General features: G+C 35.2%; 52 protein-coding genes and 1 tRNA gene (2 of these 53 only partly in view). 21 read left to right on the forward strand and 32 right to left on the reverse strand.

Features of this window, described 5'->3' with window-relative positions; translation table 11 throughout:
* The 6 genes from NTZ27_12895 to NTZ27_12920 form a co-directional block, all read right to left on the reverse strand.
* A protein-coding gene (locus tag NTZ27_12895) for a PFL family protein (GenBank protein MCX6175643.1) crosses the window boundary here: on the reverse strand, nucleotides 1-475 show its beginning. It extends 887 nt beyond the left edge of the window; the window shows 475 of its 1362 coding nt (coding positions 1-475); its start codon is at nucleotides 473-475; the stop codon falls past the left edge of the window.
* 98 nt (nucleotides 476-573) lie between these two features.
* Nucleotides 574-999 carry an ACT domain-containing protein gene (locus tag NTZ27_12900; GenBank protein MCX6175644.1) on the reverse strand — a complete coding sequence of 142 codons (426 nt, stop codon included), beginning with the start codon at nucleotides 997-999 and terminating at the stop codon, nucleotides 574-576.
* Nucleotides 996-1832, reverse strand: coding sequence for a hypothetical protein (locus tag NTZ27_12905; GenBank protein ID MCX6175645.1), 837 nt, complete (start codon nucleotides 1830-1832; stop codon nucleotides 996-998). Before NTZ27_12905 ends, NTZ27_12900 begins: the two co-directional genes overlap by 4 nt.
* A 1-nt stretch (nucleotide 1833) precedes the next feature.
* Nucleotides 1834-2712, reverse strand: a complete 879-nt coding sequence (locus tag NTZ27_12910; GenBank protein ID MCX6175646.1) for a hypothetical protein — start codon at nucleotides 2710-2712, stop codon at nucleotides 1834-1836.
* Nucleotides 2702-3175, reverse strand: coding sequence for a membrane protein insertion efficiency factor YidD (gene yidD, locus NTZ27_12915; protein MCX6175647.1), 474 nt, complete (start codon nucleotides 3173-3175; stop codon nucleotides 2702-2704). Before yidD ends, NTZ27_12910 begins: the two co-directional genes overlap by 11 nt.
* 44 nt (nucleotides 3176-3219) lie before the next feature.
* Complete coding sequence (locus NTZ27_12920) at nucleotides 3220-4362, reverse strand: acyl-CoA dehydrogenase (protein MCX6175648.1); 1143 nt, start codon at nucleotides 4360-4362, stop codon at nucleotides 3220-3222.
* Between the two features lie 165 nt (nucleotides 4363-4527).
* On the opposite strand from NTZ27_12920, the gene rlmN reads away from it, so the two are divergent.
* A complete protein-coding gene (gene rlmN / locus NTZ27_12925; GenBank protein ID MCX6175649.1) occupies nucleotides 4528-5592 on the forward strand; it encodes a 23S rRNA (adenine(2503)-C(2))-methyltransferase RlmN in 1065 nt (354 codons plus the stop codon).
* Here the strand turns inward: rlmN and NTZ27_12930 are convergent.
* The 4 genes from NTZ27_12930 to NTZ27_12945 all read right to left on the reverse strand — a co-directional run bounded on the left by NTZ27_12930 (nucleotide 5579) and on the right by NTZ27_12945 (nucleotide 9758).
* On the reverse strand, nucleotides 5579-6181 hold the full coding sequence (locus NTZ27_12930; protein ID MCX6175650.1) for a nucleotidyltransferase family protein: 603 nt from the start codon (nucleotides 6179-6181) through the stop codon (nucleotides 5579-5581). The two genes, rlmN and NTZ27_12930, sit on opposite strands and share 14 nt — an antisense overlap.
* Nucleotides 6178-7443 (reverse strand): pyridoxal-phosphate dependent enzyme, encoded by a 1266-nt coding sequence (locus NTZ27_12935; protein ID MCX6175651.1) that lies wholly within the window; start codon nucleotides 7441-7443, stop codon nucleotides 6178-6180. The genes NTZ27_12930 and NTZ27_12935 overlap by 4 nt, the downstream gene beginning before the upstream one ends.
* A gap of 79 nt (nucleotides 7444-7522) precedes the next feature.
* Complete coding sequence (locus NTZ27_12940; protein MCX6175652.1) at nucleotides 7523-8533, reverse strand: hypothetical protein; 1011 nt, start codon at nucleotides 8531-8533, stop codon at nucleotides 7523-7525.
* A gap of 25 nt (nucleotides 8534-8558) precedes the next feature.
* Complete coding sequence (locus NTZ27_12945) at nucleotides 8559-9758, reverse strand: YgeY family selenium metabolism-linked hydrolase (GenBank protein MCX6175653.1); 1200 nt, start codon at nucleotides 9756-9758, stop codon at nucleotides 8559-8561.
* A 108-nt stretch (nucleotides 9759-9866) separates the two neighbouring features.
* Between NTZ27_12945 and ygfK the strand changes: the two genes are divergently transcribed.
* Complete coding sequence (ygfK, locus tag NTZ27_12950) at nucleotides 9867-12986, forward strand: putative selenate reductase subunit YgfK (GenBank protein ID MCX6175654.1); 3120 nt, start codon at nucleotides 9867-9869, stop codon at nucleotides 12984-12986.
* Nucleotides 12987-12992: 6 nt separating this feature from the next.
* Here the strand turns inward: ygfK and NTZ27_12955 are convergent, their stop codons facing one another.
* The 7 genes from NTZ27_12955 to NTZ27_12985 form a co-directional block, all read right to left on the reverse strand.
* Nucleotides 12993-13463 carry a (2Fe-2S)-binding protein gene (locus tag NTZ27_12955; GenBank protein MCX6175655.1) on the reverse strand — a complete coding sequence of 157 codons (471 nt, stop codon included), beginning with the start codon at nucleotides 13461-13463 and terminating at the stop codon, nucleotides 12993-12995.
* The gene (locus NTZ27_12960; protein ID MCX6175656.1) at nucleotides 13460-14329 is read right to left on the reverse strand and encodes an FAD binding domain-containing protein; all 870 of its coding nucleotides are present in this window, start codon (nucleotides 14327-14329) and stop codon (nucleotides 13460-13462) included. The genes NTZ27_12955 and NTZ27_12960 overlap by 4 nt, the downstream gene beginning before the upstream one ends.
* Nucleotides 14329-16710, reverse strand: a complete 2382-nt coding sequence (locus NTZ27_12965; protein ID MCX6175657.1) for a xanthine dehydrogenase family protein molybdopterin-binding subunit — start codon at nucleotides 16708-16710, stop codon at nucleotides 14329-14331. The genes NTZ27_12960 and NTZ27_12965 overlap by 1 nt, the downstream gene beginning before the upstream one ends.
* A 124-nt stretch (nucleotides 16711-16834) precedes the next feature.
* Nucleotides 16835-18166, reverse strand: coding sequence for an amidohydrolase family protein (locus tag NTZ27_12970; protein MCX6175658.1), 1332 nt, complete (start codon nucleotides 18164-18166; stop codon nucleotides 16835-16837).
* Nucleotides 18167-18184: 18 nt separating this feature from the next.
* Nucleotides 18185-19651, reverse strand: coding sequence for a pyridoxal-phosphate dependent enzyme (locus NTZ27_12975; protein ID MCX6175659.1), 1467 nt, complete (start codon nucleotides 19649-19651; stop codon nucleotides 18185-18187).
* Complete coding sequence (locus NTZ27_12980) at nucleotides 19648-21924, reverse strand: molybdopterin-dependent oxidoreductase (protein MCX6175660.1); 2277 nt, start codon at nucleotides 21922-21924, stop codon at nucleotides 19648-19650. The genes NTZ27_12975 and NTZ27_12980 overlap by 4 nt, the downstream gene beginning before the upstream one ends.
* Complete coding sequence (locus NTZ27_12985; GenBank protein ID MCX6175661.1) at nucleotides 21921-23330, reverse strand: FAD binding domain-containing protein; 1410 nt, start codon at nucleotides 23328-23330, stop codon at nucleotides 21921-21923. Before NTZ27_12985 ends, NTZ27_12980 begins: the two co-directional genes overlap by 4 nt.
* Nucleotides 23331-23506: 176 nt before the next feature.
* Here NTZ27_12985 and NTZ27_12990 point away from each other — a divergent pair, with 176 nt between their 5' ends.
* The 6 genes from NTZ27_12990 to NTZ27_13015 all read left to right on the forward strand — a co-directional run bounded on the left by NTZ27_12990 (nucleotide 23507) and on the right by NTZ27_13015 (nucleotide 27207).
* Nucleotides 23507-24655: an MFS transporter gene (locus tag NTZ27_12990; GenBank protein ID MCX6175662.1), complete on the forward strand. Its 1149-nt coding sequence runs from the start codon at nucleotides 23507-23509 to the stop codon at nucleotides 24653-24655.
* A 223-nt stretch (nucleotides 24656-24878) separates the two neighbouring features.
* Nucleotides 24879-25295, forward strand: a complete 417-nt coding sequence (locus NTZ27_12995) for a hypothetical protein (GenBank protein ID MCX6175663.1) — start codon at nucleotides 24879-24881, stop codon at nucleotides 25293-25295.
* A 51-nt stretch (nucleotides 25296-25346) separates the two neighbouring features.
* Nucleotides 25347-25727 carry a hypothetical protein gene (locus NTZ27_13000; protein MCX6175664.1) on the forward strand — a complete coding sequence of 127 codons (381 nt, stop codon included), beginning with the start codon at nucleotides 25347-25349 and terminating at the stop codon, nucleotides 25725-25727.
* Between the two features lie 127 nt (nucleotides 25728-25854).
* Nucleotides 25855-26346 carry a GerMN domain-containing protein gene (locus tag NTZ27_13005; protein MCX6175665.1) on the forward strand — a complete coding sequence of 164 codons (492 nt, stop codon included), beginning with the start codon at nucleotides 25855-25857 and terminating at the stop codon, nucleotides 26344-26346.
* 2 nt (nucleotides 26347-26348) lie between these two features.
* Nucleotides 26349-26672, forward strand: coding sequence for a multidrug efflux SMR transporter (locus NTZ27_13010; protein ID MCX6175666.1), 324 nt, complete (start codon nucleotides 26349-26351; stop codon nucleotides 26670-26672).
* Between the two features lies 1 nt (nucleotide 26673).
* Nucleotides 26674-27207 carry an RNA methyltransferase gene (locus NTZ27_13015; GenBank protein ID MCX6175667.1) on the forward strand — a complete coding sequence of 178 codons (534 nt, stop codon included), beginning with the start codon at nucleotides 26674-26676 and terminating at the stop codon, nucleotides 27205-27207.
* Between the two features lie 100 nt (nucleotides 27208-27307).
* Here the strand turns inward: NTZ27_13015 and NTZ27_13020 are convergent, their stop codons facing one another.
* The 3 genes from NTZ27_13020 to secA all read right to left on the reverse strand — a co-directional run bounded on the left by NTZ27_13020 (nucleotide 27308) and on the right by secA (nucleotide 33210).
* Nucleotides 27308-29704 (reverse strand): hypothetical protein, encoded by a 2397-nt coding sequence (locus tag NTZ27_13020; protein MCX6175668.1) that lies wholly within the window; start codon nucleotides 29702-29704, stop codon nucleotides 27308-27310.
* A 92-nt stretch (nucleotides 29705-29796) separates the two neighbouring features.
* Nucleotides 29797-30135 (reverse strand): P-II family nitrogen regulator, encoded by a 339-nt coding sequence (locus NTZ27_13025; GenBank protein ID MCX6175669.1) that lies wholly within the window; start codon nucleotides 30133-30135, stop codon nucleotides 29797-29799.
* A 12-nt stretch (nucleotides 30136-30147) separates the two neighbouring features.
* Nucleotides 30148-33210 (reverse strand): preprotein translocase subunit SecA, encoded by a 3063-nt coding sequence (gene secA, locus NTZ27_13030; GenBank protein ID MCX6175670.1) that lies wholly within the window; start codon nucleotides 33208-33210, stop codon nucleotides 30148-30150.
* Between the two features lie 219 nt (nucleotides 33211-33429).
* Here secA and NTZ27_13035 point away from each other — a divergent pair, with 219 nt between their 5' ends.
* Both NTZ27_13035 and arfB read left to right on the forward strand, forming a co-directional pair.
* A complete protein-coding gene (locus NTZ27_13035) occupies nucleotides 33430-36225 on the forward strand; it encodes a hypothetical protein (protein ID MCX6175671.1) in 2796 nt (931 codons plus the stop codon).
* Nucleotides 36226-36296: 71 nt separating this feature from the next.
* A complete protein-coding gene (gene arfB / locus NTZ27_13040; GenBank protein MCX6175672.1) occupies nucleotides 36297-36716 on the forward strand; it encodes an alternative ribosome rescue aminoacyl-tRNA hydrolase ArfB in 420 nt (139 codons plus the stop codon).
* A gap of 25 nt (nucleotides 36717-36741) precedes the next feature.
* Here the strand turns inward: arfB and NTZ27_13045 are convergent, their stop codons facing one another.
* The 7 genes from NTZ27_13045 to NTZ27_13075 form a co-directional block, all read right to left on the reverse strand.
* Complete coding sequence (locus NTZ27_13045) at nucleotides 36742-37410, reverse strand: SEC59/DGK1/VTE5 family protein (GenBank protein ID MCX6175673.1); 669 nt, start codon at nucleotides 37408-37410, stop codon at nucleotides 36742-36744.
* Nucleotides 37397-39475 (reverse strand): ATP-dependent zinc metalloprotease FtsH, encoded by a 2079-nt coding sequence (gene ftsH, locus NTZ27_13050; GenBank protein ID MCX6175674.1) that lies wholly within the window; start codon nucleotides 39473-39475, stop codon nucleotides 37397-37399. The genes NTZ27_13045 and ftsH overlap by 14 nt, the downstream gene beginning before the upstream one ends.
* Nucleotides 39476-39519: 44 nt before the next feature.
* The gene (hpt, locus tag NTZ27_13055; GenBank protein MCX6175675.1) at nucleotides 39520-40071 is read right to left on the reverse strand and encodes a hypoxanthine phosphoribosyltransferase; all 552 of its coding nucleotides are present in this window, start codon (nucleotides 40069-40071) and stop codon (nucleotides 39520-39522) included.
* On the reverse strand, nucleotides 40068-41429 hold the full coding sequence (gene tilS / locus NTZ27_13060; protein MCX6175676.1) for a tRNA lysidine(34) synthetase TilS: 1362 nt from the start codon (nucleotides 41427-41429) through the stop codon (nucleotides 40068-40070). Before tilS ends, hpt begins: the two co-directional genes overlap by 4 nt.
* Nucleotides 41430-41543: 114 nt before the next feature.
* Nucleotides 41544-42014, reverse strand: coding sequence for a transcription elongation factor GreA (gene greA, locus NTZ27_13065; GenBank protein ID MCX6175677.1), 471 nt, complete (start codon nucleotides 42012-42014; stop codon nucleotides 41544-41546).
* Nucleotides 42015-42129: 115 nt separating this feature from the next.
* On the reverse strand, nucleotides 42130-45264 hold the full coding sequence (locus NTZ27_13070) for an exodeoxyribonuclease V subunit gamma (GenBank protein ID MCX6175678.1): 3135 nt from the start codon (nucleotides 45262-45264) through the stop codon (nucleotides 42130-42132).
* Nucleotides 45261-45758 carry a class IV adenylate cyclase gene (locus NTZ27_13075; protein ID MCX6175679.1) on the reverse strand — a complete coding sequence of 166 codons (498 nt, stop codon included), beginning with the start codon at nucleotides 45756-45758 and terminating at the stop codon, nucleotides 45261-45263. The genes NTZ27_13070 and NTZ27_13075 overlap by 4 nt, the downstream gene beginning before the upstream one ends.
* Nucleotides 45759-45892: 134 nt before the next feature.
* On the opposite strand from NTZ27_13075, the gene NTZ27_13080 reads away from it, so the two are divergent.
* The 7 genes from NTZ27_13080 to NTZ27_13110 all read left to right on the forward strand — a co-directional run bounded on the left by NTZ27_13080 (nucleotide 45893) and on the right by NTZ27_13110 (nucleotide 52412).
* The gene (locus NTZ27_13080; protein MCX6175680.1) at nucleotides 45893-46546 is read left to right on the forward strand and encodes a hypothetical protein; all 654 of its coding nucleotides are present in this window, start codon (nucleotides 45893-45895) and stop codon (nucleotides 46544-46546) included.
* Nucleotides 46543-47259, forward strand: a complete 717-nt coding sequence (locus NTZ27_13085) for a DUF2461 family protein (GenBank protein MCX6175681.1) — start codon at nucleotides 46543-46545, stop codon at nucleotides 47257-47259. Before NTZ27_13080 ends, NTZ27_13085 begins: the two co-directional genes overlap by 4 nt.
* 406 nt (nucleotides 47260-47665) lie before the next feature.
* The gene (locus tag NTZ27_13090) at nucleotides 47666-48202 is read left to right on the forward strand and encodes a hypothetical protein (GenBank protein MCX6175682.1); all 537 of its coding nucleotides are present in this window, start codon (nucleotides 47666-47668) and stop codon (nucleotides 48200-48202) included.
* 290 nt (nucleotides 48203-48492) lie between these two features.
* Nucleotides 48493-49200, forward strand: a complete 708-nt coding sequence (locus tag NTZ27_13095; GenBank protein MCX6175683.1) for a hypothetical protein — start codon at nucleotides 48493-48495, stop codon at nucleotides 49198-49200.
* 386 nt (nucleotides 49201-49586) lie between these two features.
* Entirely contained in the window at nucleotides 49587-50438 is an 852-nt protein-coding gene (locus NTZ27_13100) for a type II CAAX endopeptidase family protein (protein ID MCX6175684.1), read from the forward strand.
* 200 nt (nucleotides 50439-50638) lie between these two features.
* Nucleotides 50639-51418 (forward strand): hypothetical protein, encoded by a 780-nt coding sequence (locus NTZ27_13105; GenBank protein ID MCX6175685.1) that lies wholly within the window; start codon nucleotides 50639-50641, stop codon nucleotides 51416-51418.
* Between the two features lies 1 nt (nucleotide 51419).
* Nucleotides 51420-52412, forward strand: a complete 993-nt coding sequence (locus NTZ27_13110; GenBank protein ID MCX6175686.1) for a S41 family peptidase — start codon at nucleotides 51420-51422, stop codon at nucleotides 52410-52412.
* Nucleotides 52413-52473: 61 nt separating this feature from the next.
* Here the strand turns inward: NTZ27_13110 and NTZ27_13115 are convergent, their stop codons facing one another.
* The gene (locus NTZ27_13115) at nucleotides 52474-53013 is read right to left on the reverse strand and encodes a thioredoxin family protein (GenBank protein MCX6175687.1); all 540 of its coding nucleotides are present in this window, start codon (nucleotides 53011-53013) and stop codon (nucleotides 52474-52476) included.
* A gap of 94 nt (nucleotides 53014-53107) precedes the next feature.
* On the opposite strand from NTZ27_13115, the gene NTZ27_13120 reads away from it, so the two are divergent.
* The 4 genes from NTZ27_13120 (at nucleotide 53108) to rpsU (ending at nucleotide 55596) form a co-directional block, all read left to right on the forward strand.
* Nucleotides 53108-54319 (forward strand): M14 family zinc carboxypeptidase, encoded by a 1212-nt coding sequence (locus NTZ27_13120; GenBank protein ID MCX6175688.1) that lies wholly within the window; start codon nucleotides 53108-53110, stop codon nucleotides 54317-54319.
* Between the two features lie 81 nt (nucleotides 54320-54400).
* Entirely contained in the window at nucleotides 54401-55015 is a 615-nt protein-coding gene (locus NTZ27_13125) for a sigma-70 family RNA polymerase sigma factor (GenBank protein MCX6175689.1), read from the forward strand.
* Nucleotides 55016-55020: 5 nt separating this feature from the next.
* Entirely contained in the window at nucleotides 55021-55248 is a 228-nt protein-coding gene (locus NTZ27_13130; GenBank protein ID MCX6175690.1) for a hypothetical protein, read from the forward strand.
* 141 nt (nucleotides 55249-55389) lie between these two features.
* A complete protein-coding gene (gene rpsU, locus NTZ27_13135) occupies nucleotides 55390-55596 on the forward strand; it encodes a 30S ribosomal protein S21 (protein MCX6175691.1) in 207 nt (68 codons plus the stop codon).
* 33 nt (nucleotides 55597-55629) lie between these two features.
* On the opposite strand, the gene NTZ27_13140 is transcribed toward rpsU, so the two are convergent.
* The 4 genes from NTZ27_13140 to obgE form a co-directional block, all read right to left on the reverse strand.
* Entirely contained in the window at nucleotides 55630-56460 is an 831-nt protein-coding gene (locus NTZ27_13140) for an LOG family protein (GenBank protein ID MCX6175692.1), read from the reverse strand.
* A 98-nt stretch (nucleotides 56461-56558) separates the two neighbouring features.
* Entirely contained in the window at nucleotides 56559-56903 is a 345-nt protein-coding gene (gene secG, locus NTZ27_13145) for a preprotein translocase subunit SecG (GenBank protein MCX6175693.1), read from the reverse strand.
* 17 nt (nucleotides 56904-56920) lie between these two features.
* Nucleotides 56921-56997, reverse strand: a tRNA-Met gene (locus tag NTZ27_13150).
* Nucleotides 56998-57117: 120 nt separating this feature from the next.
* Nucleotides 57118-57671, reverse strand: the 3' portion of a protein-coding gene (gene obgE, locus NTZ27_13155; protein ID MCX6175694.1) for a GTPase ObgE. 433 nt of this gene lie beyond the right edge of the window; only the last 554 of its 987 coding nucleotides appear in the window; its start codon lies beyond the right edge, outside the window — the gene reads right to left on this strand; its stop codon occupies nucleotides 57118-57120.

Genomic DNA, 57671 nt, shown 5'->3' on the forward strand with positions numbered 1-57671 from the left:
TAATGCCGGCTTTGGTAGAACCTATATTAACGCTTGAGCAGACTCTTTTTGTTTGTGAAAGTGCAAATGGAATTGATTTTATTAGTTCCAGTTCACCGTTGGTCATTCCTTTTTGAACAAGTGCTGTGAATCCGGCAATATAGTCTATACCGATTTCTTCGGCAACTTTATCAAGAGTCTTTGCAATTTCAATAAATTCTTCTGCGTTACAAGCATCGAATGGAATTGAAATTGGTGTTACAGATATACGCTTATTTGCAATTGAAATTCCGTATTGTGATTCCACTTCTTTAGCAAGTTTTACATGCTGTTTTCCGTATCGAAGAATCTTATCATATATTTTTTGTTTAGTCACTTCAATATTTCTATCATGGCAATCTCTCAAACTAATTCCCATCGTTACAGTTCTAATATCGAAATGCTCGATCTCAGTCATTCGGATAGTTTCAAGTATTTCTCCAAACTCATAAGGCATGATTTGCAAATCCTATTTGTAATCGTGAAATTTAAGACGTGAAAAGTGAAACGTTAAAAGATTTATTCGTTTGACGTTTGACATTTCACTTTTGATAATCATATTCTGTGCATAAAACGGAAAACATCCTCGTGCTGCAAATAAATTTTTATTTTCAGCAATTCAGCAATTTTATTCATCTCTTCTTGAATTTCTTTTAAATCTTTTTGCGAAGTGGAAATATCAATTACCATAATCATTGTAAAAAAATCGCCGAGAATTTTTTGACTAAGATCTTGAATATCACAATTTGCATCACCAAGTGCTTTAGTTACACCCGCCACTATGCCGGGATGATTCAAACCAAATGATGTTAAAATTACACGACCTGATGAGACATCACTTTTATCAAATTTGTAATCGCCGCCCATTGATTCAACTCGTCTACGTACCAATTCTTTTACTGCTTCCGGAGTAGCTTTATCTCCTAATTCACTAATTGCTTCAAATGTAATTTTTCTTACTTCTTCTTCTGAAAACTTCACGGTTTGACACCCTTATATTCGTTCTGAAGATAACGCAAAGATTTATTTGAGATTTCTAAATTTTTCTCGAGTGCAAATTCTTCCGCGTTTTGAATGGCTCCTCTATAGAAACGAAGCCAAACTAATTCTGCTACTACAACTCCGTCAAACACTCGATCTTCTATGAATGAACTGACCGTCCAATACCCGGAAAGTAAATTCCAACCTAATGACATTAATCCGGATAAGAATTTGCCGCTATAAATTGCTCCCGCACCAGGCAAAATATATGAAATTACCTTTGCAAATGTTACAGAAACTTTAGCTTTGTCCGTTCGCTCAGCAAGTATTTTTAATTCATGGTTGGAATTAATTTTAGCAAAAGATTTGGCGGCAGCTTCCCAATTATCCGCAAAGATATAAGTCCATCCTCTCCAATAATTGATTTGATCGCTCTTTTCACTAAATCGTTGATCTTTTTCAAGTTCATCACAAAGTTGCAGCGCTCGGTCGGTTGTTCTTCTTAAAATATTCGTTCGGATAATTTGTGTTTTTGAATCGCAATATTCATCATCGTTACGAGCACTGAGCTCTGCAAAAGAAAAATATTTTATCTCTTCATCATATTTAGCCCCGGCTTTGTAACATTCTCCAATTTTATAATTTGATTCGTAATTGAATGTTTTAGTTGAATCGAAAAATTGAAGACGTTTATACTCAGTAATTGCATCGTAGTATTGTTTGCTGTTAAATAGATTATTAGCATAATCAAACTGAATTGACAAATGATCTTGTGCTTTTACTGTAAATAAAAATGTTGATAGAAAGAATATTATTGTAACCCGGATTTTCATATTAGTAATCAACCTTGGGTAAAAAATAATTTCTTTGTTCGAAAAATAGTTTTACTTCCTTATCAAAATTGAATTGAATTCTTGCATTATAAATTTGCGCCGATGCAGCTGAGCCGTAAATATTCCCGGCATAGAAAAAAGCTGCCAGTCCGCTAAACAACCATCCTCTGAATTGATGATCAGCATTGAAATTTGCAACTGCCAGATATGTTGTTAATGCAGTTACAATTAATGAAGTTACCCCATCACCAACTTCTCCGGTATATATTTTACCGGCTCCGGGTATTAACGCAGACAAAATTACAGCGGTTGTAGGGCTTTTGTGCTGTGGATATTTCTTCTGTTGATAAAAATTTATCAGTTGAGACTGAACCGAGTCGGGAAAATTTTTTAATACAACATTTTCATCCGGCAGAATTGAAGTATCAAGAAAGTATGATGTGTATTTTAATCGCTCAATATCTTTTCCGTACTGTGAAGAATTAAAATTCTTTTCTTCCGCAAGCTCACGAAATAATTTATAATCCTTCTGAAAAAAGATAGTTTCATAAAATAACAATCGGGCTTCTTCAGATAATTGCGAACCGAAAAATAATCCCTTAAAATTATCTGCCGCTTCAGTATAACGTCCAATTTTAAAATAGCTATTGGCTAATCTGAATACTATTGTATCATTGTATACACTCTTCAAATAAACTTTGAATTCATCTGCAGCTCGTAAATAATCTTTATCCTTATAAAGATAGTTTCCAAATTGCAGTCTATTGTGTGGAGAGAAAAAATTTCGATTGTTAGCTGACAATTGACAGTTGTGAGTAGTTAGTGGGACAATAAATAATAATACTGTAATTAAAAAACGATAGGCAATTTTAGTTCTCAATATCACGGCCAGAATAGAATTTTATTTTTTTAGAATAAAGTGTATAGTTATAAGCAGGGTCAAAAAATTTATTAGATGAAAGCAACAGGTAATGATTCATTCCTTTAAAAAAATTTAAGTCCCGTGTAAAACGGTCTGCGAACATCAACGTTCCTTTAAAAATACTTGTTTCTTTAACTGACTGAAGAAAAAATGCTGAGCACGATGGTTCGAAAGGACAATTATCGCCATCCAAATCAGATATAAAAAAGTAATATGTGTCTCGCATAACCGAAAGCAATGTCATTCCCAAACTAGATTTATCAACTGTATAATCATGATGATGAGTGGCAAGAAGTTCGTAAAAAGTTTCTTTACCTTCCCACTTTACCCAATCAGTTTGTGCATTAAGATTATATGTAGAACTGAATAAGAATAAATAAATACAAATGCTTAATGCTTTTCCAACTTTGAATCTTTTCACATTATTCCTAAAAAATAATCACTCAGGCACTTAGGCACCAATGATCAATCTTTCAACAATTCTCTCGCAATTATAATTCTCTGAATCTCCGAAGTACCTTCGTAAATTTCCGTGATCTTCGCATCGCGTAAATATCTTTCAACTAAATATTCTCTAACGTAACCATAACCACCGTGGATTTGAATTGCTTCAAGTGCACATTCCACTGCAATTTTTGAGGAATACAATTTAGCCATTGCCGATTCTTTAACATATTTCTTATCGGCATCTTTTAATGCTGCAGCTTGAAGAGTTAAAAGTTTTGCCGCTTCAACTTTCGTTGACATATCTGCAAGCTTAAATTGAATTGCCTGATGGTTAGAAATTTCAGTTCCAAAAGCTTTGCGGGTTTTTGCATATTTAGTAGCGGCATCAAGACATCCTTCAGCAATTCCAACAGCTTGGGATGCAATTCCAATTCTTCCGCCGTTCAAAGTATTCATTGCAAAGTTAAATCCTTTGCCGACTTCCCAAATAATATTTTCTTCCGGAACTTTGCAGTTTTCAAAAGTTAACGAACAAGTATCGCTGCTTCTAATACCAAGTTTATCTTCTTTAACTCCGTGCCCAAAACCCGGCGTTCCTTTTTCTACCAGAAATGTTGTAATTCCGTGATGAGCTTTTTCTTTATCTGTTTGAGTAACAACTAAATAATAATCAGCGGAAGATCCATTGGTAATCCAATTCTTCATTCCGTTAATAACCCAATGATTACCTTCCTTATGTGCATATGTGTTTTGCTTAGTTGCATCACTTCCGGCTTCAGGTTCTGATAATGCAAATGCCCCAAGTTTTTCTCCGCGTGCAAGTGGTTTTAAATATTTTTCTTTTATAAGATCGCTTCCCCACTTTTCCAATCCGTAACAAACTAATGAATTGTTTACGGACATTATTACTCCCAGACTTGCATCAACTTTTGAAATCTCAATCATTGCTAAAACATAACTAACGGTATCAAGTCCGGCACCATCATATTTTAGATCTACCATCATTCCCATAAATCCAAGTTCGCCAAGTTTCTTTACCAATTCAGCAGGGAATTTAGATTCTTTATCCCGCTCAACTGAAGTTGGAGCTATTTCAGATTCTGCAAACTCTCGAGCTGTCTGCTGGATCATCAATTGTTCTTCTGTGAATTCGAAGTTCATCCTTTCCTCTTATTAATCTAATTTTTATTAGTTGTTTACATTTTAAAACTACTGAAAGGATTTCAAATATCAAATCCTCATTCTAATACTAAGGCACTAAGGAACTGAGGCACTCAGTAACTTCTATCTTTGTCACTTTCCATCTTGATCTCTATATTTGTTTCAATGAATATCAATAACAAGAAAATACAACTTAAAGGACTAACACTTCCGGAACTTGAAGAGTATTTCGTTTCAATCGGCGAACCAAAGTTCAGAGGCAAACAAGTCTTTAATTGGATGTATAATCATCTTGCTACTGATTTTTCCGAAATGGGGAATATTTCAAAAGAGCTTAGACAAAAACTTACTGCAACCTGCAAACTGCAAACTCTAAACTTAGTAACTACTCAAAATTCACCATCAACCGGAACAAAAAAATATTTGTTTGCAACACATGATGAACGGAAGATCGAATCGGTCGTAATTCCAGAAAAAGAAAGAAATACACTTTGTATCTCCACTCAAGTCGGCTGCCCGCTTGATTGTAAATTTTGCGCAACAGGACTAATGGGTTATAAAAGAAACCTTTCTGTTGGCGAAGTTGTGGATCAATATCTTCTAACAGCTAAAGAACATGGTAAAAAAAATATTACCAATATCGTTTATATGGGGATGGGTGAACCTCTTCTTAATTACGAAACAACATTAAAGTCGGTAGAAATTTTTACACACGAGCTTACAAAAGGATTGAGCAGATTGCGCATTACGATTTCGACTGCTGGCATAGCACCAAGAATAAAAGATCTTGCCGATCGCAGTGTTCGTGTTAAACTTGCTCTCTCACTTCATTCCGGATTTGAAGATATTAGAAGTATGATAATGCCCATAAATAAAAAATATTCTCTCAAAGAAAATCTTGAAGCTCTAAAATATTATGCAAAGAAAACAAAAACACGAATCACTTTTGAATACACAATGCTGAAAGATATCAACGACCGTTACGAAGATATAAAAGCGCTTACTAAAATTTGCAGTTCTATTCCGTCAAAAATTAATATCATTCCTTTCAACAGTATAAAACATATGGCCCCGGAAGGTATTTCTTCCAAACTTGAACCCACACCGTCAATAGAGATACATCAATTTGCAGATAGCCTCCGCAATAACAATATCACAGTTATGATCCGCGAAACACAGGGCGATGATATAGCGGCGGCATGCGGACAGTTGGCAGTTAAAATAAATTAGGGAGGAAAAAATTTTGCATATCTTCGGGTGTATCAAAATCTTTTAAAATTTGGGAGTAACCACACTCCCATTTTTTTGTCTTCGTATTTCCATCGTCTCTAATCAATCGAAGTGAAGAAGAAGAATCTGCTGTTAAAATTTTTTCGAATATATTTTTCTTAAATAAAACCGGATGACCTTCTTTTCCGTTATAACATGGCTGTATCCAATCATAATTATCATCGATTTTGGAAATTAGTTCACAATAAAATTTTTCTTCATGAAACGGCTGATCTACAAAATGATATATGATCCAATCCGAATCTTTTAATTTCGCCAGTCCGGCTTGAAGTGAAGTGAGCATACCACACTCATAGTCAGGATTGAAAACACATTCAACTCTATCTGCAAACTGCAAACTGCAAACTGATTTGACTTCATCGCTCTTGAATCCCGTCACAACAACAACTCTTTCGCAAACTGTTAAAAGTTTTTCAACTATTGTTACAACAAATGATTTATCCTTGTAAAGCATTAACGGTTTGAATTGTCCCATTCTTCCGGATAATCCGGCTGAGATTAGCAACCCGTTTATGATCGGCTTACTCATTTGTTTAATAATTTTTCTTTTAAATATTTTGGTGAGCTCGGTTCGATGTTAGAATTCCAACTCTTTAGAGCAGAAGTATCCTTCAATCCATTTCCGGTAAAAAGAAGCAGAGCAGTCTGATCATGCAGTTTATTTTGTGAGATGTATTTTTTGTATGCAGCAAATGTTGATGAAGAAGACGGTTCAATTAAAATTCCATAATTCTGTGCGACAAATTTTTGTGCTTCAAGAATTTCATTGTCGCTCACTTGAATCGCTTCGCCTTTAGTTTTTACAATTGAGTCATAAGTCATGTATAAACATCTTGGCGCACCGGCAGAAATTGAATCGGCAATACTTTTAGCAGGCATGTATTCGAACTTTTGATCCTTCATATATCTGACTACGGCATTACTTCCTTCAGCTTGAACAGCCATTAATTTTGGAAGTTCTTTAATCCAGCCAAGCTCTTTCAATTCCCATAATCCTTTATACAATCCGCTTAATACAACACCGTCACCGGTAGGAACAAAAATTAGGTCCGGCATTTTACCTTTGGTTGTCATAAAAATATCAAATGCTGCAGATTTTTTACCTTCGACAGTAAGCGGATTATAGCCGGTGTTTCTATTGTATAATTTTTTCTCTGAAGAGATTTCCAAACAAGTATCGAATGCTAGATCATAGTCGCCGTCAACTAAATAAATTTCAGCTCCGTATGATTGGATCTGAATCCGTTTTGCTTCCGGAATAAGTTTCGGTACAAAGATCATTGATTTCAATCCGAGCCGTGCGCAGATTCCCGCTAATGAAGAACCCGCATTCCCGGTTGAAGCTGCGGCAATCTCTTTTATACCAAGCTCTTTTGCTTTGAGAGCAACCAAACTGGAAGCACGGTCCTTAAATGACAAAGTAGGATTACGTGTGTCATCAAGGACAAAAAAATTATTCCCTTTGAAAGAATATTTTAATATACAATTTGACGGAAGGGATAATCTCTCTATGTCATTCCGAAGTAGCTCAGCGATTGAGGGATTTTTCAAATCCAGCGGCCATAATAAATTATATTGCCAAAATCTTCCCGGCTGCAGATTTAGGAATTCCTTTTTCTTGTATTTCTTTTTAATTGATGCATAATCATATTCAACTAAAAGAACCCCACGCAACGGTTGGTTCTTTTCAATCATGCCGCAAGATGGACAGAGATAGATCAGATTTTTTTCTATCTCATCTTTGCTGTAAGTCTTTCCGCAGTCGAAACATTTGTAGATATAATTTTTCATTTTTAATCCTGAGGAGCGAAGCAACGAAGGATCTCATTCTAAGTAATAGAGACTCTTCGCTTCGCTCAGAGTGACTACGTCACATTGTTAGTCCCATGATTGCTTTTGCTGTATGCAAACGATTTTCTGCTTCATCAAAAACGATTGAAATTTTCGGATCATCGAGAATCTCATCAGTTACTTCATTATTTCTATCTGCCGGAAGTGCGTGCATCAATTTTACATTTTTATCTGCAAGTTTAATTCTCTTGTCGTTGCAGATCCAGTCTTTATGTTTCTCAAGATTACTTTTCATTTCTTTTTTGCATTGATCTTCATGCGAGAGATAAAATTCTTCATCATAAAATCCAAAGCCGCCCCAATTTTTTGGAATTACAATCTGTGCGCCTTCAAATGCTTCATCCATATTATTTGTAAAGCGTAAACTTCCTCCGCCTTCTTTTGCATTCTTCTGAGCTTTCTCAACAATATTTTTACTAAGAGGAAATTCTTTTGGATGAGCGACCGTTACATCAATTCCGTAACGCGGGAAAAGAAGAATTTGTGTTTGCGGAACGCTCAGCGGTTTTGAGTGCGTTGTTGCGTATGCCCAACTAACTGTTACTTTCAAATTTTTTGTGTTTCTACCAAGATGCTCGAAGATCGTCATCAAATCTGCAAGTCCTTGGAATGGATGATAAACATCATCTTGCAACGACATGACAGGTTTTCTTGAGTTAGCCGCAAGTTCATTTAAATACTTATTGCCGATTCCGTAGAAACAATTACGGCATGCGATCCCGTGTCCCATGCGGCTAAGAATTATTGCTGTGTCTTTTGCAACTTCGCCGTGAGTGATCTGCATTTTATCTGGAGTGAGATCATGCGCGTGTCCGCCAAGCTGTGTCATCCCGGCTTCCATAGAGTTACGCGTGCGTGTTGATTGCTCAAAGAACATCATGAACAATGTTTTATATGGCAGCCAGAGTGTGGGTTCTTCCGCATAGAATTTCTTTTTCAAATCAAACGCCGTGTCAAAAACTATATCGAGTTCTTCTTTTGCCCAGTTGTCTTCAGTTATAAAATGTCTTCCTCTGAAACGAGTTTCCATTATTCCTCCAATAAGAAATATTCAGTTACTTAATTCTCTCTATTAACTCAAACGGAAAGAGCGAATAAAACTTTGTTGCCTTCAGCAAATCATTCAATACAAGTTCTTCTTTCGATGAGTGAGAAAGTTCTTCTTTACCCGGCGCAAAACCGATTGTCGGAATTCCAAAATGTCCGGCAGTTGCAACTCCGTTAGTAGAGAAACTCCATACACCGCTCTTCGCTTTTCCGATTGCTTCCTTAGAAGTTTTCATTGCAGCATCAACTAACGGATGTTTCTCATCATAAACCCACGTAGGGAAATATGCCTCTTGTGAAAACTTCGTTCCTTTCCAGCTTGTTCCTTCAACATTTGGAATGGAAATTTTTGCATCGCTCTTATGCTTTTTGATAATCGCTTTTAATTCTTTCACAACAGAATTTTTATTTTCTCCGATCGTCATTCTTCTATCAAGATGAATCTGGCAATAATCCGAGACCGAACAAGTTGACGGTGCTTTGGAAATAACTTGGCTAACAGTTATTGAACCCTTACCAAGTGGTTGTTTGGGTTTTAATTTTTTATCAAGTTTTTCTATTTCAGAAATTATCGGCTGCATTTTATAGATCGCATTAATTCCTTTTTGATTATGTGCGCCGTGTGCAGATTTTCCCGTTGCAGTAATTTTCAATTCCATTCTTCCGCGTTGTCCGAGGTAAACTTTTAGATCGGTCGGTTCGCCAAGTAAAACATAATCCGGTTTGATTCCTTCATTGGCGATTATATGATAAAGCGGATAACCGTCTGCATCTTCTTCAAGCACTGAACCGACAACATAAAGAGTGAATGGAAAATCATTTCCGTAAACCGCTTTCAAAACTTTTCCCGCGATCATAAATCCAGCCATAGCGGGCTTCTCATCAACAACTCCGCGTCCGTACATTTTTCCGTTTACGATTTCTCCGGCAAATGGCGGATGCGCCCAAGTTTCAGTATCGGTAACTTTCACTGTGTCAACGTGTGCGTCAAACATAATTTTTATTGGTCCGTTGCCGATTCTTCCCACCGCATTTCCAAACCCGTCATGAAACGCATCGTCAAATCCGTATTCTTTCATCTTAGAAACAATGAACTCAACAATTTCTTTTTCTTCACCGCTGTAGCTTTTAATTTGAATTAATTTTTGAATAAGAGAAAATAAATTTTCTTTCTCAGCTTCAACTGCACTAAATAATTTTTCTTTCATGCTTATTCCAATTCAGTTTTATGACTAACAAAATTACAAAATTGTCTAAACACTTAATACCGGTATACCTTATATTTATAATGTTCAAGAAAAAAAACTGGAAATTTCATGTCAGATAAAATGCAGCCGATTCCTTTCCAAAATTTATTGGACTGGATATTTCAAGAGTACGTTAACCAGAAATCCATCTTCGGGATTCCATCTTCAAAATTTTATTATGTTAAAGAAAAGGGGAATGACAAGATATTTGATGAATGTCTTGAAACTCCGATCGGTCCTGCTGCCGGTCCGCATACTCAACTAACTCAAAATATAATCTGCGCATACTTAACCGGAGGCAGATTTTTTGAACTCAAGACAGTTCAAAAGCTGGACGACTTAAAGATTGATAAGCCGTGCATTGATGCAACAGATGAAGGTTATAATGTTGAGTGGTCGCAAGAACTGAAGCTTGATGAATCGTATGATGAATATGTTAAAGCCTGGTTTCTAATTCATTTGATAAAAGTTCTGTTCGGGCTCTCGAAATCCAAAAGAGGATTTGTTTTCAATATGAGTGTTGGTTATGACCTTGATGGAATCAAAACTCAACGAATGGATAGATTCATTGAAGAACTAAAGGATGCATCTAAGAATGAATTATTCACTAAGTACAAATCAGTTTTAATAGATCAGCTAAACAGTACTGATGTATTCAAATTGCTTGAGACCAGATTTGGAATTACTAGTAACAAACGTGATGAAATCATTCTGAACATAGAAAACATTTCACCACATATATCTAATTCGGTTACACTTTCAACAATGCACGGCTGCCCTCCTCATGAAATTGAAGCTATTGCAAAATATCTTATCCAGGAAAAAGGATTACACACTTACGTAAAATTAAATCCGACTCTTTTAGGATATGATTTTGTAAATGATACTCTGCATAAACTCGGATATAAATATATCCATCTTGACAAGAATTCTTTCGATCACGACATTCAATATCAAGATGCTATTCCTATGATTAATAGATTAAGATCGTTTGCTTCTGCATACAATAAAACTTTCGGGATTAAACTTTCCAACACGCTTGGAGTGAAAAATACAATTAAAGCATTACCTGGCGATGATATGTATATGTCAGGCAGATCGCTTTACCCGCTTACAATAAATCTTGCATACAAATTAGCTAACGAATTCAATGGTGAAATAAATATTTCTTATTCTGGCGGAGCCAATATCAATAACATAAAAGAAATATTAGAAACCGGAATAAGACCGGTTACTTTTGCTACAGAATTATTGAAACCCGGCGGATATTTACGTCTTTCACAAATTGCAGAAACGGTCGAAAAGAATTCATCAAAGTTCGAACATAGTTTTAAAAAAAATACTGCTCACCTGAAAATTTTAGCAGAAGCATCTCTATCAGATAAAAACTATTCTAAAGAGAAACGTGAAATTAATTCTATAAAGATTCCTAAAACTCTTCCGGTTTTTGATTGTTACATCGCTCCATGTCAAGAAGCATGTCCGATACATCAAGATGTTGCATCGTATATTAAATTAGTTGAACAAAAACGATACGAAGAAGCATACGAGTTGATCATTTCAAAAAATCCGTTACCTCACATAACAGGTTACATTTGCGACCATCAATGCATGTTCCATTGCACACGTTGGGATTATGATGAGCCGGTGTTGATTCGTGATCTTAAGAAGGAAGCAGCTCTTAATGGTTTTGATTTATACATAAAAAAATTCAAGAATGATCTTTCATTTAATCAGAATAAAATAAAAGTTGCAGTTATTGGAGCGGGACCATCTGGCTTATCTGCCGCATATTTTTTAGCCAAAGCCGGATTTAATGTAACAATTTTCGAAAAAGAAATGAATGCCGGCGGTATAGTTCAAAATGTATTACCAAGATTCCGTTTGCCAAAAGAAGCAATAGAAAAAGATATTGAGTTTATCGAAAAACATGGAATCAGATTTGTTTTTGGTTTTAATCCAAATTTCTCAGTTGATAAACTGAAAAAAGAAGGATATAAATATATCTACATAGCAATCGGAGCTGAGACATCAAACAAAATTAAGATTGATGGTGATAATGGAAATATTTTTGATGCGATTGAATTCTTGAAAGATTATCACAATGATCAATTTATAAAGCCCGGCAAAAGTGTTGCTGTTATTGGCGGCGGTAATTCGGCAATGGATAGCGCACGTGCTGCAACTCGTTATAAAGGAGTTAAAAAAGTTTACCTGATCTACCGTAGAACAAAAGAACAAATGCCGGCAGATAAAGAAGAATTTTTTGCTGCACTTAAAGATGGAGTTGAGTTTAGAGAACTGCTGCTTCCTATCAGATTTAACAACGGACTTCTAGTTTGTCAGAAAATGAAACTGAGCGAGACTGGATCTGATGGAAGAAAAAATGTATTGCCGATTGATGGCGAGTATGAAGAAATTAAAATTGATTCCGTAATCTCTGCAATCGGTGAAAACGTTGATACGGAATTTTTGACAAAAAATAAAATTCTATTAGAAAATAACAGAGTGAAAGTTACCGAGTCTAATGAGACGATGATAGAAAATGTTTTCATTGGCGGTGATGCGCTGAGAGGACCATCTACCGTAGTAGAATCAATTGCAGATGGAAAGAAAGCGGCAGAAGCAATCATTAAGAAAGAAAATGTTAAGGTCGGGCAGTACTCTGCTAAAAATTATTTTGTCAATGATCAACAACTTTTTGAAGACATAAGAAAAAGAAAGGGTGAAATTGCAAATCAATCTAATACAAATTTTATTATTGAAGCCGGAAGGTGTTTAGGATGCAATTTTATCTGCAATAAATGCGTTGAGGTCTGCCCGAACCGTGCCAATGTTGCAATAATATCGAATTCAGATTCCTTTAAAGATCAATATCAGATTATCCATCTTGATCAACTATGCAACGAGTGCGGCAACTGCGAAACTTTTTGCCCTTACCAAGGTGCACCATATAAAGAGAAGTTCACATTTTTTAAGAGTAAAAATGATTATACTCAAAGCACTAACGAAGGTTTTTACTTTGATGAGAATAAAAATCTAACGACAGTAAATATAAGATTGAGATCTGAGACTGGAACGATTCTTTTTGATAATCACGGAGAAGTTGTTCAAACAACAATCAGTACTCGAAACGAACTAATTCAATTAATTAAAATATTTCGGAAGGATTATTCTTTTCTAATTTGAGAATAATTAGTGAGCCGTTAATTCTTTTGCGCTTTCACTGATTGCTTCAATTATTTGTTTGTACCCGGTACATCTGCACAAGTTACCCGCAATTGCATCTTTGATTTCTTCTTCGGTAGGATTTTGATTTTCTTCAAGCAAAGCATAAGCCGATAAAACCATTGCCGGTGAACAGAATCCGCATTGTACTGCACCATACTTTAAGAAATTTTTTTGAATCGGATGTAATTCATTACCGTTTGCAATTCCTTCAATTGTAACGATCTCACTTCCTTCAATTTGTGCAGCAAGAATCAGACATGAATTAACCGCTTTTCTATTCAATAATACAGTACATGCACCGCACTCTCCAACTCCGCATCCTTCCTTTGTTCCGGTTAGATTTAATTTATCTCTGAGTAGATCGAGCAAACGGATACTCGGTTCAGTCTCTACTGTAACTTGTTTTCCGTTAAGTATGAATTTCAAACTGATCATTTTATTCTTTTCGTCATTCGATTAAGCATTTGATAAAACATTTGCTGGACAACCGGTAATTTATATTCACTTGACCAACGTAATCCTGTTAATTTAATTATCTCTTCTGCTAGCTTGCTTGCAAGCAATTTTAAAAAATCGTTCTTTACTTCTTTACCGGCAGCAAATTTTTCTAATTCCTGGAAACGAGTTCCTATTGGAGTTGCAGCGCCGGAAGCAATTCTTATTTCATTTATTTTGTTCTCGTTCAACTCCATCAAAACAGCAAGTGTAATTCTGCTGATAGCTACAGCCTGGCGTCTTCCTAGTTTATAAAAATCTCCTACAAAAGTTTTTGGCGGAACCGGAATATTTATGCGGATTACAATTTCATCTTTCTTTAATTGTGTTTTGTAAGGACCTTGCAAAAATTCTTGTAGTGATATTTCCCGTTTAGAATGGATTGATTCAATTTCTATTGTAGCGTTGTAGATCAATAGAGCTGGAACAGTATCGGCACACGGTGCGTTGTTTACAAAATTTCCCGCTATCGTAGCGCGGTTTCTTATTTGCAAACTGCCGATTGTAGCAACAGCTTTTTTTAGAATCTGTAACTCTTTGGAAACTATTTGGTTTGTATAAATCTCCGTAAATGTTGAAGCCGCACCGATAGATATTTTCCCATTCCTTTGTTCAATTCCTTTAACTTCTGCAACATGATTAATATCAACTAAAACTTCCGTATTAACAAAACGATTCGATTCTTGTTTCAGTCCGGTAACTACATCCGTTCCGCCTGCAATAATTCTTAAATCTTTGTCATAATTTGAAAGAATGCTGAGTACCTCGTTCAAATTTTTTGGAATCAATATTTCGATTGATGGCATCACTGCAAACTTCCTCTTTTCACTTCAACCGGCCTTAGCTTTTTACCTAATAAAATTTCCTCTAAGTTCAGTGGTAAATTAAAAAATCTTTTTCCGAGAGCATTACTAACTGCATTTGAAATTGCAGCCGCTGTTAATTCCAAAGTTGGTTCACCTAAAGACTTAGCTCCCCATGGTCCGTAAATCTCTTTTCCTTCAACAAAGATTGGTTTTATTTTTCCAATATCTTTTGCCGTTAGAATTAAATACTGATCAAAATTTAATTCACGGATTAATCCATTATCTATTGTTACTTCCTCTAGCATTCCATAACCCGCGCCTTGTGTAACACCGCCGTAAACTTGTCCTTCTGCACTAAGTTTATTTATTACTGTTCCTGGATCGTGCACCGCTGTGATCTTATCAAGATAGACTTCGCCCGTTCCGAGGTTAACATTCACTTCTGCAACCTGACATCCGTACACATAAGTAAAGTAAGCGTCTCCTTGTCCTGTATGTTCATCCCAATCAACGTTTGGACTTTTATACCAACCGATTGTCGAAAGATTTACTCCACACGACGATGCAAGTCTGCAAAGATCAGGAAAAGTTGCGAGTTGAGAATTGAGAATTGAGAATACTTTATTATCACTAAAAACAATTTCATCTTCTGTTTTTAATTTCCATTCTTCACGAATTAATTCTTCAAGTCGCCCGCGTAAAATTTCTGCTGCATTTTTAACGGCGCCTCCGCCCATCAATGTTGCACGCGATGCAACCGTTGGTCCGCTATCCGGTACACGTGATGTATCTGTCTCAAGATAAAATATATTGTCAGTCGTAATTCCTAATTCTTCTGCAACAATTATAGAAAATGTTGTTCTTAATCCTTGCCCGTTCTCCGCAAGTCCGGAAAGTAAATATGCGGTTCCATCATTTTGAATTGAGAGATAGCAAGCTGCAGCATCAATGCCTTCTGCACCAAGTGAACAACCTCGGTAGCTTACCGCAAGACCAATTCCTTTTTTAATAAGTTGATCTGGTTCAATGAATTGCGAATTATTGAAAACAGGTTTTGTGAAATCATATTTTTTTAATATCGGTTTTTCTTTTTTGTATTTCTTCCATTTGTTTTGAAAATCAGTTTCCTTAGTTGCGGTATCCAAAACTGTTAAAAGATTTACATCATGGTTTTGAAGTTTTTGTCCAGTTGCAGTTATTGACCCGGCTTTCAATCCATTTATTTTTCTTACTTCGTTTGGAGTAATTCCCAGCTTAAGTGCAATCTCATCCATCAACGATTCATTAGCAAAGATCGGTTGAGGCGAACCGAAACCCCGCATTGCACCGGTGTATGGATTATTCGTGTAAACAGCGCGCACATCAGTATGAACATGTTCGATTTCATAAGGTCCGGTTGCTTGAACAACAGAACGCCAAGTTACAAACGGACTCATTGAGCAGTAAGCTCCGCCGTCTGCAAGAATATCTATCTTCATAACTTTTATCTTACCGGAGTTTGTAAATCCAACTTTATAATTTAAAATGTATGGATGACGTTTATACGATTCGAGGATTGATTCTTCTCTTGTGTAACGAATTTTCACCGGACGATTTGTTTTTATAGCTGCAACGGCGGCGCGTGAAGAAAGAATGCACATTGTATCATCCTTTCCGCCGAACGACCCTCCGAGTTGCGCTTGAATTACTTGCACTTTGTCTAACGGAAGATTTACAACAGCCGCAATAATTCTTCTCGCACTAAAAGGATTTTGAATACTGCCAATAATTTTTACCCCATTCACACCAAGCGGTATAGCAATAACAGCTTCAGGTTCTATGTAAGCATGTTCAATTAATTGTGTTGTATAAGTTTGTTCAAGTATGTGATCGCTCTCAGCAAATCCTTTTTCGATATTTCCTTTGCGTAGAGGATGATGAACTATAAGATTACTTCCTAATTCCGGATGAATTAAAATTGCATCCGGATCAAGTGATTTTCTTGGATCTGTTAAAGCCGGAAGTGGTGTGAAATCAACTTTTATTTTTGATAAAAGCGAACGAAGTTGAGCTTCATCTTCGCCGACTAGCATTGCAAGAACATCTCCCGGTGTTACAACTACTTCATCGCAGAAAATCGGTTGATCGTTTTTAATCATACCAACTTTCTTCTCACCCGAAATATCTGCAGATGTAATTATTGAGTTAACTGAGTTATCGTTTTCAATTTCTGAATAATCAATCGAATTAATCTTGGCGTGAGTCTCAGGAATCCTAAGCATTACCGCATGAAGCATTCCATCAAATTTATAATCATCGGCAAACTTAGCACGACCGGTTATTTTATCGAATCCATCTTCACGAACTATTGGTTTGCCTACAACAGAAAAATTTTTTTTCATTTATTCTATCCAGTCATTCTGAGTACAGACAAAGTCTGTGCGAAGAATCTCTTACTTATAATTTTGAGATCCTTCAGTCGTTACACCTGCCTACCGGCAGGCAGGCTTCTTCAGAATGACATTATCATTTTATTTGATGATACAACCTTTCGCCTTGAATGTAAATCTCATTTTTAATTTTGTTCTCATCAACACCAATTAGCTGAAAATCCTTCATCAAAAAATTTCCATTCTGTAATACAGTATGAATCGGAAATTCCAACATACCAAAAATAAAATGTCCCCAGAAATTTTCTTTAGTCATTGGTGTTGGTGGAACATAATCCCAAACGATTAGATCAGCACGTTCGTTTTCATTGAGAGTTGAGAAATCCGGGAAATATTTTTTAGCAAACCCAATTTGATCGAAATAAATTCTTTTTATAAGTGCTGTCGCTTGATCTCCGTTGATGCCTTGATCTCTAAAAGTTAAGAACATTTGTTTAAGTGAACGGGAAATGTTTGAGTGCATACCGTCTGTTCCGGCTAATAGCGGAATACTTTTGGGAATCTTGCTGAAATTCGGAACACCGACAGAATTATTCATGTTGGAGTCGAGACAAAACGCAATTGCGCTTTCTGCTTCACTGATCTTGTCATAATCTCTTTCCTTTAGATGAACGCCATGTACCAAAATACTTTTATCATTCATCAGCTTGAATTTTTTCAAGCGGCTGACAGGTAATGAGCCGGTGTATTCAACGCTTAATCTATTATCACTTTCATCTTCTGCGACATGAATATGAATTCCCCAATCAGATTTCATAAGCATTTTTGACTCTAGCAGAAGATCATCCGAAAGTGTAAACGATGCATGTAATCCCAGCATGGCATGGAAATCATCGTTCATTTGAAACGAGTAAAACTCTTTGTTCTCTGATAATCCTCTTAATGCATTGTTGAGACCGTTTCTATCTGTACTTTCGAAACAAAGTACACCACGTAATTTAAAATCATTTAATACATTTTTTATTGTTTTCAAACTTCCTGCAATTTCGTTTTGTGATGAGTGATGATCAAAAATATATGTTACACCGCTGCGGATTGATTCAATCGCAGCCATTTGTGCTGAAGCAATTATCATTTCCATGTCAAGCACGCGGTCAAGTTTCCACCAAAGATTTTTTAGAACGTTCTGAAAATTATCAAACTTGCCTTTAAGCGGTAAACCTTTAGCAAGTCGGGAATAAATGTGATCATGGAAGTTTACTAATGGAATTGTTACTACTCTTCCATATGCATTGAAAGAATCCTTATTAACCTTATCGGGATTTTTCATATAAATATGAAAATATTTAGGACGAATTTTAGAGATCTTTCCACCGCTTATTATTATGTCGCCAAAGAATGGAATTATCTCGTTTTCTACAATTGTACAAATCCAAGCATTTTCGATTGTTAGATTTTTTGTTTTCATTTTTTATCCAATAAGATTCTATTCTGTTAATCCAACTTGTTTGTTAAAATCATCAATTAGTTTATCCCACACAGGAACAATGGCAAATTTTTCCTCCCAATAATTTTCATCATACCATTGAGCGTTTAGTTCTTCAACTGATTTACCCTGCTGTTCTACCCATGTAAAATATTTTAGATTGTGAATCCGTTTCTTATCGTAATAGTTCAATTCACTGAAATAGTCAATCGTTTGTTTCTTGATCACTGAAGTCCAATCAACTTCACTTTGATGCTCGGAATATTTTCCCCATTCTTGATTCATTTCTTCCAAACGTGAGTTGTACATTTCTTTTGAATCGGTGAAGATCGTAAAAATGACATCGTTCTCGTTCATCTCGTAATACTTTGCAAGCTTAATTGAACTAAGCATATTGCTGACCGAAGAAATTCCAAGCCAGGAAAGTTTTTCAATAACATCATCCTTCACACCATTAGCTATCAACCATCTTTTCCCTTCCGGTTCATTGAACAATCTTAAAATTCTTAACGGATCTTCATCATCAATTGCGCATACAGCGTCTGTGTTTTTAACATTGTGAATCCATGGTATATGTTTATCGCCAATCCCTTCAATCCTATGCGCACCGTAGCCATTCATCAAAAGTGTTGGGCACTGCAATGCTTCAGCGGCTAATACTTTTAGTAATGGAAATTTTTCACGCAGATAATCGCCTGCACCAATCGTCCCTGCAGATCCAGTTGCACTTACATATCCGCTTACTCTTTGATTTTCTTTTTTAATTTGATTAAAAAGTTTTTCGATTGTTGAACCGGTAACAGTGTAATGCCAGATTGTATTTCCAAATTGATCGAACTGGTTGAAGATTACATATTCATCACTCTTACTTTCTAACTCATGACATTTATCATAAATTTCTTTTACATTACTTTCGCAGCCTGGGGTTGCATAAATTTCGGCGCCCATATTTTTAAGCCAGCTAAATCTTTCTTTACTCATCTCTTCGGGAAGAATTGCAACACCGTGAACTGATAACAAACGCGAATTAAAAACTCCGCCACGGCAGTAATTTCCCGTTGAGGGCCAAACAGCTTTATGATATTCAGGATTAAATCTTCCTGTTATCAAATAAGGAACAAGACAACCGTACGAAGCACCGACTTTGTGTGCGCCGGTGGGGAAGAATTTACCGACCAGACCAATGATACGTGCTTTAATTCCTGTGATCGCTTGCGGTATTTCTAAAAAATTTATTCCGCCGATTTTTCCTGTTGTAGAATCGTTCTGCCAATTGATACGAAATAAATTTAACGGATCTGTATCCTGCATTCCGACTTTAGGAAGCTTATCTTGAATTTTTTGAGGAATGGTTTCCGGATTTTTCATTTCGCTGAATTTCGGAAGAATTATTTTTTGTTTCTTACATCGTTCAATCGTCTTTTTTAGAAATTCTTTATTTTCAATTTGCCATGACCAATTGTTCATCCTTTCTCCTGATGTTTTGGTGTATTGTATAATGTAAGCAAAACTTTTTCCGGTGTAAGCGGCGCTGAGAAATTCATTTCAAGATTTGGTTTGAATGCTCTCATTGCATTCATCAATGCAAAATAAACGCCAATACCATACATTAATGGCGGTTCACCGATTGCCTTGGAATTATTCGGTCCGAATGGATTAGATACATTTTCCAGAAAATGAATTTTCATTTCTTTCGGAACAGCATGTATATCAGGTATTTTATATGTTGATAGCGCATCCGTCAATAGTTTTCCTTCACTGTTCCATTTCAATTCTTCCATAGTCATCCAACCGATTCCTTGTACGATTCCTCCTTCGGCCTGACCCAAATCTATTGTCTTGTTAATCGTATCACCGAAATCATGAACCACTTTAACCGAATCAACTTCATAAATACCTCTTAAACAATCCAACGTTACTTCAACAATTGCAACACCGTATGAATGATAAGCGAACGGTTCACCTTTATTTATTTTAGTGTCGAAATAAATATTTGGCGTTGAATGATGTGCTTGAGCAGTTAAACTAATTCGTTTTCTGTATGCTATGCTTACAAGTTTTATAAAATTCAGTTCGGTTTTATTGTTCTTATAAAAAATAATTTCATCTTTAAGAAGTATACGGGAAGATCTTTTCACTTTTAGTTCATCGGTGGCGACTTTCTTTAGACGACTTATTAAAATCTTGCAAGCATCTATAACTGCAAAACCATTTAGATCTGTACCTTTGCTTGCTGCGGTAGCAGAACTGTTTGAAACACGTGAAGTGTTTGTTGAATCAATGTGAATTCTATCAATGTTGATCGAGAGTTCATTTGCGGCAATCATTCTTAGTTTTTCATTAACTCCTTGTCCCATTTCGATAGCGGCAGTATTAATGCCTACGCTTCCATCCGTGTAGATGTGAAGCAGTGCAGAAGCCTGATTCAAAAATGTTGTAGTGAAAGAAATTCCGAAAGTGACAGGTATAATTGCCGCACCTTTTTTCATCAATTTATTTTTTGAATTGAATTCAATAATTCTTTCAAAAACTTCTTTTGGTTTATATTTATCTTCTACTCCAGCAAAACATTTTCCAATATTGCAATTCAATGTTTTCTGTCCGTACGGAAATTCATTTCCTTCTATTAATAGATTTTTCTTCTGAATCTCTGAAGGATCTATTCCAAGTTCATTCGCTGCTTTGTATATAGCAGATTCAATCACAAACATTCCCTGTGGTCCGCCGAATCCTCTGAATGCAGTAAACGGAGTAAGATTGGTTTTACAGCTTAATGCAGTAGCTTTTACATTTGGAATGAAATAGGAATTTGTACAGTGAAAAAGTGTACGGTCTAAAATTGCAGGTGAAAGATCTGCTGCTGCGCCTGCGTTCTGATAAAAAGTTACTTCGTAAGCAAGAATTTTTCCTTTTTTATCCAGCCCGATTTTAAAATCAGAAGAGTAAGGATGTCGTTTTCCTGTAATTCTAATATCTTCTTGCCGAGGTAAAATTATTTTAACCGGTTTATTTAATTTCAAAGCGGCTAAAGCTGCCATAACAGCCCACGCAGTTGCTTGATCTTCTTTACCGCCAAATCCTCCGCCTAGTCTTGTAACATCTACTTCAATTTTGTGCATAGGTAATCCAAGGACACGTGAAGCCGTACGCTGAACTGATGTTGGTCCCTGTGTTGATGAAATTATTTTTATTCCTCCGCCTTCCATGGGAAATGCGAGTGAACCTTGTGTTTCAAGATAAAGATGCTCTTGCCCCCCACTCTCAACAACTCCTTCGAAAATGTAATCACATTTTTTCCAAGCCTTATTAATATTGCCAAGTTCAAAAATTCTTGGTGGAATTATCAGTTCACCTTTTGCTGCAGCTTCGCGAGGATCAAACACTGCAGGAAGTTTTTCGAATTCACATTTAATCTTTTTTGCAGCATCATGTGCTTGAAGAAAAGTTTCTGCAATTACCAAAGCTATTGGATGACCAATAAAGTGAGCCGTGTCCTCCGCAAATAGATCCTCATCTTGAACAATGCCTCCAATCTGATTTTCACCCGGGATATCTTTTGCAGAAATAATTCCTTTTACACCTTGTACATGTAATGCTTCTTCGAAACCAAGGCTTAATATTTTCCCATGTGCTATAGGAGAATAAAAAACATAGCCGTACAAAGTCCCTTGCGGAGACACAATATCATCAACAAAAAGAGATTCACCCCGGACGTGTTTTATTGAGTCTACGTTTCTCAAAGCAATTTCTCCGAATCCACGAGTTGCGGAAATAATTTAATAAAATGTGCGCAAAATAATTGATGCAGCAATAATCTTTTATACTCAGCAGAACCACGTGCATCACTGATTGGCAAAATTTCGCTTGCAGAAATTGCTGCAGCCTTTTTTATTGTTTCAGTATCAATCGATTTGTTTCTTAAATAGTTACAAGTATTGTTAAGATATAACGGAATTGGGGCTACTCCTCCTACTGAAATATGAATCGTTGTTATTTTTCCGAGTTTTAATTCTATATAGATTGATGAATTTACGCTTGCAATATCAAGATAAGTTCGTTTAGAAATTTTTTCGAAATTAAAGAATGAATTCTTTGAAGGAATCTGAAAAGATAATTTTTCAACAATTTCATTTTTTTTCTTTTCTAATGATTTATAACCTTTGTAAAAATTTTTAAGAAGAATTGATCTTTTCTTCTTTCCATCATTCAAGTGAACAGTTGAGTTGAGTGCAAGAAAAATATTGACCATATCACCTATTGGAGATGCATTAACAATATTTCCGCCGATTGTTGCTCGATTACGAATCGAGAGAGAGCCGAAGAGACTTAAATAGCTGTTCCATTGAGGAAAATATTTTTGAAATAGTTTTGATGATTTTAACTCTTCGATAGTTGTTGCCGAACCAATATTAATTTGTTTCCCTGTTTGAGAAATTCCGGTAAGCTTTTTATACTGTGATATTAAACTACCTTTACTGCGGACTAAACTTTCCCACCTCTGAACATAAAGATCTGTTCCGCCTGAAATAACAATATTTGAATTTTTATCAATTGATTTATTATCTACAGAAATTTTCTCAAGGCGTTTTTTTATATCCTGGAAATAATTAGGAATAAATTTTAATGCAATCAAGTTTTCAATATGATTTCTGTCATCTGATCTTCCATTTTCAAATATAGAAATTGAATCGGAGGCCGCACGCTTAATCCCAGCGTAACCGGTACATCGGCAAATATTTCCACCAAGTGATTCTATTGCATCATCGGGATTAAGATTAGAGTTGTTCAAAAAATATCCGGTCATAGAAACAACAAAGCCCGGAGTACAAAACCCGCATTGTGTTCCGCCGTCATCAACCATCGCCGCTTGAACTGGTGAAAGATCTTTCTGATTAATTCCTTCAACAGTTACAACATGTTTACCATTGGCATCCCCTAACGGCATCAAGCATGAATTAACAGATTTGTGTTTGACAGTTCCTTTAACTAATTCACCAAGAAGAATTGTACACGCGCCGCAATCACCTTCCCGGCATCCTTCTTTCGTTCCCGTTAACATTTTTTCTTTTCTTATAAAATCGAGAAGAACTGTTGTGGGGGGAAGATCAGTAGTAATATTAAGATCATTAAGAATAAATTTGATCATTTTAACCTCAGTGGAATAATATCCACTTATGGTACAGCAATAACAGAAATAAATATCTTACTCATCAAAAAATTAACATTTTGGAATGCCGAAATCAAAAACTTAATTTCATATGCAAATAATCCAATTTGAGATAAATCATCGAAACCTGGAAGAAAAATTTAACAGCTCTGTGCATAAGTCAATTTTTTTACCGTGCAGGAACACGAAGCTTGATTCCTTTTCTTCCTCTTTTTATTCATGATATTGGCAAGACCACACCCGAATATACTGCAATATGGAGCGGGTGGATATTTGCAGCTCCATTTATTGTTTCATTTTTCACAACTCCTTTTTGGGGAAGCTTCGGCGATAAATACGGCAGAAAATTAATGACAATTCTTGCTGTGTTTGGTTTTGCTGCCGCTCAGTTTTTGATGGGATTCTCTACAAACTTGACTCAACTTATTTTATTTGCTTCGCTTCAAGAAGTTATGGGCGGATTTTATCCCGCAGCTGTTTCGTTAACAGCGTCCAACACTCCAAAAGAAAAAACAGCGCAAGCTCTCGGTATACTGCAATTTGCAAACGGCTCAGGAAATGTTGTGGGACCAATTTTAGGAGGCGTACTTGCAGATCTGGTTGGTCTTAGAGAAGTATTCTTTTTAATTGCAATAACAGTCGGGCTATCCGGATTTTTGATTGTTTTCTTTATAGATGAAAAAAAATTCACACGTGAAGACCATAATTATTACTTCCTCACAAAAAATTGGCGGTATGTCTTAGAGAATAAAAAATTAATTATATGTATGTTGTTTCTACTGATATATTCTTTAGCCGTCACGGTTGTTCGTCCTACATTCTCGCTGTTCATCAAATCAATGAATTTTACATTGAACAATTCTTCCACAGTAACGGGGATTTTGCTAGGTATTTTCGGCGGCACCTCTGCATTGGCTTCTGCTTTAGTTGGCAAATTAGCAGTTAAAAGAAAAATTTATTCGATACTTTTATTTGCCTCAATAGTTGTAACTTCAACATACTTCTTGCTTTCATTTGTGAGCTCTGCTTCTTTTTTAATAATAGTATTGGCTGTTGGTGGATTTGGATTAGGATTAATTCAACCATTGGTATTTACTTTAGTAAGTCATAATACAGATAATAACCGAAAAGCAGGTGTGTTTGGCGTAGGATCAAGTTTTCAGGTAATTGGAAATCTTTTCGGTTCTGTATCAGCCGGATATATTGTTTCTGAATTTGGATTGCGTTTTCCATTTGTTGCAGCCGGGGTACTGTTTTTATTGGTAATTTTTATTGCTTTATTTGGATTAAAGAAAAACTTGTAAAAATATTTTTTACATCCGCTGGCATAGAAAAGGATTCAATATATTTAGATGATCAATTAATGATATGAACTTAAACTCTCCTTTCGTTATATTTTAATACATAAACTGTTGGCACTTATATGAGTAAGCTGACACAAGATTCAAGATTGAAATTCCTTTCCAAACAATTTTCTTTTCAACAGGCTTCCTCATTATATAAAATAAATGCAAAGAGGAGCGGAATATGAGAACCAGATTTTTAATTATCGCTTTAATATTTTTCACTTTAGATGTTCATTTATTATTATCACAACCTGTTGAGATTGATTATTCCAAACCGGAAGAAGTAGCACAAAAATTTCTTCAACTTTATTTCAAAGGAGATTGGTTCGGCGCTTGTAAACTTTGTGCATGCGAAGGATGTGAAGATCAGATATCGTTCATGATAAAGAAAATGGATGAAGAAAGTACAATAACAGATGATACCAAATGCACATTTACACTTGATAAGTTTGAATTAGATAAAGATGGTACAACAGGCAAATATTATTTTACTAAGAATTGTCCGGATCTTAAACCCAGGAAAAATCATATTGATATGAAAAAGGTTGGGGATAAATGGCTGGTTGAATATATTTACAGACGCGATAAGTTTTTGTGAAATCAGACAGACGAGTAATTTTGAACATAAACAATTTTAATCTGAGTTTATATGAGAAGAAATGAAATAAAAAATAGATTTACATTCGAGCACAAGAATGAACCTCTTTTACCAAGAGATCTTTTTGTTAAGAGAATGTTTAATCATCTTCTACTAGGTGCCACTACAATTTTGTTCTCACTTATGATCGGTATAATAGGTTATCATTACTTTGAAGGTATTGGCTGGATTGATTCTCTACTCAATGCCTCTATGATTCTAGGCGGTATGGGACCGGTTACTGAATTACATACAGATTCAGGTAAAATTTTTGCTTCAATGTATGCTCTGTTTTCCGGGATTATTTTTTTAGTTACTGTTGGAATAATAATAGCCCCTGCAGTACATCGTTTCCTTCACCGTCTTCATATAGATGAAAAAGACGGTAACTAAATATTACTAAGACAATTAATACTTCCCTAAGAGAAGAAATATTTTTTTCTTATCTTTTAATGTTGGTAATTCATTGATATTATTATGATTGTTTATTGAAGAAAAACAAAGAAAGAAATTGACAAACATGAAAAAAAGAAAATTAATATTATTTATATCAATAATAATTCTTTCCATATTTATTATTAGTTGTAATGGCAACGGACCAAAGGAAATATCTGTTAATATTTACTTGGTCGCTTATCAAGGATCTAATTTAAACGGGAAGAAAATCGGGTGTAATGACATTTTGGTTCCAATTACTAAAAATGTTTTAGTAGAGAATAACGAGGTAGAATCTGCACTTAATGAGCTGTTAATAACTAAAGATTCGGAAGAATTAAAAAATTTCGTTAAAGGTCCTTCATTACTAGTATATCAAGTAACTATAGCAGATGGAATAGCAGATGTTTATTTAAAAGGGGATTTCCATATGTCCGCTGTTTGCGATATACCACGCATTAAAGAACAACTTTATGAAACTACAAAACAGTTCTCAGACATAAAAGAAGTAAAAATTTATATTAACGATAAAACTTTAGAATCATATCTCACTGTTGCACAAGAAGGATTTAAATAAGAATGTCTTGGATCTGGATCTTTATTGCATCGCTGTTTGAAATCTCCTGGGCTGTCGGTCTAAAATACTCGCAAGGTTTTACTCAATTAAAAGCTACAATTTTTACAGTTATTACTATGATACTAAGCTACGTTTTTCTTTCACTTGGTGTAAAAAATCTTCCTATAGGAACTGCTTATGCTGTCTGGACCGGTATAGGTGCAATCGGAACAGCCATTTACGGAATTATTTATTTTAACGAACCGAAAGATTTAATTCGTGTTTTTTTTATTTTCTTAATCGTTGTTGGAATTATCGGTCTGCGACTTACATACAAAACCAATTGAAATGAAAAAACTTTCCCACGAAGAAATTTCTAAGAACAGAAGCACTTTATCTACATTACACACTGTAACTAAACTTCCAATTTATGTTGTGCTTAACAGCATCCGCAGCAGCTATAATGTAGGATCAATATTCCGCACATCAGACGGTGCTATGATCGAAAAACTTTTTCTCTGCGGATATACACCTCATCCTCCCAAGAAAGAAGTCCTGAAGACAGCACTTGGTTCACAAGATAGTGTTAGTTGGGAATATATCCATGATCCAAAAGACGTTATTCAAAAATTGAAAGCAAATGGAATTAAGATCTGTGCGCTCGAACTTACAGAATCTAGTATCCCAACTTTTAAGATTAAGAAAGAAGATTTCCCTTTGGCATTAATAATCGGAAATGAAATCACAGGAGTTTCACAAGAGTTATTGGATATGTGTGATATGTCAATTGAAATTCCGCAATACGGAATTAAACAATCATTAAATGTTGCAGTAGCTTACGGGATTGCTGTTTTTGATTTAAGAAGGATTTTGGATTCGTAGAGCAGAATCGTATTCTGCACCCTCCTATACAAAAAGCACAGATTAAGAATCTGTGCTACATTGTCCCGGAATAGAATTTATCGATGAGGATCAATTCAGTTTAAATACGGTCTCTTAATTTTTTCTTAGTAGAATCCGGATTTGTTTTTAATCGTTCTAAATTTTTCTGATTAATTAGACGCTCTTTAGACAAGGTATCATTCTTTGCTGTAGAGTCTTTAACTGCAGTTTGTTTTTGCGGTTCTATTTGATTCGAAAGTGGTTGTGCAACATTATTATTTTTTTCTTTTTCTATCTTTTGTTGTTCTAATTCTTTTTGCTTTGCTTCATTTTCAGTCTTTATACGTAATCTTTCAATCTGATATTCACTGAATTTTGGAAGTACAGAATTTGCATACGGTGTTCCCACATAACCTTTTACAAGAATTCCATAAACTGCCGCTGCTGAATCATACATTTTGAGATCTCTTTCATATATCATCCCGGCGTAAGTTAAAGATTTTTTTGCAAATTCTGATTTTGGATAATTATTGTAAATCTCACGAAATGATTTTATCGCATCTTCGTAATTCTTATCATAATATTTTTTCTCGGCTTCTAAATAAAAAACTTCTGCAGGATCTTCATCTTTTTTTACTTCCGCTTTTTTTTCTTCTTTTTTTATCAATCCCAGCTTTTCACCTGCCGCAGTTCTTAGAGGATCTTTTTCGTAATTGTCATAAATGATTTTGAATAGACTGTCGGCTTTTACAGTATCCTTCATTGTCTCATAATAAATTCCGAGTGCATAAAATGTTTGAACTTTTACGGGCTTATTCTGATACTCAGTTAGGATTTTATTATAATAAAAATAGGCTGAGTCCGGTACATCTAACTCGGAAAAAAACAAGCTACCAAGTCCGTACAAACTTTTTGAATAAATTGTCCTAACTGAATCAGCTGAAATTCGAAGGCGTTCCGGTTTTTTTATTTTTCCTTGCAATATTAATTGATAAGGGGTAAGATTTTTATCTTTTGAATTAACATTTTGGTTTTGCTGCAATGCTTGCTGTCGGCGGAGTTCAATTCCCGGATCAGTTTGATTTTGATTATTAGTAGCGCTGTTTTGACTTTCTATAATACGGCGGTTCTCTTCTAAATATTGTCTGTAAGCAATATCATACTCAATAGAATCTTGCATATAACGAGTCGGATTTAGAATATAATTTAACTGCTGAGATAAATCAGTCAACTCTTTCTTATTAGCGAAATATTTATCAAGATCCCTGGCATGTCTGTTCGATTCAATTTTAATATCCGCCGGTGCCAATGACATTGCGACTTTATTATAATACTTATAGGAGCTGTCATAATCGCGAAATTTTATTTTATATATTTCTCCTAATTTCGCTTGTGCAATTCCAGACGTTGGATTCATTCTAAAAGTTGAATCAACTTCCCGAAAAATATTTACAGCTAACTTGGTTTCATTTTTTTCATAATAGATCTGGCCAAGTTCAATCATTACTTGATCAACATAATTTTTGAATTTTCCGGCGTATCTTATATTATTTAGTTCAGATTCACTTTCTTCAACTCTGTTTAAATCTTTTAGCAGTCTCGCATGTTCAATTCGGCTTTGAAATTCAATGTCAAAAGTTGGAGAATATTTTAATACATCTACAAAAGCTTTAAGAGCATTTTCTTTATCTTTTAAAAACAGATAGATCTTTCCAAGCTGATATGAAACAAGCGCATTTGTTTCATCATCTTTGGAAACAGTAAGATAGTAAGTGCATTCATTGATAGCTTTTTGGTATTCTTCACGGAATTCAAAAAATGCAATTCTGGTTATCGCAGCGTCATTAAACAGTTTTTCATCACCTTCTTTCAGAGCTTCCTCTTTTACTTCCTCAATTAGAGTTAAACCCTCATCAAAATTATGAAGTTGTAAATGAGTTTTTGCTAACCAAAGTTTATTTTCAAGTCGATATTTTGTGTCACCGAGTCCAGCAAGTTCAATAAATTTTCTTTGAGCTCTTGCATATTCTGATTGATAATAAAATGCTTTTCCAGTCATGAATAACGCATCAGGGAAATATGATGAGCCTGTTTCATACTGAAGAATCTTCGAACACTTTTCAATAACCCTTGTGAGATCCTGACTAAGCGAACCGCTTAATTGAGTACCTCCGATTTGTGCTCCTGGTTGAACATTTTGTTGTACAGTTTGCGGGACGTTAAATTGTGTCGTTTGTTGGATACCAAATTGCGAACTTGGTTGAGACACAATTGGAGAAGTAGTTTGAGTACCCTGAGTTAGAGTTTCTCGGAAAGCAAAAATATCTTTTTTCTGTTTGAGAATTTCTTCTTCGACTCTATCGAAAAGTGTTTTTGCATTGTAGTAAGTATTGAAGTAGGTGTTAAAGTCTGTCCACACACCGCAACTTGAAAGTGCAACGACGAGAAATAACAAAGATGTCTGCACAAATAGTTTTTTTGTTTTTTTGTAAGACATAGTCTTTTACTATTTAGTTATTGATAAAACTGTAAAAACTATTATGCGGTTTCTCCTTGTTTATGAATTCATATATGTAAATTTACAAAAAATTAAAGAGCAGATGAACCGGATTCATCCGTTCGTATTCTAATTACATCCGATATATCGGAAATAAAAATTTTACCATCGCCAACTTGGCCGGTTTTTGCAGTTCGCAAAATTGCTTCAACAGTTTTTTCAGCCGAATCATCATCAACAATAACTTCAATTTTTATTTTCGGTACGAATTCAATTTGATATTCGCTTCCACGGTAAGTTTCTTTATGCCCTTTTTGTCTCCCATATCCGCGAACTTCAGTAATCGTCATCCCGCGAACACCTTCTTCAAGCAGAGCTTCCTTTACTTCATCCAATTTAAAAGGACGAATGATTGCTTCGATTTTTTTCATAGCAACCTCATATTAAGCGTTTTTACCGTGGCAATTTTTAAATTTTTTACCGCTTCCGCAAGGACACGGTTCATTACGACCAACTTTTGCTTCCACTTTTACCGGCTGTTGTCTTCCCCTTCTATCTCCATCCCCTTCCGGTGACGTAGCCCGCAATCCTAAATTATCTGCAGAATCTTTTATAGTCTGCATTCTTTGCGCCGGGGCAGTTTTTCTTCCTTGTACTTCTTGAGGAGCTTGCGGCCAGAACTTAAAACAGAAAGCAACTACTTCATTTCTAATTTGTTCCAGTAAACTTAAAAACAATGTATAAGATTCGGATTTGTATTCAAGAAGAGGATCTTTCTGCCCGTAAGCTCTTAACCCAATTCCTTCTTTTAAATCATCCATTTCTCTTAGATGCTCTTTCCATTTTTCATCAATAACACTTAACACCGCATATTGTTCCAGACGCGACATTAATTGGATGCTGAGCATCTCTTCTTTTCTTTTGTAAAATTCTTTTGCGCCATCAAGAATTTTTTCTTTCACACCATCTTTACCAAGTTTTTCAAATGTATCGGCTTCAATCTTAAAATCAACTAAGAAATTTTGCAGCACTTCATTATGAATACTTTCTATATCGCCTTCATCATAATATTTATCAACAATCTCCTGAACTACTTCATCAAGATATTCGAACACTTCACTTTTAAGACGTTCACCTTCAAGAGCTTGTTTTCTTCTCGAATAAATTACTTCACGCTGCTGATTCATTACGTTATCGAATTCGAGTAAGCGTTTTCTTATTGCGAAGTTATTTTCTTCAACTTTTTTCTGCGCACGTTCAACTGATCGAGTTATAAGCGGATGTTGAATTGCCTCACCATCTTCCATACCCATTCTTCCCATAACATTCGTAATCCTATCGCTGCCGAATAAACGCATCAAATCATCTTCCAACGAAATGAAAAACTTTGTTGTTCCGGGATCGCCTTGACGTCCTGAACGGCCTCGTAACTGACGATCAATTCTGCGCGCTTCATGTCGTTCTGTACCAAGAATATAAAGACCGCCGGTATCTACAACACCAGCGCCTAATTTAATATCAGTACCACGACCCGCCATGTTTGTTGCAATTGTAACTGCACCGGGTTGTCCCGCGAATGCTATAATCTCTGCTTCACGCTGATGCTGTTTAGCATTAAGAACATTGTGCGGAATACCTTGTCTCTTCAAAATTTTGCTGATCGTTTCAGAAACATCAACGCTTGTTGTTCCAACAAGAACCGGACGTTTTTGTTCGCGCAGCTCGCTTATCTTTTCTAAAATAGCGCTATACTTTTCACGTTTAGTTTTATAGATCGCATCGTCTTCATCATCTCTAACATTTGGTCTGTTGGTTGGAATAACTAAAACTTCCAATTTATAAATTTCAAAGAACTCTCCTTCTTCAGTTTCCGCTGTTCCGGTCATACCTGCAAGTTTTCTGTAGAGGCGGAAATAATTTTGAAGAGTAATTGTTGCCAGAGTTTGTGTATCACGTTCAACCTTTACGCTTTCTTTTGCTTCAATAGCTTGATGTAGTCCGTCGGAATATCTTCTTCCCGGAAGAACACGTCCTGTAAACTCATCAACAATCGCAATTTTTCCTTCTTCAGTAATTACATATTCAACATCTTTCTCAAATAAAGTATAAGCTTTCAATAGCTGATTTAATGTGTGAATCCGATCCGATCTTTCTGAATATATATGATAAAGCTCATCTTTCTTTTTTAATTTATCTTCATCCGAAACCGAAGGATCATTTTCTAATTTACTTATCTCAGTGCCGAGATCAGGTAGAACAAAAAAATCTTTTCCTTCGGAAGAACCCATGGCAAGTTCATCCCTTCCTTTTTCGGTAAGGTCCATTTGATTGTTTCGTTCTTCAATTGCAAAGTAAAGTTCTTCATCAATCTCCGGCATTCGTTTAGCGCTTTCGCGAAGAAAATCGAGTTCGGTCTGCTGTAATAATTTTTTGTATTCCGGTTCGGAAAAAAGTTTCATTAAAGCTTTATTCTTAGGAAATCCTCTATGCGCTCTTAACAAAAGCATCCCGGCTCTTTCGCGGTCTTTAGAATTATCTGATTGTAAAAGTTGTTCAGCTTCTTTTACAATTGATGCAACAAGATTAGATTGTTTTCTGAAAAGTCTTTCAACACTCGGTTTCATCTCATCAAATTTATGTTCTGTTGAGCCGACGGGACCGGAAATAATAAGTGGTGTTCTTGCTTCATCTATTAAAACAGAATCAACTTCATCCACAATTGCAAAGTTGTGTCCCCGTTGAACACAATATTCTTTTGAACTTGCCATGTTATCACGCAGATAATCAAAACCAAATTCATTATTGGTTCCGTAAGTAATATCGCATGCATACATTTTAATTCGCTGATCGGAATCCATCGTATTAATTATACAACCAATGGTCAACCCGTGAAATTTGTAAATCTCACCCATCCACTCACTATCACGTTTAGCAAGATAATCGTTAACGGTTACAAGATGAACGCCGCGACCTGTGAGTGCATTTAGATAAACCGGCAGAGTTGCAACAAGTGTTTTACCTTCACCCGTTGCCATTTCAGCAATTTTACCTTGATGTAAAACAATTCCGCCAAGAAGTTGAACGTCATAAGGAATCATATCCCAGGTAATTTTATTAGCTGCTGCTTCCCATGATCTTCCGCATAGTCTACGGCAAGTGTCTTTAACAACTGCAAATGCTTCCGGTAAAATTTCATTGAGAATTTCTTCGTACTTGTCGGTAAGTTCATTCTCCAATCTTTCAACTTCATCATAGATAGCGTGTTTCTCTTCAACGGATTGTACATCTAGAAGCTTAATTTTTAATTCATCAAGCGGTTTTTTTGTTTCGCGGGTATATTCTTCAATTCTATTTTTGAATTCAGTAGTTTTAACGCGGAGTTCATCATCCGTCAAATCTTTTAATTTTTCGTACTCAACTTTAATTTGTTCAACAACAGGCCATAGATCTTTTGTAGCACGTACATTTTTATCGCCAAAAAACTTTTTCAGCAGCGATTCGAACATCAAATTCTCCTATTTTTTCGGCAAGCAAGTTAAATAAAGAGGTTCTTAATTGCAATGAAACTGCGTATATACAAGTGATAACAGACGCTTCAAACATTATTAAACAAAGGTGTAAATGAGTTTCCGTTTTTTTTCTTATTGTTGCATCAATAGTTAATTAGTGCGATTGATCTATACAAGAATTATTTTAACAACTAATAGTTTTGGTGAGTTTTAATTTTGCATAGAAAGAAATTTCAATTCTCTGCCGGATTTGTAAATAAACTGGTTGAATTAACCGAGGGTAAAATATCTTCCAGAATATTTGAACAAGTTCTAGTTTTTCTCGAAACCGAAACGAAAAAATATTATTTCACTCAGTCATCTGAGGCAAATCTTCTAAGAATATTCTCTTCAATTTATGATAAGACTTTTTTCTTCGATGAGATTATTGGATATCCACATCATGGCGAAATTCTTGTTGCCATTTCATCTTGCAGTGATTTCTTAACCGATATAATCGTTCGTTACCCTCAATTTCTTTATCAAGTATTCGATCAAGAGTACCTTTCAAAAAAATTTGATCTTGTTTATTTAATGAAAGAAGTTGAGGATGGAGCCGGGCATTTTAAATCTTTCAATTCAAAACTAAATTTTCTTAGACAGATCAAACAGAGATTCATTCTTAAAATTGGACTTGCAGATATACTCGGCATAGATGAGTTGATTTCTACAACAGAACAACTTTCTTTTTTAGCAAAATCTCTAAACTCAAAACTATTCGAAATATGCTATCAAGAAGTATTGAACAAATACGGGATTACAGATCTTCATCATAAATATTGTTTATGCTCTTTAGGAAAGCTGGGCGGTAATGAACTCAATTACAGTTCCGATGTTGATCTAGTTCTTTTTTATGACTTCAATGAAAATATTGGCGGAAGTTCGAAAGATTATCATGAATTATTATCTGAGGCGGCGCAATTATTTATAAAATCTTCCACAGAGATCTCTGATCGTGGTTACATTTATCGAGTTGATTTTCGTTTGCGTCCCGATGGGAAATTTTCAGAACTGTGTAAATCGTTAGTTGATTACACAAAATATTATGAAACTCGGGGTGAGGATTGGGAACGGCAAATGCTGATCAAGCTGGATTACATCTGCGGTGATGAAAATCTTTACAATCAATTTTTCAATTTCGTTCAGCCATATATTTTCCCTTCGACTTATTCATCTTCTATCAAAGAAAAAATTAGACAGATGAAATCAAATATTGAACTTCATAACAAAGAAAAAGAGAATGTAAAGACTTTTATCGGTGGAATTAGAGATATTGAATTTTCAGTCCAAGCACTTCAATTAATTAACGGGGGTAAAAGCAAATCTGTAAGAAGTGGAAATACTTTGAAAGTGATCTCACTTCTTACCGAACAGAAATTCTTAACAAAAAGAGAGAGTACAATATTTTCTAAAGCATATATTTTCTTTAGACGCTTAGAACATTTTCTTCAATTGATGAATGATACCCAGACACATATCATCTCTCAAGAGAATGAGCTGCTTCATAAATTGATAAATTACCTTGGGCTGAAATCAAAAGAAGAGTTTAATAGTATTCTAAAGTCACACCGAACGAATGTTAGAAATGTTTATAATCAAATTCTTAAGACTGAATCTTCCAACAAAAAAGATTTTAGTCCTCAAATAAAATTTAAGGAAACAAAAAAAGCTGAAAAGAATCTAAATTTTCTTCGAACGGGCGAAGGACTAATTGGAAGAAAAGAATTTGATTCCAGAACAACAGAATTATTTTCGTCTATACAGCCGACATTAATAGGCTTTCTAAAAAAAATAGATGAACCCGATGTTGTTTTGAATAATTTTGTAAAGATCATTCAGTCATCTAAAATAGCATCAATTTGGTATAGTGAATTTTTCAACAAGAAATTCTTCGCACATTTTCTCAAAGTTTGTCATTATTCACAGAAAGCAGTTGATCTCATATCAACTAACATGTTTCTTGAAGAATTTTTTCTCTCCAGAAAAGTATTTGTAAAAATATCGGATGAGCCGCTTAATCAGTTTAACCCGGATGAAATTGTTCTTATACTTTCCACACAATATGCTCTTGGTTTGATTAACTCACTTCAGGTTTCTGAAATTTTATCTTCTTACATAGCACAAAAGATTGAATCGCATGTAAACAAATCATCAATTCAATACAATTATTTTATTGGTGGATTAGGAAGTTTTGGTTCTGCAAATATGAACTTTGCTTCGGATGTTGACCTAATAATTGTTACCGATAATGTTGCAGATCATCCTAATATTCAAAAAGATTTTCAAAAATTAATTAATGCTCTTTCCGAAATAATAAAACCATTCGCAGTTGATTTTAAACTGCGTCCTGAAGGGAAAAGTTCTCCATTAGTTTGGGGAATAGAGAATTACAACGATTATTTAGATAAGCGTGCAAGGGTTTGGGAATTTCAGTCTCTTCTAAAACTCAAGTATATCTGCGGTGATTTTAATTTATTTAATCGCTTACGAAAGCATATCTTGGAAAAAGTTAGACTACTGGATAAAGCTGAAATAAGAAAAGAAATTGTAAAAATGTATTCCACAATTTTGCGTCAAACAATTCATTCATCTGATGGATCGTTTAACATAAAGAAAGATCGCGGCGGATTACTTACTATTGATTTTATATTGCAATCTATTTGCTTGAACTATCCGGAGTTGTTTGAAAAGTGCATCGGAAATAATTTTACTAGAATATTTCAAGTTGTTAAAAAACATTTCTCCGCATCAGAGATTGCCATACTAAAAAGTAATTTTATTTTCCTTAAACATGTTGAACTAGCTTTGCAAAATATTTACAATGTTAGTAAAGTTAATTTGCCCTCGAATCTAGATAAGAAAAATATTATTACATCATTCATGAAACTAAAAAGTGTTAATGAGTTAGATAAAAAAATTAAAGAAATTATTAAATCAAACAATTCACTATTTGAAAAATATGTTTCCAATTAAAAAAGAATTCTTCCTAAAACATTATTCATTGATGACGGGATTACTTGTAGTTACAGTTTATCTTTTTACAATTGATTAGAATTAATAAAAATATTGCACTCAAAGAAAGTGAATTAACATTCAAGTTTATCCGTTCTTCCGGACCGGGTGGACAAAACGTAAATAAGGTTGCAACCGCAGTTCAATTACGATTTGATATTACTTCTTCGAAATCACTGACTGAAGATGTAAAAACAAGATTAAAATCTATTGCCGGAAGAAAAGTAACTAAGGATGGTGTGTTGATTATTGAAGCCAACCGGTTTAGAACTCAGGAGAAAAACCGTAAGGATGCAATTGCAAGATTAATCGTGTTGATTGACAAATCTTCTGTAAGAAGGAAACGTAGAATTAAAACAAATCCCTCGCATGCTTCGAACCAAAAAAGAATTGAAGTAAAGAAAAGATTAAGTGAAAAGAAAAAAATGAGAAAATATTCTGATCAATCGTGATGTTTCTCGGCTGTTAAGACCAATATTAATTAGGAACGTTCGGAAGAATGAGAGGAAGCTGCGGAAGAAAGAGCGCGTAAAGAATCCACATAGTAATGCAGATCGTTATTGGAATAGTAAGATTGTCGTCCGTCCATTCGCCGGAAATATTTTCTGCAATTGCCCCGACTGCAATAGCGGCAAACCCGATCAAATATTCTTCAAATCTTCCTTCAATCTTCGGTGAAAGAAGAACAACTATACAAGAAAAGAAAAAGAATGCAAGAGTTCCTTCTAAACTCTTTAACAAAAATTTTGTCTTGCCGAATTTTCTTCCGATAAGTGCCGCAGTACCGTCACCAATTATCAAGACCGCAAATGCAGTAACAACAAAAATTTTAGGAAAGATAACAATAACAATTACAGCAGAAAGCAGAACGTATGTGGCTCCATTTAAATTTTTCTTTTTGGCGTCAACCTCATGCTTACGCATCATAAATCCAAAAATTTTATATACTAATCCGGCAAGAGGTTTATGATAATACCTTCCGTAATCAACAAGAAAAGAAAATATTGTAAGAGGAATTAATATTGATAATGCTAATTGCTTTGTGATATGATAGTACACAATTGGGATAGAAAGAGAAACCAGATGAAATGTTTTTCGCAGTACTTCACTCTTATAATCTATTGTAGCGCGGTCATTTGCTATCATTACTCTCTGGAGTTTTTACTGTTTCTTTTTTCTTTTTTTCTTCAATTAATTTTTGGACATGGTCCGGAACTTCACTTTCAGTTGGTTTAACCGGATCGGAACCATTCCTTTTAACTGGAGGAAGTACTTCTCCGCGCATAATTTTATCAATCTCATCACCGTCAAGAATTTCCCGTTCCAATAATTCTTTAGAAAGTCTATGAAGCAGATCAACGTTCTCTGAAAGAATTTTTTCGGCACGTTTCATTCCGTCCATTATTATTTTCTTCAATTCCGAATCTATATCCTGTGCGGTTTGCTCGCTGTAGTCTTTATGCTTTGTAATTTCCCGACCTAAGAAAATTTCTTGATCTTTTTGACCGTACGCTATAGGACCAAGCTTATCACTCATTCCCCATTCGCAAACCATCTTGCGTGCAATGTCCGTTGATTTTTCTATATCATTTCCCGCCCCTGTAGTAAAACGGTTGAATATCAATTTTTCCGCCGCACGTCCGCCTAGTGCATAAGTTATCATCGCTTCAAGATAATTCTTTGAGTAAGTATGTTTTTCATCAACAGGAAGATATGTTGTAACACCAAGTGCGCGTCCGCGAGGAATGATAGTAACTTTGTGAACCGGATCTGCTTCGGGAACCATCTTAGCAACAAGAACATGTCCAATTTCATGATAAGCAGTAATCTTTTTTTCTTCTTCTGTAATGATCAGACTCTTTCGTTCCATTCCCATCATTACTTTATCTTTTGCTTCTTCAAAATCTTCCATCCCGACATTCTTTTTATTCTTGCGAGCAGCAAGAAGAGCCGCTTCGTTTACAAGATTTGCAATATCAGCTCCCGCAAGTCCCGGAGTACCTTTAGCAAGTATTTCAAGATCTACATCAACATCGAGTGGAATATTTCTTGTGTGAACTTTAAATATTCCTTCCCTTCCTTTTACATCCGGACGGTCAACAACAACTTGGCGATCAAAACGGCCGGGACGTAATAATGCCGGATCGAGAACATCCGGTCTATTTGTAGCGGCTATAATTATTACACCGCTGTTCTGTTCGAATCCATCCATTTCAACAAGAAGTTGATTTAATGTTTGTTCACGCTCATCGTGTCCGCCGCCAAGACCTGAACCACGGTGACGACCGACCGCATCAATCTCATCAATAAAAATTATACATGGCGCACTTCGTTTTCCTTGTTCGAATAGATCGCGCACACGACTTGCACCAACACCAACAAACATTTCAACGAAGTCAGCGCCGGAGATTGAGAAGAACGGAACACCTGCTTCGCCAGCAACTGCTCTTGCTAATAAAGTTTTTCCGGTTCCCGGAGGTCCTAACAATAAAACTCCGCGCGGAATTTTACCGCCAAGTCTTTGAAATTTAGCAGGTTCCTTTAAAAATTCTATGATCTCTTCGAGTTCTTGTTTTGCTTCATCTGCACCGGCAACATCTTTGAATGTAACTTTTATTGCCGATTCAGAAATTAATTTTGCTTTGCTTTTTCCAAAATTGAAAATGCCGCGAGCACCGCCACCACCGCCGGCTCCGCCTTGCATTCTTCTAAAAATTAAAATCCAAACACCGAAAATTAGAATCCAAGGGATTAATCCGAGAAGAACTGTCATCCACTCATTAGACTCTTTTACAAATGTGAACTTTACATTTTTTTCTTTCCAAACTTTTATGTTATCCTGAATTATTGCTTGGTCGAATGTTAATGAGAATTTTTGAATATCAACGGGAGTGCCGTTGATATTCTTTTTTTCTTTTTGAATTAGTGTTCCTTCTAATCTATAATCTGTCGCATCGGATTTAACAACTTTAACTTCGGCAATTTTACCGGCGTCTAAAAATTCTTGGTAAACATCGAAAGTAATTTCGACATTTCCTGAGGAACTAGCTCTCATAAACTGCATAACAATAACTGCCGCAACTATAACGGCGCCCCAGCTAAAAACAGTTTTTATAATTTTTCCCCAATCAAATTCACCGTCAGGTTTCTGTAGCGGATTAAATCCTTTTTTGGGTTTGTTCTGTTTAGGTTTTTTCTCTTCGTCAGCCATGAATAATTTATTCTCAAGATCTTGCATTTTTAATTTTTTCTCCATTATTCACTTAAAACATATATTGAGCTTAGATTTCGATACTTCTGTGCGTAATCGAGACCGTAACCAATCACAAATTTATTTGGAATTTTGAAGCCAATATAATCAATTTGGACATCATATTTTAAACTCTCGGGCTTCACTAAGAGTGTTACTACTTTCATACTTGCCGGTGTGTGTTCTTTAATAAGTTGTTCGATGTAGTTGATCGAAAGACCGGTATCAATTATATCTTCAACAATAATTAAATGCCTGTCGTTTATATCTGCATTAAGATCTTTTACCATTTTTACTTTGCCGGATGAAATTTTTTCATCGCCGTAGCTTGATAGTTTGAAGAAATCCATTTCGCAATTGATTGTTATATTCTTTAGAAGATCAGCCATGAACATGAATGATCCGTTCAGTACACCAATAAATATTGGTAGTTTAGCTTTATACTCTTCTGATATTTGTTTCCCCAATTCAGCAATTCTTTTTTGGATTTCTTCTTCAGATAAGAAAGGAACAAATTTATCTGTTCCCACCAAAATTTCATTTTTTTGATTTTTCATTTCACCCATAATTTATAAATCTTCTTTGTTTTCGAATTCAGTTTGTATCTGTCGTCTATCCTTAAACCAACAATCCAGACAATTTGGTCCCGATTAGTAAGAACTAATTGATTTTTTTTTTTTTTTACTGAAATTTTTAGATCAGTCAGAAAATCGGAAACCTTTTTGAAATTTTTCATGCCGAGCGGTTTGAATTTATCTCCAAATTTCCATGTACGTAAAATAAAATTTTCATTCATTCCGTCTGCAGAAATAAACTCAACTTTTCCATTATTCTTGAATTGGACGTTCTCACTCTTTGCTAGTTCTATACCGATTACTTTAGAACCAAGGTTAATCTGATCACCGGTTTTCAACGTAAAATTATTATTAGATGTCTTACCGCTCAATTCGATTCTAATACTTTCTTCTTCGCGCGAAGCAATAAGTTTTTTAGAAAGCTGAATCTTCTTCCCTTTTTGTTTTGTGATCAATGAATTGATCTTAATGTAATCATCGTATTCAAATTCATGATTTAGATATCTCTTAAAAATAATTTTTAATATGTCACCTGGGATTTTTCCCTCAAACAAATCCGCAAATAGCAAAGGAAAACTTACTGCATTTGAATTATGTGTAACATATTCCGCAATGATATGATCGATTAGTTTATGATTAAGGAATAAAGTGTTCTCAAAATTTTTAGATGAGCGGAAAAGTGCTTCATCAACAGCCAGATTTAATTTCATACGGACTAATGGAAGAATTCTATTGCGGATATAATTTCTTTTATAATCATCTTTCATGTTCGATGAATCAATACGGAAAGAGATTTTTTCATGATCTAAATAATTACTGATCTCCTGCTTCGTTAAGCACAAGAAAGGACGGATAATATTTCCGCGTTGGATCGGAATTCCGCTAAAGCCAGAAAATCCTGTTCCGCTGAATAAATTTAATAGAATTGTCTCGGTGTTGTCGCTTTGGTTATGTGCAGTTACAATTTTTGTTGAACCGGTTTTTTCCGCGAGCTTCAGTAAATTATTATACCGTAGATTACGAGCTGCTTCTTCAATCGAAATTTTATTTTTTGCGGAAAACGATTTTACATTAAGTTTTACAACATCAAGCGGGATTGATCTCTTTTTACAAAATTCTTTGGAAAAAATTTCATCTGCATCCGATTCCTTACCGCGTAATCCGTGATTGAAATGAACAGCATACAAATCAACTTTATATTTTCTTTTGAACTTGTCTAAGAAATGAAGAGCAAAAACAGAATCTGGTCCGCCGCTGAATGCTACTAAAATTTTATCACCAGCAGAAATCAATTTATTCTGTTCGATAAATCTTAAAACTTTTTGCTCTGTTTTTTTCATTTTATAAATGACAATAAAAAAAAGAAAGTCTCATAAGAGACTTTTCAACAATTATTTGATAATTATTGCCTTATAGCAAAATAACTTCCTCTTTGAGAGAGATTGAGGGAGCTATTATTCTATTTTCAAAATTTCAAACTTTATTAGACCAGCAGGAACTTTTGCTTGAACAACTTGCTTTTCTTTTGTACCCATCAGGGCTTGCCCGACCGGTGATGTAATAGAAATTTTCCCCTTATCAATATCGGCTTCTTCCGGTGAAACTAAAGTATATTTATAAGTTTTGGAATTGTTCAAATTTTTAACTGTGAGCGTGGAAAGAATGTGTGCTTGATCTTTCGGCATATTGGTAATATCAATTACCGATGCTCTTGAAAGGACATCTTCCATCTTGCTGATCCTTAACTCCAGCAATCCCTGCTCTTCTTTTGCCGCATCATATTCGGCATTTTCCGAAAGATCGCCGTGAGAACGGGCTTCAGCAATTCTTTCAGCCATTAATTTTCTGCCGCCGTTTTTCATTTCACTAAGCTCTTTTTCAAGCTCTCTAATTCTCTCTTTGCTTAAGTAGACAAAATTCGTCACGCTATAAGCTCCTATTTATTTGGTCAAATAAAAAAAATAGCCACTGCTTTTTTGCAGTGGCAACACAAACTTATAAAAATATTGGATTGATTTCAACTAATACAAAAACCAAACTTTAGCTGATTACCTCGTCTATTCTGCAGACCGTTCTAAACTGGCAGAAGCGGCATACCTTATTTTCTCTCTCCTCAAGTTTTGAGAGATGGAATTTTCCTTTCGAAATAGCTTCAACATAATTTTTAACATGTTCTATTGATTTATCAACAAGCTGTTCTACCGATTGAATCTCGTCTCCTTTTTTTGTTGATGTAACTCTATCCTTTCCAAAATCATCAACAGCATATTTTAACGAGTAGATGAACATTTCATTTGGAGAATATTTACCATTGAATTTTCTGCTGAGTAATTCACTAGCTGCAAAAAGATAGATCGGTAGCTGAAGCGAGATTCCGTTTTTCAGATCATCAAAACTTGGTTTTGCACCGCTCAATTTGTAATCAACAATGTTGAAAGATTTTATTTTTTCATTTATCTCAATCCGGTCAATTTTTCCGCGGAGTTTTATGTTGTCAATTATAATTGGCTCCTGATCGCTTAATATCTTATCGGAACCGCTTTCTTTTAACCGTCCGAAACTTACTTCGAAGAACATCGGGATAAAATCATCTTCGCATTTTCGTTCTGTCTCTAAGAACTTATACAGAATTGATTCTTTTTTATTTCCGTTTAGACCAAGAATTTTTTCGCGTTCATAAAATGTTAACGGTGATCTAAATGCTGTTAACTGCAGCTGGTCAGTTGCGATCTCAAAAATTAGTTTCTCTGCCTGCTGAAAAGTTTTTTCATCACAATTAATAAGTTTGATCTTCTTCTCTCTCAATGAAGAATAAAATTCATATAATATTGAGTGAAGCAATCTTCCCATTTCTATCGCTTCAATATCTTCTGTCGGTTCTTCTATGGTTTCTATTCCAAGTACACGCTCAACAAAAAATTTGAACGGACATTTAGCATATGTTTCAAGTTGTGAAATAGAATATTGTTTTGACTTAAATGTATTCAATCTATTAGCAACGACCGGATCATCGGAACTAATATTTCCGGAATATGGAGATTCAACTTGCACTTCAGAATTTCTAATCTTATCTATTTCAAGTGAACGGGATATTTTTTCTAGATCTACAGTTAAATTATTTTTCATTTTATCACTAATAGAGTCTGTCCCGTTTTTCCCAATGAGAGTTTGCAAATCCTCATTCGAAAAAATTATATCGTCATAATCATTCTCGTTTTTTGAAGAGATCGAAAAAACTTCTTCAAATTCATCCAGAAAAGTGGAGACGACAACTTCCCGCCCGCTTTCAGTTAACGGGTAAGTCAAAAAAAGTTTCTTCTTCCATGTGCACAGCGCTTGATAAAAACGATAACGTTCTTCTGTCTGATGTATCCTTGCTTGTTTCTTAAATGAACCGGAGAAAAAGATTTCCGGCGAATAACGCGTGGGCAAATCTCCATCGCATAGACCGCTTATAAATAGATAATCGAACTCAAGTCCGCGTATCTCATCAAGAGTTGTAACCTGCACGCCGTAATCTGATTTTTCTTTTACATTGAAACGTGCCCAGTTGCATGCTGTACGAATCTGATCCATGTAAAAATCAATCGCAAATACTTTTTCATTACCATATTCTTCTGATAAGAGTTGAAATATTTCAGACATTGTTTCAAGAAAATCTGTAAATGCTCTTACATTTTTTTCCTGGTCGATCTCGATCGAAAGAAGTTTAAAAGGAATTCTCGTTTTAACTATAAACTCTCTAAACCGTTTATGAAATTCCTCAATTGTTAATTTCCCATCGAACGGTTTTAGTAATTCTGATATAAATTGAATATCGCTCAAAGCCTTATTATAAAGGTCTTTCTTTGTGTCTCCTTCATTATCATCATCGCCAGTGTAATCAAGATTTGCGATTGCGTCTTTAAGTGAATTGACCCAGTTCTCTTTTCCGGAAACGATTTTTAATTCTGATGATAGTCTGTAAAGATTGGAAACATCAACTTTATTCGTATCTATGAAACCGCTGCTTAATGCACGGAAAATATTTTTGAAATAAAAATCGTTCTCGGCAATCTCTAAAAAATTTACAATGGCAGTAACGGGGTTTGCATTATCAAGCGGAGTTCTATCCGATAGATTGTACGGAAGTCCGTTCTTTTCAAATACGTCTTTTATTGTTGAAGAGTAATTCTGGATTAAATTAAACGCTAAACAGATTCTATGCGGCTCACATTTTTCATAAGTGATTATTTTTTTTATTTCTCGTGCTATCAGTTCTATTTCTTTTTCACGGTCATTGGCAATAATTTTTGAAATGCTGGCAGAATAATCAATCTTGGATGAAAATTTTTGCGAGTTGAATAATTTATCGCGCAAGATCTTATGAAATTTATTTTGATCACGAATGTTTCTTTCTTCAATGTTAATAAATCCAAGATGGTAAAGTTTGTCATAACATTTATCAAGATGAGAAAAGATAGATTTATTGTTCCGGGAATAATCGAATCTCAGAAACAATTTTGTGTTACCCACACTGGAAAGTTTTTGAATGATTTCGATTTCCGGATTAGAGAACTCATTAAATCCGTCAATAATAATCAGATCAACTTCATCATACAGCTTTCGGAAGTTTGCAATAAATTCTTTGGTTGTTAGTTGATTCAGTTGCGAGTAAATATCTCCGGCTTCATAAGCATTAAGTGCAAAACATTTGTTACAGTAATTTTCATAAATGTCCGCAATATCCAATGCTTTTAGTCTCTCTGATTTTTCCAGCTTCTCGGCTTCGCTTCGTAATAAATTTGGTGAAATGCCTTGCCGTTTGTATTCAGAAATCACATTCTTGATTCGATCTAAAGCGCCAAAAGGAATTTCATTTTTATAAAGAGAAAAATATTTTAGCTCGATCTCCGCAGTACTTTGTCTGATAAAAACTGTAGCTGCTGCTTCACTCAACTGCTTGAAAGGATGTGTAATAGAAAGAAGTTTTGTAGAAATCGTGCCGAGTGTTTCAATGTTTAATCCTGATGTAGCGCGGTTTGGAATTCTTGATATAAATTCTTTTTTAAGATTTCTTGCTTTACGGTTCGTTGGAACGATTAACAATAATTCGCTCAACTTAGATGAGTCAATCTTTTCACTAATCAAAAGATCAACATTTACATCTCTAATATTTTCTTTTGTTAATATCATTTGCCAAGCATTAATAATTTGTAAGATTTTCTAATTTGTTTAGAAAGATCGAGTCCCAACAATTTTATTATCTCTCTAAATCGCTCTTCAGCATCTTTTCGTGTTGATACCAACACTGTTTCCAATTCAAGAAATTTTCCAAGTCCCTTAACTTCATCAAGATGGATCCGGGTATTCTTATATAGATATAAAATTCTTTTTTTCTCAACGATTGTATCAATCTTAAAAATATCGTGTAAATATTTTTCCGGATTCTTTCCTTCTAACCGCAGTAATTCATAGTTACTCCATCGTTTCCCCTTTTCATCGCGCAGATATTTTATCAAGGTAAAAGTATTTCCTTCTATACGAAGTTTAAGCAACCCGTTCTTGGTTTTGTAGTAAACGTCTTTTTGTTTAAGAATACCTTTTTTTTCGGCATTTATTCTTCTAAGAACATTTATTAATTTTGTATGTGATTCAACTTTAATTTTTAATTCTAAATTTAACGGCATTTTAGTGAACCAATTTATGATTTGTGTTGTCTAAGAAATAAGAGATTATTCTTTAGTATGAACTAATTTCTCCGGTTGATTTTTAACATATAATCCATATCTTTAATAAGAAGCTTAGCAAAAGGAAATATAAGATGAAAGTATTAATGATTCTCCTGTTAATTGTTCCGCTTGGTTTATCAAGTGCACAAAAAATCGGCGAACTTGCGCCTGAAAGACCGACTGAAATATTTCCCAACAATGCCTGGGGTATGGATATTATGTTTACCGAGGGCGGATTTGGTCTGGGTACTTTTTTACGAAAATCATTAGCTACCGATCTAACCGGATTTATTGATCTCTCATTTTCCGAAACAAAGGATGAAAGAGAAGTTGATTACGTTTATTACGATTTATACGGAAATCCTATTAATTATACACCGGATAAAGTAAACCGTGCTTTTCAAGTGCCTGTAAATTTTGGTGTTCAATACAGATTATTTTCAGAATCTTTGATTGAAAACCTCCGCCCGTATTTAACTGCCGGCGTCGGACCAACTTTAATTATTACTACACCTTATAGTCAAGAATTTTTTAAATCATTTGGTTCTGCTCAAATTAAATATGCTATTGGCGGATATGTAGGTTTTGGCGCAAACATGGGAATAAGCAAATCAAATTTGATCGGTCTGAATGTCAGATATTACTACACGTATGTTTTTGGTGATGGAATTGAAATTCTTGCCAACAATCTTAGAAAAAGTTTCGGACAGTTTGCTTTAACGCTTACAGTCGGGATTATGTATTGAAAGTTGAAGATAATTCGTTCAATGGATTTAGTGAAGATATTTTTAAATTTCTCCGCGATTTAGATAAGAACAATTCTGTTGAATGGTTCCATAAGAATTATGAACGCTACCAAAAGTTTTTAGTTGAGCCTGCAAAAGCATTTATCACGGATCTTGCCCCGTTCTTAAATCAGCTTAATCCCGCAATTAGAACCGAGCCGAAGTTTAATAAAACAATAATGCGTTTGAATAAAGATATGCGTTTTGCAAAAGGCGAACCTTACCGCGCATTTTTATTAATTCACTTCGGCAGATTTAAATTGGACAGCGAATTTTTTCTTTACTTTGAACCGGATGATTATCAGATCGGATTATTCATCAACAACACAAAAGGTGATAATCTTTATTTCAGACAAAACTTAAAAAAGTTCAAGAAGGAAATTATTTCCGTCTGCAGCCGTTTTGGTATAAATGATAATTTCAGTTTGTATGATTTAAAGAAAGAGGATGAAGAAATTGTTGGAAAGTTTAATGCTGAAAAACATTACAGCAAGCTGGAAGAAATTGATATGATAATTCTTCATAAGAAGAAAAAGCCAAGTTTAAAAAAACTCTACTCGAGTGAAATAATTCCCGAGATGATGAAAACAATTACCACACTTTACCCGCTTTACTGCTTTGCAATCTCACCACAACCGATGAAAGAATTACAAAATTTTGAAGAGAATTTCTAACCTCCCCCTTTGTCCCCCTCCTTAAGTTAAGGAGGGGGAATTAGAGGGGGTGGTCGGTGAGGTCAAGAAAACGATTGACATCAATTTCCTTTTAAACTAAGTTGAGTTAGTACCAAACACCATCTTTAATCGGGGTACTTTGTTTTGGAATGAGAACAAAGGAAATAGATTTCTGCAAAGGTTAATAGGTTAAAAAGCTGATTGTGCAAAGGATGATAGATATGCACACACTATTTTTAAATGATAGAAATTTAGATTGTTTTGTAAGAAATTGGAACGTAGATATGCAACTGCATGCATATCTACGTTCCCTAACTAATAATTTCATGCAGTATAAGTAATAGTTATGTGGCATTAGTTTTATGCATAATTGTTTATAAATAATTTTAGTAATGTAAGAGTTCGAATGCAAACATTAAGTAATAAGGCTGTTTCTATTTTTATTTTGTCTTTTTTACTCTTGTCATTTAATTTTACATACTCACAAAATAAAGAAGAAATAACGAAAGAAAATTATTATTGGGCAACTGTAGGTGTTGGTCTAAGTTCAATTGGTTATGGTAGCAGTACCTCTTTTGCATTAAATGCAAATATTACTTATCAGTTCGACAGAAATATACTGTCACTGAGAGTTGCTGGAGGTGGTGAAGTTTTTGGAAAATCTCTTATAGATTATGGGTTACTTTATGGGTATTCATTAAACTCGACCTCATTTTTTTTATCTATTGGGGCTGGTCTTGCAATAGTATTTGGAATTAAAGATAATGGATTATTCAATAAAGGTGAGAATATTGGACCTACCGTAGGATTGCCAATAGAAGCTCAATTATTTTGGCGTCCGCTTGCAGCATTTGGTCTCGGCTTATATTTTTTTGCAGATGTAAACACAGAAGATTTATTTGCTGGTGCAACTTTGAGTCTTCAATTTGGTAAACTTAGATAAAAAATAAATGCAGATGAGTCAATATATTTTTCATAATATTTATTGTATTATTTATAAAATAATTGTAATAAAAGATTCGCCACATAACCCGCCGCTCAACACAGACAGCGTTTTTCATTACGGCATTTGTGCAATTATAAAATTGGTCTTGCAAAACTAAGTTGCTTTTTAAGGTAGTTTGTTCTAAAAAATATTTTTATAAATTAATAAGTTGCTACTGCTATTCGGTATTCTTGTTGTGGGCTGCTGGTTAGCGGCAACGCCGTTATATGCTTTGAAAAGGAGGTCATATGGAGTCTGGAACCAATCTCAAGAGCATTCATATCGCCGGAACTCTCGGGGTGATTGCTTGTGTCATCGCCTTTGCCGAGTTTCCGTTATGGTTTGTGGGCGAGTCTATGCCTAAGTTTTGGGACGCGACCGCTTTCAGTGAGTTCGTTGCGCGGCACAGCACGCTCTATCTCACGCGCACCTTAATGGACCTATTCATCTTCAGCCTGCTGATCGTCTTCTTCGGTGGATTCCGACATCTGATTGTGATTACACAAGATTCCTACGAATGGCTCGGTACGACCTTCTTTGGCATCGCAACAATATACATCGCCTTGACCTTAGTCAGTGATTCACTCGCCGGAACCGTCGCTCTCCACACAATCGATGGAAAGGCTGACCCGACGGTGGTACGGGCTCTCAACGAAAGCACGGTTTTGATGTTTGGTTCCGTTGCGGAAGTTCTTATCGCGACGATGATGGTGGTTGCCGGAATTCTAATCTTTTGTACGAAAGCGCTTCCACGGTGGACAGGATGGCTAGCTTTTATTACCGCGGTCTTGAACTTGGCGTTCGTGCCGACGATGTACTTAGGCACCGATTTCACAAAGTTCTATAGTGCTGCAGGGGATGGACCTGCGGCCACTGCTCCTTTCGCGTTTGTAATTTGGATTTTAGCTACAGCCATTTGCATGATGAGGAAGCGATCGATTAATAGCATTGCTTGAAACACAGTGATGTGTATAAATACTTTATCGATTTAACCATTATGTTCCAGTGACAATGGATTAGAAATTTTATTGTTGATTATTTATTTTATACAATAATGCCTACGCCATCCTTGGCTTCGGCAACTTAATTATGGCAAAGCGAGCCAACAGCATATAACAAGCGTCTCAAGCGGAACGCTCCCGCCGATGGCGGGATAAATTCCGTCGGTCGTGTTATTTGTAGTTACTGTTGAGATAGTTTATTCTGTTTTGGTGCAAGTGAATTTTATAAACAATAAATCAGATTATTTGTAGCGGACACTTCGTGGCGTCCGCTTAAACGCAACTACGTTATATAGTCTAATTAATTGAAATTCTCGTAGTGTTAAAGTAGGATATCCATCATGAATAAAAAGATATATTCACCCAATCAGCAATTGATACAATTTTTTCTTCTTACATTTTTATTTAGTTGGCTGATGTGGCTTCCTAGTATTTTAATTACTTATAACTTGATTACTCCCAGTCAAACTCTAATCACAATAAATAATGTACTGAAATGGGTGGCCGGGATAGGGCCATCTCTAACTGCAATAATTTTGGTGATTAAATTCGATGGTAAAGTTGGTCTTAAAAAATTGTTCAAGAGAGTTTGGAACATAAAACTTGGATATTGGTATTTTCCAATAATTTTAATGCTGCCCATTATACTTGTTACTGCTCATTTAATAAATACTTTTTTCTTTAATAATTCATTTCCTAAAACAGGTCTTTTAGAAGAACCCTGGTGGATTCCTGTATTATTTGTCATCTTTTTTATATACCAATTTAGCGAAGAATTGGGTTGGAGAGGGTACGCATTAGATCGTCTTCAAAAAAAATGGAATGCGCTTTATTCTAGTTTATTGCTCGGGTGCATTTGGGGCATCTGGCATTTACCCATGTTTTTATCCAGCGGCTTTGGCCAACATGATAACCACTTGCCATTTATTCAATTCTTGATAACATTAGTTTTATTATCAGTCTGGATAACATGGTTTCAGAATAATACGAACAACAGTCTTATTCCGGCTTTTGTTATTCATGCATTTATAAATCTCTCAGGCGATGTTTTACCCTTAATTGAAAAGAACGAAAAGATACAAGGTAATTATACAGCTTGGCTAATTTTAAATATATTGCTTTTTCTATCTGTTATTGCGATTGTATTTTTTTATGGTATTAAGAAATTGGTTCGTAAGGAAACCACTATATAACATGCAACTCAAAGCGACTGCTATCTTCGATGCGGTCGTTTGATGTGGTTATTGGGTTTGGTTTTTCAAAGTAAGTTTGTTGTTCAAAGTTGATTTGTATTTTTAAACTGATAATAAAACAAAAAGGTAGTTGCTAAAAGTGTAATTGTAGTTATGGGTGGCGCGTTAGGCGCAACACCGTAAGTTTATTTGAGACAGATATGAAAAAAATATTACTTGTATTAATCCTTTCACTAAATTTTTTGCCGTGTGCAATAACCGGTCAGGTTAGTGATACTTTACAAAATAATTGTATGCAAGGTTTATCCATTAATAGCGGATTAAGTTTGTCTGCGGTTAAGGATGAATTTATTTCTAATGAAAAATACTCCGGTTCTTCAATCAACTATTTAATCAGCTGGATTAAGTATCATGAATCATATCTATATGATTTACGGATGGAAGCAATAGCCGGCGCTGAAGTAAAAAACAATAATGTTTCTGCCAAAGTAACGGATTTTAATTTAAGTCTTGCTTATTGTTATCCTATCGGCAGTATTGATCTATTTGGAAAACGGATGAATCTTTTCCTCGGTCCTTATCCTGAATTATATCTGCATTTCAGAAGTCAAAATATTGCGAGCGGCGGAACAGCAATAATAGACGCCTACTCGGTGGCATTTTTGTTTTCTCTTGGCGCAAAAGTAATTGCAAACTTACCGCTTAATGATAATTTTCTGCTTAGCGGCGAATTGTCTTCAAGTCTGCTTTCTCTTGGAGGCAAATTTATTGATCCAAGAGATAAACAGAACAGCATGATGAAACTTCTAACTGTTTTTTCCGGAATGAGATTGTCTTCTCAATATAGTATCAATTATAAAATTTCAGATTTTCTTTCCGCAGGTGCCGGTTACAGATTCAATGTCGTTCGAATAAGCGCATGGGATTCTTTTCTGTTTTCATCCGATAATTTCTTTTTATCAATCACAATGAATTTCTAAAATGAAAAAGAACGGTTTATTATTGGTTCTTAGCTTCCTCTTCTCCATTTCATGCAGTGATTTGATTATTGAAAATAACGACATCAATAAAAATCCAGATGATTTTGAATCTGCATGGCAAACGGCAAAACAAGTCTACCCGTTTTTCCAGTTCAAGAATATTGATTGGGACAGTCTTTATAGAAAATATAAACCGGTTGCTCTGGCTTCCAAAGGTGATGAAATTTATAATGTCCTTTTCGATATGTTCCGCGAATTAAAAGATGGTCACATTGAAATTCATACCGAAGGAGGATTCCCCGTTCCGACTTATTTATGGCCGCGAGATATTGACCGCAAGTCATTCAGCCAAATTGTTGTAAGCAATTATATAGGGAAACAATTAAAACTCACCGGAAAGAATAATATCAGTTATGAAATTTTTGACAATATCGGTTATATCTATCTCTCAACGTTTGAGGAAGGAAGCTGGATAAACAATTTTGATAACATTTTAGATTACATGAAGAATACAAACGGATTGATCTTAGATGTCAGAAACAACGGCGGCGGAAGCGGCACTACATCCGATTTTGTAATATCCCGTTTTATCAAACAACCGATACAGGAAAAAATGATTTACGCCGACGGGCATATTAAACAGTGGCTGATTCAACCCGGCGGATCTTTCACTTACACAAACCAAGTTGTTATTCTTGTGAACGGTTCAAGTTTCAGCGCCGCTGAATTATTTCCTGAATTGATGCGCCAGCTTTCAAATGTAACTATTGTTGGAAGTATTACCGGCGGGGGCGGAGGCTCTAACGATGTTTACACATTGCCAAGCGGTAAACGAATCAAAATGCCGAATTCATATTTTACAAGATTGGACGGCGAATTGATTGAATGGAACGGGGTCGTTCCGGATATCATCGTTGAACAGACTGAAGCTGATAAAAATAACGGCATAGATAAACAATTAGAAATGGCCCGGCTGAAACTTATTCAGAGATAATTACCCGGTCGTCAAGTACCATTCCTTGACGAAAACGATTAGGTCTTAAAATCTTAAAATTTTATTTCTTCCATTTAATCGTACAGCCGATAGTAAACGTTTCCGGAACAGAGATTTGTTTACCACTCAAAAGTTCATCAAGTGCATTCCGCAAATATTTACTCTTTACGCTTTGAGGCTCTTGCCAGTTATCGTCAATCTTTCCGTGGAAAATTAATTTTCTTTCTTTATCGAAAAGAAAAATTTCCGGCGTGTGAGTCGCACCGTACGCTTTAGCAATGTTTTGAGTTTGATCATGCAGATACGGAAAATTAAACTTCTTCATCTTCGCGCGTGCTTTCATATTCTCAAATGAATCTTCCGGATAATTTTCATCCTCATTTGAACTGATCGCAATTAATTGAACATCTTTTGAATAATCTTTTTGTATCTCCATAATCCTATCTTCATAAGCCTGTACATAAGGACAGTGATTACAGCTGAATACTATAACAAGCGCTTTCTTATTGGCAAATGTGTTTAACGAATATTTTTTGCCGTCGGTTGCGGGTAAGTTAAAGTCCGGTGCCAATGAACCGATTTTTAATGTGTCGGTTGCCATAAAATCCTCCGTGTATCTAAAATATTTCTTAAATTATTTTTGAATCAAAGCTAAACTTGTTGAAATTTACTTATGAAAAATAACGGAGTATAATTTGAATTCCAACGAACTCTTTTCTTCACTTTTTAACGATTACGATAATTATCGTGAGAAAAAACTCAATTCGGATTTTATAAGTCATGCACAACTAAAAGAACTTGTTGCGGGAATGCAGAACCAGAATCTTTTCCGTGTTGAAGAATTAGGTGAATCAATAGACGGAAAAGAAATATTTTCTGTTGTCTTCGGTGAAGGGGAAACAAAAATTTTAGCCTGGTCGCAAATGCACGGCGATGAACCAACGGCAACTGCGGCATTGTTCGATCTGTTCAATTTCTTCTCTTCGAAAGATCAGTATGATGATTTAAGAAAAGCTCTTCTAAAGAAAATTACATTTCACTTTATCCCAATGTTAAATCCCGACGGTGCAGAAATGTTTACGCGGGAAAATGCTTATAATATTGATCTCAACCGTGATGCTTTGCGTTTACAATCTTATGAATCAAAAATACTTTGGGACTATGCGGGAAAGCTCGAACCCGAGTTCGGCTTTAATTTACACGATCAAAACAGCTATTACACAGCGGGACGATCAAATAAAGCGTCGGCAATTTCTCTCTTGGCTCCGCCGATGAATCATGTTAAAAGTACAAATTACATCCGAGAAAAGAGCATGCAGGTAATTTGTAAAATTAATGAAGCTCTTTCTTTATTCATTCCTCAAAACATTGCACGGTACAAAGATGATTTTGAACCGCGTGCGTTCGGTGATAATTTTACCAAGAATGATATCAGCACAATTTTAATCGAATCGGGTTACTATAAAAATGATTTCAAAAAAGATTTTGTCCGCAAATTGAATTTCATTGCTTTACTCTCTGCTTTCAATTCAATCGCCGAGAAAGATTATGAAAATATAGATCACAAAAAGTATTTTGATATTCCCGAAAATGAAGAGCTTCTTTTTGATCTGCTTCTAAGAAATCTAACCTTAAACTATAATGGAAGAAATTTTAAGATAGATATCGGAATTAACCGTGAGAAAAAACGAAACAAGGAGTCACAATCATTTTATTATAAAAGTAAAATTGCTGATTTAGGCGACCTTTCAATTTTTTATGGAATTGAGGAACATGATCTCACCGGCTACCAAGTAATTCCAGATAATAAACTTAGTGTTGATGAACCGGCTGATCTGAAAATCTTTATTAAAGGTCAACTAAAAAAAGAAGTAAAGAACGGATTCATGAACGATCCGGTTAAATAACAAATTGCTTCATTATCAAATGGAGAGCTAATTAATTATTTTTAGATAACGATAAATTTTTATTGTTAGAAAGCGACAACAATGCGTGCAATAACAAACACGTTGAATGATCAAGAACTCCAACAGCGTTATTCAGAATTTGAAAAAGAAGCCGTTCCTCATCTCGATGCAGTTTATAACTTCGCTTTAAGGATGACCGGTGATGAAGATGATGCCGACGATCTCGTTCAAGAAACCTATCTAAAAGCTTTCCGCTTCTTCGATAAATTTGAAAAAGGTACAAACTGCAAAGCATGGCTGTTTAGAATTTTAAAGAACTCATTTATTAACGACTACCGCAAAACAACTAAAGAGCAGAATAAAGTTGATTACGACGACATTCAAAATTTTTATGAAAATATTAAAGCCGATGAAGTTGAAACCCAGCACTATGAAAAAGACGCTTTCGCAAATCTACTTGATGATGAAATCTCCAAAGCCATATCAGAATTACCCGAAGATTTTAGAACTGTAGTAATCTTAAGTGATATTGAAGGATTTACATACGAAGAGATTGCCGACTTTGTTGATATTCCTGTAGGAACGGTTAGATCTCGGTTACACCGTGCACGCAAAATGCTCTACGTTCAACTGTTCGATTATGCTAAAGACAAAGGATTTATCAAAAAGAAAAATTCCTCAAAAAAATCCGGTTAATAGAAATGGAATTGTTAGAAGAAATAACATCTTATGTAGATGAAGAATTAAAAGATCAGAATATTTGCTGCCGCATGAAAAAGCTTATTACTGATGATTGCGTTATTCGAAAAGAATATATGATTCAGAAATGCATGAAAGATCTTCTGAGAAAACGATTTGCCTGCTGTAAATCCCCAATTGGACTGGACGAAAAAATATTTCAATATATATCCCATAACATTAACAACTAATCTTTTTCCGTTGTGTAAAAACCCAACTTCTAAAAAAGTTGGGTTTTTAATTCCAATTGATTACTTGATTTGATTCTTAGCACTGATTTTTATAGGTTTACGCCTCAAAATTTTTATCAACAATAAGGCAGGTGATATAAGTTGGTTGGAATTACCGTTGCAGAGAACGAGAATATTGACAAAGCGTTAAAGCGTTTTAAGAAAAAATATGAGCGTTCAGGTGTTCTAAAAGAATTCAAGAAGAGAGCTTTCTTTGTTAAACCGTCCGTTGAAAAAAGAATGGAAGGAATTAAAGCAAAGCGGAGAGCTTCAAGAGATCAAGCTATGCGCGATAGAAAATCGTCATAACAAAAAAAACCCCGATCAAGTCGGGGTTTTTTCTTATTTACCATTATTGTGGTTGTTGAGATAATGTTTTCTAAAATGTAAAGTGATCTTTTCAAAAGCTTCATCAACGGTAGTGCAGAAATCAAAAATTTTCACATCGGATTTACTTATCATTCCGTGAGCGATCATTGCATCAAAATTTATAATCTCTCTCCAATAGTTCTCACCATATATAATTACTTTAAGCGGCTTGGTAACTTTTTTAGTCTGGATCAAAGTAATAACTTCCATAAGCTCATCCATTGTTCCAAATCCGCCGGGGAATGCAACAAGAACTTTTGCCAGATAAATAAACCAAAACTTTCTCATAAAGAAATAATGGAACTCAAAAGCCAATTCGGGATCTACATATTTATTAACAAACTGTTCGAATGGAATACTGATGTTCAAACCTATAGAATGACCTTTGGCAAGTTTAGCTCCTTTGTTTGCAGCCTCCATAATACCGGGACCGCCGCCGCTGCAAATTATAAATCTCTTTTCGTTTACAGGAAGAGACATAGACCATTCCGTTAATTTCTTCGAGAGTTCTACAGCGTCTTCATAATACTGGGACATTTCCAAAAGTTTTAGAGCATGTTCAAATTTTTTCTTTGAGGAAGATGATTTCTCTTTCTTCGCTTGATTCAAAAGTTTCAAAGCATCTCTTCTGGAAATAATTCTAGCCGAACCAAAAAAAACTACGGTATCAACAATTTTATTTTTTTTGAAACGTGCTTTAGGTTCTAAAAATTCTGATAGAATTCTAATTGTCCGGCCGTCTGCCGAATTTAAGAAATCCAAATTATTGTAAGCTTTTACAGGCGGCTTATGTTGTTTTTTCATTTTTCACCAAATAAAATAAATATGATCGGATTGTAAAATTGTATTCATGATTAATTTGAGAGAAGAAAGCCCCGAGTGTCCGGGGCTTTATCCAAAATTTATTTTTGAGCCGGCTGAGTTGATCGCTGCTGCGGTAATGCAGGTGCAGTTGGAACTTGCTGTCTGCCTCCACCCTGAATAATACTTTCTTTCTGAGCAGATGTTGATTGACCCGGTAAAAAGAATAAGTTAATTACTACCGCTAAAATTAAAAGTGCCCCGCCTAACCACCATGTAATACGGCTAAAAAAATCTGCTGTTCTTCTTGTGCCGAAAACTGTTCCAAATTGACCGGAACCGCCGAATGAACCCGCAAGTCCGCCGCCTTTACTTGACTGAAGCAGAACAACAATAATTAGTAAAATCGCAATAATGACTGAAAGCATAATAAGTAATGTATACATAATAGACTCCTTGTTAATGGTAGCGAGGGAGGGATTCGAACCCCCGACACATGGATTATGATTCCATTGCTCTAACCAGCTGAGCTACCTCGCCAAATCTTCAGTAAAACGGGGTGTAAATATAAAGCATCACCTTTCCAAGTTCAAGCCAATGCTATGCTTGTTTTAGTTCTACTATCTTACTTTAGCGAGGATATTTTTCTTGTTTGAATACTTAATCGTTCAATTCCTTCCACAGTACATCGAGCATATTATCAATTCCTTCTTTTGTTGCGGAAGAAAAAATTAATATTTCTCCTTTATAACCGGGTATCTTTTTGTCTTTGATTTTTTTTAGTTCCTTTGGTTCGATTAAATCGGATTTAGTTAATGCTACAAGTTTTTTCTTTTTACTTAACACTTTTGAATACTTCTCAAGTTCTCCAAGAAGTGTTTTATAATCTTTAACATAATCTTCAGAAGTAATATCAATCATTATCAAAAGGATTTTTGTCCTTTCGATGTGTCTGAGGAATTTTAATCCCAGTCCTTTACCAAGATGTGCGCCTTCAATAATTCCGGGAATATCTGCAACTGTTATACTCTGATAATTTTTATAACGGACAATTCCTAAATTAGGTTCAAGCGTGGTGAAAGGATAATCTGCAATTTTTGGTTTAGCTTCCGAGATCACAGAGATCAAAGTAGATTTGCCGGAATTAGGAAATCCAACAAGACCGACATCGGCAATTAATTTTAATTCCAATTCAATATTTTTTTCTTCGCCGG

The organism is Ignavibacteriales bacterium (assembly GCA_026390775.1).
Classification (GTDB): Bacteria; Bacteroidota; Ignavibacteria; order Ignavibacteriales; family Melioribacteraceae; genus Fen-1258.

Excerpts from the sequence above, each read along its gene's own strand:
- NTZ27_12905 (MCX6175645.1), bottom strand. The coding sequence starts at position 1,832 with ATGAAAATCCGGGTTACAATAATATTCTTTCTATCAACATTTTTATTT.
- NTZ27_12920 (MCX6175648.1), bottom strand. The coding sequence starts at position 4,362 with ATGAACTTCGAATTCACAGAAGAACAATTGATGATCCAGCAGACAGCT.
- rlmN (MCX6175649.1), top strand. The coding sequence starts at position 4,528 with ATGAATATCAATAACAAGAAAATACAACTTAAAGGACTAACACTTCCG.
- NTZ27_12930 (MCX6175650.1), bottom strand. The coding sequence starts at position 6,181 with ATGAGTAAGCCGATCATAAACGGGTTGCTAATCTCAGCCGGATTATCC.
- NTZ27_12935 (MCX6175651.1), bottom strand. The coding sequence starts at position 7,443 with ATGAAAAATTATATCTACAAATGTTTCGACTGCGGAAAGACTTACAGC.
- NTZ27_12940 (MCX6175652.1), bottom strand. The coding sequence starts at position 8,533 with ATGGAAACTCGTTTCAGAGGAAGACATTTTATAACTGAAGACAACTGG.
- NTZ27_12945 (MCX6175653.1), bottom strand. The coding sequence starts at position 9,758 with ATGAAAGAAAAATTATTTAGTGCAGTTGAAGCTGAGAAAGAAAATTTA.
- ygfK (MCX6175654.1), top strand. The coding sequence starts at position 9,867 with ATGTCAGATAAAATGCAGCCGATTCCTTTCCAAAATTTATTGGACTGG.
- NTZ27_12955 (MCX6175655.1), bottom strand. The coding sequence starts at position 13,463 with ATGATCAGTTTGAAATTCATACTTAACGGAAAACAAGTTACAGTAGAG.
- NTZ27_12960 (MCX6175656.1), bottom strand. The coding sequence starts at position 14,329 with ATGCCATCAATCGAAATATTGATTCCAAAAAATTTGAACGAGGTACTC.
- NTZ27_12965 (MCX6175657.1), bottom strand. The coding sequence starts at position 16,710 with ATGAAAAAAAATTTTTCTGTTGTAGGCAAACCAATAGTTCGTGAAGAT.
- NTZ27_12970 (MCX6175658.1), bottom strand. The coding sequence starts at position 18,166 with ATGAAAACAAAAAATCTAACAATCGAAAATGCTTGGATTTGTACAATT.
- NTZ27_12975 (MCX6175659.1), bottom strand. The coding sequence starts at position 19,651 with ATGAACAATTGGTCATGGCAAATTGAAAATAAAGAATTTCTAAAAAAG.
- NTZ27_12985 (MCX6175661.1), bottom strand. The coding sequence starts at position 23,330 with ATGATCAAATTTATTCTTAATGATCTTAATATTACTACTGATCTTCCC.
- NTZ27_12995 (MCX6175663.1), top strand. The coding sequence starts at position 24,879 with ATGAGAACCAGATTTTTAATTATCGCTTTAATATTTTTCACTTTAGAT.
- NTZ27_13000 (MCX6175664.1), top strand. The coding sequence starts at position 25,347 with ATGAGAAGAAATGAAATAAAAAATAGATTTACATTCGAGCACAAGAAT.
- NTZ27_13005 (MCX6175665.1), top strand. The coding sequence starts at position 25,855 with ATGAAAAAAAGAAAATTAATATTATTTATATCAATAATAATTCTTTCC.
- NTZ27_13010 (MCX6175666.1), top strand. The coding sequence starts at position 26,349 with ATGTCTTGGATCTGGATCTTTATTGCATCGCTGTTTGAAATCTCCTGG.
- NTZ27_13015 (MCX6175667.1), top strand. The coding sequence starts at position 26,674 with ATGAAAAAACTTTCCCACGAAGAAATTTCTAAGAACAGAAGCACTTTA.
- NTZ27_13020 (MCX6175668.1), bottom strand. The coding sequence starts at position 29,704 with ATGTCTTACAAAAAAACAAAAAAACTATTTGTGCAGACATCTTTGTTA.
- NTZ27_13025 (MCX6175669.1), bottom strand. The coding sequence starts at position 30,135 with ATGAAAAAAATCGAAGCAATCATTCGTCCTTTTAAATTGGATGAAGTA.
- secA (MCX6175670.1), bottom strand. The coding sequence starts at position 33,210 with ATGTTCGAATCGCTGCTGAAAAAGTTTTTTGGCGATAAAAATGTACGT.
- NTZ27_13045 (MCX6175673.1), bottom strand. The coding sequence starts at position 37,410 with ATGATAGCAAATGACCGCGCTACAATAGATTATAAGAGTGAAGTACTG.
- ftsH (MCX6175674.1), bottom strand. The coding sequence starts at position 39,475 with ATGGCTGACGAAGAGAAAAAACCTAAACAGAACAAACCCAAAAAAGGA.
- hpt (MCX6175675.1), bottom strand. The coding sequence starts at position 40,071 with ATGAAAAATCAAAAAAATGAAATTTTGGTGGGAACAGATAAATTTGTT.
- tilS (MCX6175676.1), bottom strand. The coding sequence starts at position 41,429 with ATGAAAAAAACAGAGCAAAAAGTTTTAAGATTTATCGAACAGAATAAA.
- NTZ27_13070 (MCX6175678.1), bottom strand. The coding sequence starts at position 45,264 with ATGATATTAACAAAAGAAAATATTAGAGATGTAAATGTTGATCTTTTG.
- NTZ27_13075 (MCX6175679.1), bottom strand. The coding sequence starts at position 45,758 with ATGCCGTTAAATTTAGAATTAAAAATTAAAGTTGAATCACATACAAAA.
- NTZ27_13080 (MCX6175680.1), top strand. The coding sequence starts at position 45,893 with ATGAAAGTATTAATGATTCTCCTGTTAATTGTTCCGCTTGGTTTATCA.
- NTZ27_13090 (MCX6175682.1), top strand. The coding sequence starts at position 47,666 with ATGCAAACATTAAGTAATAAGGCTGTTTCTATTTTTATTTTGTCTTTT.
- NTZ27_13095 (MCX6175683.1), top strand. The coding sequence starts at position 48,493 with ATGGAGTCTGGAACCAATCTCAAGAGCATTCATATCGCCGGAACTCTC.
- NTZ27_13100 (MCX6175684.1), top strand. The coding sequence starts at position 49,587 with ATGAATAAAAAGATATATTCACCCAATCAGCAATTGATACAATTTTTT.
- NTZ27_13105 (MCX6175685.1), top strand. The coding sequence starts at position 50,639 with ATGAAAAAAATATTACTTGTATTAATCCTTTCACTAAATTTTTTGCCG.
- NTZ27_13110 (MCX6175686.1), top strand. The coding sequence starts at position 51,420 with ATGAAAAAGAACGGTTTATTATTGGTTCTTAGCTTCCTCTTCTCCATT.
- NTZ27_13115 (MCX6175687.1), bottom strand. The coding sequence starts at position 53,013 with ATGGCAACCGACACATTAAAAATCGGTTCATTGGCACCGGACTTTAAC.
- NTZ27_13125 (MCX6175689.1), top strand. The coding sequence starts at position 54,401 with ATGCGTGCAATAACAAACACGTTGAATGATCAAGAACTCCAACAGCGT.
- NTZ27_13130 (MCX6175690.1), top strand. The coding sequence starts at position 55,021 with ATGGAATTGTTAGAAGAAATAACATCTTATGTAGATGAAGAATTAAAA.
- NTZ27_13140 (MCX6175692.1), bottom strand. The coding sequence starts at position 56,460 with ATGAAAAAACAACATAAGCCGCCTGTAAAAGCTTACAATAATTTGGAT.
- secG (MCX6175693.1), bottom strand. The coding sequence starts at position 56,903 with ATGTATACATTACTTATTATGCTTTCAGTCATTATTGCGATTTTACTA.